Origin of the sequence: Tunturiibacter gelidiferens, assembly GCF_014201335.1 — a bacterium.
Taxonomy (GTDB): Bacteria; Acidobacteriota; Terriglobia; order Terriglobales; family Acidobacteriaceae; genus Edaphobacter; species Edaphobacter lichenicola_E.
Genome location: NZ_JACHEB010000008.1, coordinates 1 through 57671, shown reverse-complemented (window position 1 = coordinate 57671; position 57671 = coordinate 1). Strand labels below are relative to the sequence as shown.

The 57671-nt window shown below is 57.4% G+C and carries 45 protein-coding genes, 2 tRNA genes and 1 pseudogene (1 of these 48 running past the window's edge); 18 read left to right on the top strand and 30 right to left on the bottom strand.

Annotated elements, in window-relative coordinates; genetic code table 11:
* Together HDF14_RS16500 and HDF14_RS16495 are read left to right on the top strand one after the other, a co-directional pair.
* On the top strand, positions 1-1751 hold the 3' portion of the coding sequence (locus tag HDF14_RS16500) for a beta-glucosidase (RefSeq protein ID WP_260698334.1). The gene continues 841 nt to the left of window position 1, outside the view; only the last 1751 of its 2592 coding nucleotides appear in the window; its start codon lies off the left edge, out of view; its stop codon occupies positions 1749-1751.
* 222 nt (positions 1752-1973) lie between these two features.
* The gene (locus tag HDF14_RS16495; protein WP_183978771.1) at positions 1974-3644 is read left to right on the top strand and encodes a hypothetical protein; all 1671 of its coding nucleotides are present in this window, start codon (positions 1974-1976) and stop codon (positions 3642-3644) included.
* Positions 3645-3755: 111 nt separating this feature from the next.
* Here the strand turns inward: HDF14_RS16495 and HDF14_RS16490 are convergent, their stop codons facing one another.
* The 3 genes from HDF14_RS16490 to HDF14_RS16480 all read right to left on the bottom strand — a co-directional run bounded on the left by HDF14_RS16490 (position 3756) and on the right by HDF14_RS16480 (position 8117).
* Positions 3756-5222, bottom strand: coding sequence for a hypothetical protein (locus HDF14_RS16490; RefSeq protein ID WP_183978769.1), 1467 nt, complete (start codon positions 5220-5222; stop codon positions 3756-3758).
* Between the two features lie 158 nt (positions 5223-5380).
* Positions 5381-7195 (bottom strand): ABC transporter ATP-binding protein, encoded by a 1815-nt coding sequence (locus tag HDF14_RS16485; RefSeq protein WP_183978767.1) that lies wholly within the window; start codon positions 7193-7195, stop codon positions 5381-5383.
* 148 nt (positions 7196-7343) lie between these two features.
* Positions 7344-8117: a cupin-like domain-containing protein gene (locus HDF14_RS16480; RefSeq protein ID WP_183978765.1), complete on the bottom strand. Its 774-nt coding sequence runs from the start codon at positions 8115-8117 to the stop codon at positions 7344-7346.
* 377 nt (positions 8118-8494) lie between these two features.
* Here HDF14_RS16480 and HDF14_RS16475 point away from each other — a divergent pair, with 377 nt between their 5' ends.
* From HDF14_RS16475 to HDF14_RS16460, 4 genes are all read left to right on the top strand, one after another.
* Positions 8495-9451 carry a transcriptional regulator gene (locus HDF14_RS16475; RefSeq protein WP_183978763.1) on the top strand — a complete coding sequence of 319 codons (957 nt, stop codon included), beginning with the start codon at positions 8495-8497 and terminating at the stop codon, positions 9449-9451.
* A 582-nt stretch (positions 9452-10033) separates the two neighbouring features.
* The gene (locus HDF14_RS16470) at positions 10034-11209 is read left to right on the top strand and encodes a redoxin family protein (RefSeq protein ID WP_183978761.1); all 1176 of its coding nucleotides are present in this window, start codon (positions 10034-10036) and stop codon (positions 11207-11209) included.
* A gap of 496 nt (positions 11210-11705) precedes the next feature.
* Positions 11706-12146: a YciI family protein gene (locus HDF14_RS16465; protein WP_183978759.1), complete on the top strand. Its 441-nt coding sequence runs from the start codon at positions 11706-11708 to the stop codon at positions 12144-12146.
* Positions 12147-12189: 43 nt separating this feature from the next.
* Entirely contained in the window at positions 12190-13476 is a 1287-nt protein-coding gene (locus HDF14_RS16460; RefSeq protein ID WP_183978757.1) for an RNA polymerase sigma factor, read from the top strand.
* Between the two features lie 319 nt (positions 13477-13795).
* Here HDF14_RS16460 and HDF14_RS16455 read toward each other — a convergent pair.
* Both HDF14_RS16455 and HDF14_RS16450 read right to left on the bottom strand, forming a co-directional pair.
* A tRNA-Cys gene (locus tag HDF14_RS16455) sits at positions 13796-13870 on the bottom strand.
* Positions 13871-13937: 67 nt separating this feature from the next.
* Positions 13938-14012: transfer RNA gene (locus HDF14_RS16450), tRNA-Gly, on the bottom strand.
* 154 nt (positions 14013-14166) lie between these two features.
* On the opposite strand from HDF14_RS16450, the gene HDF14_RS16445 reads away from it, so the two are divergent.
* Entirely contained in the window at positions 14167-15630 is a 1464-nt protein-coding gene (locus HDF14_RS16445; protein ID WP_183978755.1) for a PAS domain-containing sensor histidine kinase, read from the top strand.
* Here HDF14_RS16445 and HDF14_RS16440 read toward each other — a convergent pair.
* The 6 genes from HDF14_RS16440 to smc all read right to left on the bottom strand — a co-directional run bounded on the left by HDF14_RS16440 (position 15605) and on the right by smc (position 24082).
* Positions 15605-17515, bottom strand: a complete 1911-nt coding sequence (locus tag HDF14_RS16440; protein ID WP_183978753.1) for a hypothetical protein — start codon at positions 17513-17515, stop codon at positions 15605-15607. The two genes, HDF14_RS16445 and HDF14_RS16440, sit on opposite strands and share 26 nt — an antisense overlap.
* 28 nt (positions 17516-17543) lie before the next feature.
* A complete protein-coding gene (locus HDF14_RS16435; RefSeq protein ID WP_183978751.1) occupies positions 17544-17822 on the bottom strand; it encodes a helix-turn-helix domain-containing protein in 279 nt (92 codons plus the stop codon).
* Between the two features lie 51 nt (positions 17823-17873).
* Positions 17874-18410, bottom strand: coding sequence for a CvpA family protein (locus HDF14_RS16430; RefSeq protein ID WP_183978749.1), 537 nt, complete (start codon positions 18408-18410; stop codon positions 17874-17876).
* 5 nt (positions 18411-18415) lie between these two features.
* Positions 18416-19327: a phosphoribosylaminoimidazolesuccinocarboxamide synthase gene (locus HDF14_RS16425; protein ID WP_183978747.1), complete on the bottom strand. Its 912-nt coding sequence runs from the start codon at positions 19325-19327 to the stop codon at positions 18416-18418.
* A gap of 58 nt (positions 19328-19385) precedes the next feature.
* Positions 19386-20018, bottom strand: a complete 633-nt coding sequence (locus tag HDF14_RS16420; RefSeq protein ID WP_183978745.1) for a hypothetical protein — start codon at positions 20016-20018, stop codon at positions 19386-19388.
* 179 nt (positions 20019-20197) lie between these two features.
* Positions 20198-24082, bottom strand: a complete 3885-nt coding sequence (gene smc, locus HDF14_RS16415) for a chromosome segregation protein SMC (RefSeq protein WP_183978743.1) — start codon at positions 24080-24082, stop codon at positions 20198-20200.
* Positions 24083-24405: 323 nt separating this feature from the next.
* Between smc and HDF14_RS16410 the strand changes: the two genes are divergently transcribed.
* Both HDF14_RS16410 and HDF14_RS16405 read left to right on the top strand, forming a co-directional pair.
* On the top strand, positions 24406-24579 hold the full coding sequence (locus HDF14_RS16410; protein ID WP_183978734.1) for a hypothetical protein: 174 nt from the start codon (positions 24406-24408) through the stop codon (positions 24577-24579).
* A gap of 342 nt (positions 24580-24921) precedes the next feature.
* On the top strand, positions 24922-26235 hold the full coding sequence (locus HDF14_RS16405; protein ID WP_183978732.1) for a hypothetical protein: 1314 nt from the start codon (positions 24922-24924) through the stop codon (positions 26233-26235).
* A gap of 147 nt (positions 26236-26382) precedes the next feature.
* Here the strand turns inward: HDF14_RS16405 and HDF14_RS16400 are convergent, their stop codons facing one another.
* Positions 26383-27516: a citrate synthase gene (locus tag HDF14_RS16400; protein ID WP_183978730.1), complete on the bottom strand. Its 1134-nt coding sequence runs from the start codon at positions 27514-27516 to the stop codon at positions 26383-26385.
* Positions 27517-27632: 116 nt separating this feature from the next.
* The gene (locus tag HDF14_RS16395) at positions 27633-28715 is read right to left on the bottom strand and encodes an NAD(P)/FAD-dependent oxidoreductase (protein ID WP_183978728.1); all 1083 of its coding nucleotides are present in this window, start codon (positions 28713-28715) and stop codon (positions 27633-27635) included.
* A gap of 124 nt (positions 28716-28839) precedes the next feature.
* Between HDF14_RS16395 and HDF14_RS16390 the strand changes: the two genes are divergently transcribed.
* The 4 genes from HDF14_RS16390 (at position 28840) to HDF14_RS16375 (ending at position 33074) form a co-directional block, all read left to right on the top strand.
* On the top strand, positions 28840-29670 hold the full coding sequence (locus HDF14_RS16390) for a hypothetical protein (protein ID WP_183978726.1): 831 nt from the start codon (positions 28840-28842) through the stop codon (positions 29668-29670).
* A 720-nt stretch (positions 29671-30390) separates the two neighbouring features.
* Positions 30391-31569 (top strand): acetyl-CoA C-acetyltransferase, encoded by a 1179-nt coding sequence (locus tag HDF14_RS16385; protein WP_183979122.1) that lies wholly within the window; start codon positions 30391-30393, stop codon positions 31567-31569.
* A gap of 42 nt (positions 31570-31611) precedes the next feature.
* Positions 31612-32376 carry a class I SAM-dependent methyltransferase gene (locus tag HDF14_RS16380; protein ID WP_183978725.1) on the top strand — a complete coding sequence of 255 codons (765 nt, stop codon included), beginning with the start codon at positions 31612-31614 and terminating at the stop codon, positions 32374-32376.
* 260 nt (positions 32377-32636) lie between these two features.
* Entirely contained in the window at positions 32637-33074 is a 438-nt protein-coding gene (locus HDF14_RS16375) for a hypothetical protein (RefSeq protein WP_183978723.1), read from the top strand.
* Between the two features lie 29 nt (positions 33075-33103).
* On the opposite strand, the gene HDF14_RS16370 is transcribed toward HDF14_RS16375, so the two are convergent.
* Positions 33104-34558 (bottom strand): L-serine ammonia-lyase, encoded by a 1455-nt coding sequence (locus HDF14_RS16370; RefSeq protein WP_183978721.1) that lies wholly within the window; start codon positions 34556-34558, stop codon positions 33104-33106.
* Between the two features lie 194 nt (positions 34559-34752).
* On the opposite strand from HDF14_RS16370, the gene HDF14_RS16365 reads away from it, so the two are divergent.
* From HDF14_RS16365 to rho, 3 genes are all read left to right on the top strand, one after another.
* On the top strand, positions 34753-36345 hold the full coding sequence (locus HDF14_RS16365) for a YifB family Mg chelatase-like AAA ATPase (RefSeq protein ID WP_183978719.1): 1593 nt from the start codon (positions 34753-34755) through the stop codon (positions 36343-36345).
* Positions 36346-36859: 514 nt separating this feature from the next.
* Entirely contained in the window at positions 36860-37081 is a 222-nt protein-coding gene (locus HDF14_RS16360; RefSeq protein ID WP_183978717.1) for a DNA-directed RNA polymerase subunit omega, read from the top strand.
* A 175-nt stretch (positions 37082-37256) separates the two neighbouring features.
* Positions 37257-38507 (top strand): transcription termination factor Rho, encoded by a 1251-nt coding sequence (rho, locus tag HDF14_RS16355; RefSeq protein WP_174336882.1) that lies wholly within the window; start codon positions 37257-37259, stop codon positions 38505-38507.
* Between the two features lie 80 nt (positions 38508-38587).
* Here the strand turns inward: rho and HDF14_RS16350 are convergent, their stop codons facing one another.
* Complete coding sequence (locus HDF14_RS16350) at positions 38588-39247, bottom strand: riboflavin synthase (RefSeq protein ID WP_183978715.1); 660 nt, start codon at positions 39245-39247, stop codon at positions 38588-38590.
* A gap of 4 nt (positions 39248-39251) precedes the next feature.
* Positions 39252-40490 (bottom strand): bifunctional diaminohydroxyphosphoribosylaminopyrimidine deaminase/5-amino-6-(5-phosphoribosylamino)uracil reductase RibD, encoded by a 1239-nt coding sequence (gene ribD, locus HDF14_RS16345; RefSeq protein WP_183978713.1) that lies wholly within the window; start codon positions 40488-40490, stop codon positions 39252-39254.
* A gap of 634 nt (positions 40491-41124) precedes the next feature.
* On the opposite strand from ribD, the gene HDF14_RS16340 reads away from it, so the two are divergent.
* Positions 41125-43821: a beta-glucosidase gene (locus HDF14_RS16340; RefSeq protein ID WP_183978711.1), complete on the top strand. Its 2697-nt coding sequence runs from the start codon at positions 41125-41127 to the stop codon at positions 43819-43821.
* Positions 43822-43938: 117 nt separating this feature from the next.
* Here the strand turns inward: HDF14_RS16340 and ftsY are convergent, their stop codons facing one another.
* The 11 genes from ftsY to HDF14_RS16285 form a co-directional block, all read right to left on the bottom strand.
* Positions 43939-44943: a signal recognition particle-docking protein FtsY gene (ftsY, locus tag HDF14_RS16335; protein ID WP_183978709.1), complete on the bottom strand. Its 1005-nt coding sequence runs from the start codon at positions 44941-44943 to the stop codon at positions 43939-43941.
* Positions 44944-45051: 108 nt separating this feature from the next.
* Positions 45052-45975 carry a ketopantoate reductase family protein gene (locus tag HDF14_RS16330; RefSeq protein ID WP_183978707.1) on the bottom strand — a complete coding sequence of 308 codons (924 nt, stop codon included), beginning with the start codon at positions 45973-45975 and terminating at the stop codon, positions 45052-45054.
* A gap of 147 nt (positions 45976-46122) precedes the next feature.
* Positions 46123-46338, bottom strand: coding sequence for a hypothetical protein (locus HDF14_RS16325; RefSeq protein WP_183978705.1), 216 nt, complete (start codon positions 46336-46338; stop codon positions 46123-46125).
* Positions 46339-46398: 60 nt separating this feature from the next.
* Entirely contained in the window at positions 46399-47391 is a 993-nt protein-coding gene (locus tag HDF14_RS16320; protein WP_183978703.1) for an NAD(P)H-dependent glycerol-3-phosphate dehydrogenase, read from the bottom strand.
* Positions 47388-47999 (bottom strand): glycerol-3-phosphate 1-O-acyltransferase PlsY, encoded by a 612-nt coding sequence (gene plsY, locus HDF14_RS16315; protein ID WP_183978701.1) that lies wholly within the window; start codon positions 47997-47999, stop codon positions 47388-47390. Before plsY ends, HDF14_RS16320 begins: the two co-directional genes overlap by 4 nt.
* Positions 48000-48056: 57 nt before the next feature.
* Positions 48057-49328, bottom strand: a complete 1272-nt coding sequence (locus HDF14_RS16310) for a competence/damage-inducible protein A (RefSeq protein ID WP_183978699.1) — start codon at positions 49326-49328, stop codon at positions 48057-48059.
* A gap of 104 nt (positions 49329-49432) precedes the next feature.
* A complete protein-coding gene (locus HDF14_RS16305; protein ID WP_183978696.1) occupies positions 49433-49864 on the bottom strand; it encodes a cupin domain-containing protein in 432 nt (143 codons plus the stop codon).
* A gap of 49 nt (positions 49865-49913) precedes the next feature.
* On the bottom strand, positions 49914-51728 hold the full coding sequence (locus tag HDF14_RS16300) for an ATP-binding protein (RefSeq protein WP_183978694.1): 1815 nt from the start codon (positions 51726-51728) through the stop codon (positions 49914-49916).
* A gap of 177 nt (positions 51729-51905) precedes the next feature.
* Positions 51906-52979: a gluconolaconase gene (locus HDF14_RS16295; RefSeq protein WP_183978692.1), complete on the bottom strand. Its 1074-nt coding sequence runs from the start codon at positions 52977-52979 to the stop codon at positions 51906-51908.
* A 63-nt stretch (positions 52980-53042) separates the two neighbouring features.
* Positions 53043-53552 carry a phosphatidylglycerophosphatase A family protein gene (locus HDF14_RS16290; RefSeq protein WP_313899607.1) on the bottom strand — a complete coding sequence of 170 codons (510 nt, stop codon included), beginning with the start codon at positions 53550-53552 and terminating at the stop codon, positions 53043-53045.
* Positions 53552-53791 carry a DNA gyrase inhibitor YacG gene (locus HDF14_RS16285; protein ID WP_183978688.1) on the bottom strand — a complete coding sequence of 80 codons (240 nt, stop codon included), beginning with the start codon at positions 53789-53791 and terminating at the stop codon, positions 53552-53554. Before HDF14_RS16285 ends, HDF14_RS16290 begins: the two co-directional genes overlap by 1 nt.
* 70 nt (positions 53792-53861) lie before the next feature.
* On the opposite strand from HDF14_RS16285, the gene HDF14_RS16280 reads away from it, so the two are divergent.
* Complete coding sequence (locus HDF14_RS16280) at positions 53862-54692, top strand: hypothetical protein (protein WP_183978686.1); 831 nt, start codon at positions 53862-53864, stop codon at positions 54690-54692.
* Between the two features lie 12 nt (positions 54693-54704).
* On the opposite strand, the gene rimO is transcribed toward HDF14_RS16280, so the two are convergent.
* The 3 genes and pseudogenes from rimO to HDF14_RS27845 form a co-directional block, all read right to left on the bottom strand.
* Positions 54705-56492 (bottom strand): 30S ribosomal protein S12 methylthiotransferase RimO, encoded by a 1788-nt coding sequence (gene rimO, locus HDF14_RS16275; RefSeq protein WP_313899606.1) that lies wholly within the window; start codon positions 56490-56492, stop codon positions 54705-54707.
* Between the two features lie 100 nt (positions 56493-56592).
* Positions 56593-57384 carry a hypothetical protein gene (locus tag HDF14_RS16270; protein ID WP_183978684.1) on the bottom strand — a complete coding sequence of 264 codons (792 nt, stop codon included), beginning with the start codon at positions 57382-57384 and terminating at the stop codon, positions 56593-56595.
* Positions 57385-57533: 149 nt separating this feature from the next.
* A pseudogene (locus HDF14_RS27845) lies at positions 57534-57671 on the bottom strand (IS30 family transposase); the annotation flags it as partial.

Here is a 57671-nt window from a genome sequence, read left to right as displayed (position 1 = left end):
CGACTGGGAAGTTCATGAACAACGCGAACCTTGGTCCGGCGATTCAAGCAGGAAAGGTGTCCGAGGCAACGATCGACGAGAAGGTGCGACGTATCCTCGAGACAGCGGCTTCCTATGGATGGCTGACTCGCGATCAGCGCGACACGTCCATCTCGTTTGTCGATGCGAAGAATAATACGGTTGCGCTCGATGCGGCTCGCGAGGGAGCAGTGCTGTTGAAGAACTCTGGCAATCTGCTGCCGTTGGATAAGTCAGCGGTGAAGACGATTTTGATTGTTGGGCCGGATGGTTATCCGGGCGTTCCTGTAGGCGGAGGAAGCGCGGGTGTGGTGCCATTCCACCAAGTGAGCGCGCTTGAGGGCATCTCCAATGAGTTTGGCGCGTCGGCGACAGTGCAGTACGACAGCGGTGTCCCTACTTTGTCATCTTTGGCGAGCGCTACGGAGTTTACGACGGAGGCAAAGGGCAGTAAGGCGGGGCTCAAGCTTGAAAGCTTCAATAATCTTGATCTTTCGGGATCTCCCGTTTCGACGACAGTTACGCGACATGCTGTGTTGGCCGGACTTACCATCAAACAGGCCATTGCGGATATTGATGCTGTGATGGAGATGCTGTTCAACTCGCCGCCATCGCAAATCTCGCATCGCCTCACTGGTTTTTATAACGCCGCTACTGCGACTAAATACATCTTTGCTCTGGAGGATTCTGGGGAGGGCTCTGGAAATCGCGTGTATGTGGACGGCAAGCTAGTGATCGACAACTGGAGGATCGTGCGCGCATTTCAACCACATATAACGTTGGACCTTCCGGCCGGCCCTCATAAGGTAGTTGTAGAGGAGTGGCAGAAGACTCCTATTGGCGGCCACGTGGCGCTTGCGATCGTACCGGAGAACAAGGTGGTGAGGCCGGAAGCGGTGAAGCTTGCTGCAAAGGCAGACGTAGTACTCGTCACAGCCGGGTTTCAGCAGGAGAGTGAGAGCGAAGGTGGTGACAGAACTTTTTCGCTGCCGTATGGCCAGAGCGAGCTGATTCGTGAGATAGCCGCGGCGAACCCAAAGGTGGTGGTTGCGATTACGTCGGGCGGGAATGTGGATTTTACGAAATGGATTGATGACGTGCCCGCAGTGTTGGAGACCTGGTATGCAGGGCAGGCGGGTGGACAGGCGTTAGCAGAGATTTTGTTCGGTGACGTTAACCCTTCCGGACATCTGCCGGCAACGTTTGAGAGAAAAGAAGCGGATAATCCGACGTTTGCCAATTACTATCCTGCAGGCGACTCCAAACGTGTTGATTATAAAGAAGGCATCTTCGTCGGATATCGAGGGTATGAAAAGAACAAGATCAAGCCATTGTTTCCTTTCGGATTTGGTCTCTCTTATACGACGTTCAAATTTACAAACCTGACGTTCGATCAGAAAGATGAAGGCGGTGAGATTCACGCGGTTGCGCGCTTCGACGTGACCAATACAGGCTCACGTAAAGGGGCCGAAGTCGCTCAACTGTATGTAACAGAGGAGCATCCTAAGGTGCCGCGGCCAGAGCACGAACTGAAAGGCTTCGAGCGGATAGAGCTGTCGCCAGGCGAGACGAAGCGTGTGGAGATTCCGTTGGATGCGCGGTCGTTTTCTTACTACGATATCGCGGCCAAGAGGTGGGCGATAGGATCGAATCGATTCACTGTTTCTGTGGGTGATTCGGTGGAGTCGTTGTCGTTGAAGACGGATGTGAATCTAAAAGTCAGCGGGAACTGATGGGCAGTTAGACAAAGCGCTACTTCATCTATGAGGTAGCAGATAGATATGCGTTCTAACCATTTGACTTTGCCCGTGGCGCCATTAAAGAGAAGCGTGTATCGCTCGAATTCTCGAGCACGCCGCAAATGGCCGCAGCGGATGAATTTACAAGCTACTAATACTCCGGGCATAGAGTCGTCTGGTACCTCGAACGACGTATTTCTACTCACTGGAGACACAATGCGATTTTCCTTTTCAAAGGCCTGCAACTCGCAGCACCTCTTCCTAAAAGTATTCGCCACGCTCTCTCTCGGCGCATTCGCTGTCAGCGTGCCTGCCGTTGCCCAAGAGCCGGAATTCGAAGCCAGAATCCATTTTTTTCCGGGCAATCTGGTCGTCAGCCGCAGCGTCTACGACGACAATGCTAACAACGTAAAAGTCGGGGCTTTGCTTCCGCCAAACTGCGCCAACACCGTTGGACCCTGCGTCGCCGCAACCAACAACGGTAAGTACCCCTTCGTCTTTAACAACGTCATTCCTGACCCCTCTTTTGGAATGGCCGCGAAGATCTTCCTCGACCAGCTCACTCCATCGGGATTCGTACTCGACAGTCTTGAAGTCCCCAATAGCTCCCTGAGAAACATCCGGACCGAGAGCGACCAGCTCGTCACCAGCTTCAGCTCCAAGTCCGAGATTGCGCTCAACCTCTCCACCGACGGCAAGTTTGTTACTTTAATGGGCTACGTCGCCCCGATCGACACCATCGACGCCTCGAACTCCAACACCCCCGGCGCGATCGATCCCACCAATCCGGTCGGCATCAACTTCTACCGCGCTGTTGCCACCGTCAGCCGCAATGGCAAGTTCACCTTCACCGAGACCAACGCTTATAGTGGCAATAACGGCCGCGCCGCAATCCTCAACAACAGTGATGGCGAGAACTTCTTCTACACCGCAGGCAACGCAGGCAATGGCTCGAACCCGCAGCCTAACGGCGTTGTTCTGGGCGCGGGCGCACAGTTCATCGAGCCTTCGACCGCTCCCGAAAGCTTCCAGACACCCGAAGCGCCCACGCCGCTCGCCAGCTTTTCCGTCACCCAACTCGGTGACAAAGCCGACAAGATCGGCAAGGACGACAACTTTCGCGGCCTGACCATCTTCAACGACGTCGTCTACTTTACCAAGGGAAGCGGCAGCAATGGAGTCGACACTGTTTACTTCGTTGACACCACCGGCACCGCTTGCCCCAAGGGTGTAGGCATCCCGGCCGTTGGAGCACCGCTTCCAATCTCTCCTCTTCCTGTCAACCTGAGTACGCTGCAAACCGCAGGGCTGGCAAACAACATGTGCATACTCGCAGGTTTCCCAACCGCACTGGCGAAGTCCGCTAACCCGGTCGCAGCTCCCTTCGGCCTGTTTTTCGCGAACGCTGACACCTTGTATGTTGCTGACGAAGGCGACCAGTTCGCCGGCGATATCACCCTCTACACTCACGCCGCCGCACAAACCGCGGCGGGCATTCAGAAGTGGATCTTCAACGCCTCCACCCAGACCTGGAACCTGGCCTACACGCTGCAGACCGGCTTGGAACTCGGCGTTCCATACACCGTAAATCGCTATCCCACCGGCAACAACTCAGCCACAAACCTGCCGTGGGCGCCCGCGACCGATGGAATCCGCAACATTACCGGAACCACAGATAGGAATGGAAAAGTCACGATCTATGGAATCACCTCAACCATCAGCGGCGCCGGCGATGTAGGTGCTGACCCAAACCGCCTTGTCGCGATCACGGACACACTTAGCAACACCGATCCGACAAAGGCGGGCAAGGAGAAGTTTACCGTCGTGCACAAGGCCGAATTTGCGGAGGTGCTCCGCGGCGTCTCCTTCGCACCCGGAACCAAGTAACGAGTCGACCGACTCGGCCGTACGAAACGATCGAATACCCACTCGCGGCGGGAAGACTCCTTCTCGCCGCAAGCTTTTTCACCAACCACGTTTGGCAGTGCGGTTTTCTCTTCAGTTCCGTTCTAGGATTTGCCCATCAGAGAAAATTGCAACCAGGTGATAGTTTTCACCTAGGTATCTGAGAAATGGCTCCAGATTGTTCTTCGTAAGGATGGGAGCAGTTAGCGTGGGGTAGAGGTAGACGTAGCGCGTTTGATGATTTGTCATCGATAGAATCAGTGCGTCAACCTGCTGTGGCCGGGTAAACTCTGTTGTCGTCACGAAGTCTAAAGGGCCCGGACTCTCCAGGGATAGGGCAAAAGCGGCATTAGTGTCGTTTAGAAAAGTCTCACCTGGATGTGTGTGTTGCGCGAGCCACAGCACTTTGTCATATTGCTGATCGTTGATAAACGCAACTCGCCCCGTTGGAAGGTTGACTGTGACATGTCGATGTAATTGGCGACTAATGGGCAGGTACAAGATGGAAATAATCGCTGCGCCCCATAGTGCAATGGTTGACCAATAGTGCGGTCCGGAAGGTCTATCGAGATACCAGACGCAGAGAATGATAGCGGGAGGTCCCACTGCACATAGACGAAGAAATGTGGGCGCGCTCATAATCGAGACGAAGAGCGCCGAACCCACGAGAGTGAGAAGAAGGATTTTCCTCCACTGGAGTGGATCCATTCGTCGTTTTTCTCGAGTTAGGCGAATTGCACACAGGATGTAGATGAGTGGGACCACGGTATGCATGAAGATGAAGGAAATAAGGAGATGAATGCCGCTCATTCCATGAAACCGTGGGGTTCTGAAGAATGCCAGAGGGCTATTTTCTTGTGCGTGGAAAAAAACTAACGGATAGTAGATTGTCCAATACGTAAGTGTCCGGAATCCGATGAGATCAGAGTAATACCCAACAACGGGAATTACGACAAGGACAAAGGGTAGGCAAAGCAAGAGGAGTTCGCGGACTAGATTTTGTATGCGTCCAACGCCGTCGGTTGTCAAAACAAGATAAAGAGCGATTGCAAGCAGGCTGAGGCAACCGTACGTCTGCGTAAAAAGTGTGGCAAAGCCGCACAGAGAGCCTGCCAGAACGATTCTTGCCGGCGATCTTCCGCCAAGCAACACGCCAATCGCCGTCATCACGAGAAGAACGCTCCACCAATGGTGCGTCGCATCGAGGGCACTATTGACATCGAATACGAGAAATAGCAAGGTTGTCAGAATCGCGGACGAGGTACGTAGCACCTTTTGGGCGTCCCACATTACGATGGAAATAAGAAAGAGACCTAGAAAAACTAATAGGCCTTGCACTACCCATTGATGAACCCCCAAAAGCCGGAAGATGCCAACATAGAGTAGATCGGTCCCAGGAGGGACAAATGTGAAGTAGTCTTTATACGGCAACTGTCCATGCATCATGCGAAGAGCATGAAGAAAGTAGTGTGACTCATCGCCCACAGTGAGTAAGGGGACAGCGGGGAGGAGAAAGGTTCGTAGGTAAAGAAACACCGCCGAGATAAAAAACGATAGCATGGCCCATCGTGGTATGAGAGAGCCTAACAAGAAGGATGGTTTCGGGGTAGTCATGCTAAAAATTTGTCCCGGCAAGGTATGGTATGGATGCGAACCCTCCATTCGCGGCATTGCGCCGCAACCTTCGAGTCACACATGTCCACGGCCTGCTGGCATACTCATTGCATCACCTTGTCGCCTTCTCCAGGAGCCAAAAAGAGATTGGCCTCGAGGCCATGTTGACGAGTGTAGAGATCGAAATACCGTCCCTGGCGTCGGTAAAGGGTTTCGTGGTTGCCACGCTCGACTATGCGTCCCATCTCGAGCACGAGGATCTGGTCGGCACGCCGAATGGTTGAGAGGCGATGGGCAATGACAAAAGTCGTGCGACCTTGCATGAGGTAGTTCAGGCCACTCTGGATAAGGGCTTCAGATTCTGAGTCGAGGGAGCTGGTAGCCTCATCCAGAATGAGGATACGAGGGTCGGCGAGGATGGCGCGAGCGATGGAGATTCGCTGACGCTGGCCGCCAGACAATCTGATGCCTCGCTCACCAACGATAGTTTCGTATCGCTCGGGAAAGCACTCAGCGAATTGGTCGACCCGGGCTATACGGCAGGCTTGGTACAGTTGCTCGTCGGTCGCCTTCGGACGACTAAAGAGAATATTTTCTCGAATAGTGCCATCGAACAAAAAGGTTTCCTGGAGCACAACACCAAGCTGTTGACGAAGATTGCTAAGTCGGATCGTGCTGAGGTCCACGTTGTCGATTGAAACCTGGCCCGAGCCAGCAGAGTGGAAACCGCAGATGAGCGAAATTACAGTTGATTTTCCCGATCCGGATGAGCCCACCAGGGCAGTGACCGTGCCAGGTTCGGAGTCGAACGTGAGGCCGTGTAGCACAGGCTCACCTGGAACATAAGCAAAGGTTACGTTCTTGAATGTGATGTGCCCTATGATCGGTTCGAGTGCTGCTGTACGACCGGACTCTCCGTCTTCTTCAGGTTCGTTGAGGACTTCCAGGGTGCGGTCGAATCCGGCGAAAGCCTCCGTCAGTTGAGTTCCAATGCTGACCGACATTGCGATAGGCGCGACCATAAAGGCGAGAAGCATGGTGAATTCTACGTAACCGCCGACGTCGAGGCGATGCGCATTGACCTCCCTTGCACCGAGAAACATAATGAACGCACCAACAGCCCCTAAGACCATCGTCTTACAAAGCGACAAGAAGGCTTGAGAGGTGATCGAAAGTGTGATGTTCTTGAGGATGCGATTCGCACCTTCCACAAAAATGCGGGCCTCGCTGGCTTCGGCGTGATAGCCCTTAACAACTCTTATCCCGTTGAGCGATTCGGTGAGTCGTCCCGTGACCTCTGCACTAATGCGAGAGCGCTCACGAAAGAGGGGGCGCGTGACTCCGAGGGCTCTCTTCAAAAACCAACCAAAAGAAATCAAGAGACCAATTGTGAGTACGGTCATGGGAATGCTGATGTGGATGAGTATGGCTAGAGCGATAACAGCTGTGAGGATTCCCCCCACAAAGTCCAGGAGGCCGGCGCCAACCAAGTTGCGGACGCTCTCAACGTCTGTCATGATGCGAGCGACCAGGGTACCGGTACGGTTTTTATCGTAGAAGGAAATAGGTAGGCGACCGACATGAGCCTGAACCTGTGCCCGCAACTCTGCGACAAGGCGCTGGCCGGTGACTCCAAGATAGCGATCTAAGAAGTAGGTTATGGTTGCGCTGATAAATGTGGAGACGACAACAGCCCCGAGGATCAGGGGTAGTCGACTTGTCTGATGTCGATACATGACATCGTTAATCAAAAAGCGCGACGAGACAGGTACAAAAAAGCTGCAACATCGTTCCACAATCATCAAGAGCAATGCTCCCGCGAGCGACCATCGGCGCGGTTGGACCAGTGACCATATCTCAGAGATCACTTTGCGTCGGTTCGGCTCGGGGTGCGAAGCACCAAACTCTTGCGTCTTCATCTTCTTGATGCCAGGTGGGAACCGTCAACACCTGGCCACCTCCTCCGGGATTGGAAACTAGGTGAGAAGGTCACCGATTCTGCATCTGTCGTTGAAGGTTATCTGCAATGTGAGTTCCGTAGGCGATCGAAAGCGTTTTGCCGGAGTGTCAGATCTTCGTGGCACTCTGTTTTGTCGGTTTCAATTTCTTGAATTGGTTGTCTATTTTTCGACCAACAGTAACCGCGGATGCCTTCATGTGATCTATTATTTGTGAATTTCCCGGAGGCTTCGGATTTAGGCCCGCTTGTCGTAGATAGTAATTAGCCAAGTAGATGTTTTTGCGTCGATCGTCTTTATATTGGTAGTTAATACTTAGGGAGACGGATATTTCATCGCCGTTCTCGACCCAATGTGGATTGTTCAAGGGGATATGGACGCCGGTGCCGGGGCGTAAAGTGAACACCTTTGCGCGATCCTCCAACTCCTGCCGATAAGTTACTGAGTAGTCGTTCAACGACCAGTATCGTTCCAACTCTTCCTCGGGCAACACATCTCGATCTTTGCGATCGAAGATGTGGATCTGTTTTTCTCCGCTGATCTGCATTAAGAAATTACAGATAGGGTCGATGTGGTACATGGTCACGCGTTTCGGCGAAGTTATGTAGATATCTGCTTCTTGTGTTTTTTTGTCATCGTCGATAACCCGCCCGCTCAGCTGCTTCAGCTCCCGTAAGCAATCTTCCAGCAGGGAGTTATATTCAGGATCCTCATTCACGCGTAACAGCGCGATCCATGCGCCCGAGTTTTCTACTGAATCGAAGACCTCTTCCACCGGCTTTGTTCGCGCGGGCACAGAATCCCAGCGTTGGTCGACACGAATGTCGCCAGCGTTGTAATAAACATTGTTCTTTGTTGCGGGATTGGTCAGTAGATGACGCATACGCTCCCGAGTAAAGAGGGGATGTCCGACACTAAAGACGTGTCTAAACTCGAATGACTTTTCGTCAAAGTCTTCTCGGAATCGAGGCGTGTCAAAACCGAAAACTGTGCCTTCCGATCTTAGGTCCGAGGTGATTACACTCTGGGCTGACATAAACTCCCCTCTGAAAACTAGATGATCTTATCCCTCCCGATAAGAAGACCTCGTCCGCAGCCCGCAGTTGTCATTGGCTTGTCATCCGATTGTCAAATGATGTCGAACGGTATCGGAAGCAATGACATGTAGTGATGTGGGGGTAGATGATTGATTGTGTACTGCCTGTTTTGCCTTAGGACTCGGTCGCAGTTCGTGCGACTTAGCTCAAGAGAGGATGTCCAATGCTGGTTCAGCAAGAATCTATCGTTCGTTGTGATCGCGACGTCTTTTCGCAAAATTTCAATCGACTTCCCCATGAAGTTCAGCACGCTCTTTCCGCGAATCCACTATTTGAACTTCGAGCGCTGGCCGAGTTATCCCAACGAATAGCCACGCGGGAAAATCCGCATCATCCGAAGGGAGACATCCACGTCGAGCGTGGAGCGTCAGCGGGGAATTCAAGGCTTGATCCGCGCGATTGGGCAAAGAGCGATCTCAACAGTCTGGTACATGAGATTGAAACGGGACAAACCTGGATCATCCTCAAGCATATCGAGCGCGAACCTGGATACCGTGAAGTCTTCGAAAACTGCATCTGCGAAATTCTGGATCTTGCCGGCAAAGAGATCCTGGAACAAATCAAGTGGTTTGAAGCAATTCTCTTTATTACCTCACCGAACCGAGTTACCGAATACCACATCGACCGTGAATGCTCATGGCTGTTTCAAATCAAGGGTGACAAGGATATTCACTTTTTCGATCGCGCCGACAAGGACGTGCTCCCGGATGCCGAACTGGAAAAGTATTGGATGGTGAACAATCTTTCGGCGGTGTACAAACCAGAGTATGAACCGCGCGCCATGGTTTACCATCTTTGCCCGGGCATCGGAGTACACAGCCCGGTCAACACGCCGCACTGGCTCCAAAACGGAGATAACGTCTCTGTAAGCCTAAATATCAATTTTCAGTTTCATGAACATGCCTGGGAGAATCTTTTTAAAGCTAACTACTATCTGCGTCGGGCCGGAATTACACCCTCCTCTCCCGGCAAGCACCCGGTCGCGGATCGTTTCAAAAGATATGCCTATACGGCTGTTCAAGACGTCCGGCGCAAGATCAAACATAGCCCGGTTATTGGTTCGCACAACGAAGCTCGGCGTCAGTATTCCCGCATTGCAGAACTTGTGGGTTCGCGCTAAGACGGACTGGGGCAGTTGCCTGTCTTCCTTGCAATATCCGTAGAGGGCCGTGGAGAGAGTTCTCTCATCGAGAGACCTGGATGGTTCTGCGATACGCACAACCGACGCAGGCGGATCAGCACCGGGCTGAGGATCCAGCTGAGCAGTTTGTCATTGGCCGACTGAAGAGACACGGGCAGAGCACCCAAAAAGTAGTCCAGAGTTAGTTCCAGGGGCGGTCTGAGGGCAGAATCGAAAGAATCTAGCGCGACGGAGGGTCGCACCGGCACATCTGCTGCCGTATCTCCACTCTTCCACTTTCGCCACCGAGCACAACGTTATGCCGTCACTCGACTGGTCGCCAGGTGAGTGTTCAAAATTTCATGCGCGAAGGCGTGAGCGAGAGATTCGAACTTGGTCAAAGACTTCGTTTGCGGGATTCGGCTAGCTGGAAGAGACACCCTTTCGTGGTTAGAATTTGGGCCGGAGTTCGGAGGCTATTATGAGATGCCAACTCTCAGTATTTGCAGTGCTGACAGTAATTGGTGCAGCGGCAGTGTTCGCGCAAACTGCGGCTTCTCCGACTTCCTCGGAGGGCCTTGAATGATCAAGCAGGTAGCCCAGCAGTACGCGGACGCAAAGTCCTATTACATCGAATCGGTAGAGGAGCGTACTTCAAGCACCAACTACTCTCATTATTGGGATAAGACAATCATTACTGCCGCTCAGTCTTCGGGAGATCGCTTTCACTATGAGGGGCGTTCAAGTAGCGGTAACGCGATGAAGGTGGCAGACGGGAAGACCGTCTGGACTTACCGCGCAGATGAGCATCGGTATACAGCGAAGCCTCAGGCGATTGGGACAGCGAGCCAACAAACGGTGATAGGGATGACTGAGTCGGCGATGTTCCAGGCCGAAAATCTCAGGAAGAATATGGGCGCTCTGGCCAAAACTCTCAAATCGGCAGACCGCCTCCCGGATACGACTCTCATAGTGAACGGCCACAAGATCTCCTGTCATGTTGTTCGCTTTCAAAGCTTTGATCAGAAACGCGCCTCACCCGGGGACTCGTTCGATAAGACGATCTGGATCGACGAGACTCACCAGACAGTGATGAAGATGGCCGAACACGCCCGCACCTATCTTGTAAGCGGTGGGAGCCGCATTCCGCTGGAACAGGAGCCAACCACGGTCTTCACCAAGGCTGAACTGAACGGTCCAGTGAATGAGAGTCTTTTCGTGTTCATCCCGCCGTCCGACGCCAAGCTGATACAGAATTTCCCCGATCCTCGAAAGGACTTCGGAGACGTCATGATGACGGGCGATCAGGTTCCCTCTCTGAAGCTGAGATCTGCGGACGGCAAGGTAGTTGCACTTGACTCATTCCGGGCAAGCCAGTTTTGCTCGATTTCTGGGCCACGTGTTGCGGCCCGTGTAGAAGCTCTGCCTCAACTTGCCCGGATTTATGGCGAAGCGAAAGACAAGGGCTTGGTTCTGCTTGCAGTCGACCAGGACGAAGAAGCTAACACTGCCACCGAGTTTCTAGCGAAGAAGGGCTACAACTGGCCTGACTTCCACGATTGGGATGAGGAGATAGAAAGGCTCTTGGGATCATTCGGGATTCCGCGAACGACGCTGATCGACGCCCAAGGGAAGATCATTTATGACGCAGGCGGGATGGACGACGACGCACTGCGCACAGAGATCACCAAGCTTGGCCCGAGATATGCGGCATTGGCCCCGAAGCCGAAACAGGTTCCGTGCGTAGCTTCCAAGTGATTGCAAGGCCGGTTGGTAGGATTGAGAAGCTACGGCGGGATTGCTCTTCCTGGAGAGTCAGCTTTTGAGCAAATTCACAAAACCAGGTCCGACTTTCGAGGATTCGATCTGGATTTGGCAGTCCAGATCATGCCGATTTATGTGGCGAGATGGGAGTGTAGTCGGTCGCGAGATAATTTGCATTGGCCACCTCATGCAGAAATTTGGCCGAAGAGTTCGGACAGTTCAGGGCCGGCCCTCAGCCGCGAAGAACTAAACCACGTGCTCATAAAATTCGTAATTTAGATCATCCTTCGTCTCCCCGAAAGATAATCCATTAAATTCCGTTCTCATGTCGATTTGGCCCCACCCCGTTCGACGTATCAGCAGAGAGCCAGTACGAAAGCGGGCAACAGCGATCCAACTGCGCTCTCAATCTGAGTTCGCCGTTAGCCAACAATAGCTGAGCCCGAAAACAAGCCACCCAACCATCGCTCAACCCAAAGGAGATTTCTCAATGCGATTCATGGTCATCGTCAAAGCAACCCCAGAGTCAGAAAAAGAATGCGCCCTCCCCGATCCACAGCTCCTGCTCGAGATGGGCAAGTACAATGAAGAGCTCTCCAAGGCTGGCGTCCTGCTCGCCCTCGATGGCCTCCATCCCAGCTCCAAAGGCGCACGCGTCAAATTCTCCGGCAAGTCTCGTACCGTGGTCGACGGTCCCTTCACCGAGGCCAAGGAACTCATCGCTGGCTTCTCGATCCTGCAGGTCAAGTCCCTCGAAGAGGCCATCGAGTGGGTCAAGCGTGCACCCAACTGCAATCCGGTGGGCGACTCCGAAGTCGAAATCCGTCAGGTCTTTGAGATGGAAGACCTCGCACCCGTCCTGTCCGCAGAGCAGATCCAGCACAAGGTAGCGAAACGGGCTGAGCTGCCGAATCAGACCGCCAATAAATAGCCACTCTTGCATCCACGGATCGAAGCTGGTGTGATCGGTAGCAATGTCCGCTACCGATCCACATCACGCCACACATCGCACCATCGAAGCGGTCTGGCGCATCGAGTCTGCGCGCGTCATCGCCGGCCTCACCCGCCTGACCCGCGACGTCGGCCTCGCCGAAGACCTCGCGCAGGAGGCACTTGTCGCCGCACTCGAACAGTGGCCGCAGTCTGGCGTCCCCGACAATCCCGCGGCATGGCTTACCGCAACCGCCAAACGCCGCGCCATCGATCTGTTCCGCCGGAACGCCGTCGCCGAGCGCAAACACGAAGAGCTCGCCCGCGAACTCGAAGCCCTCGAACAAACCTCGCCCGACCTCGACTCCACTCTCGACAACACCATCAGCGACGACCTTCTCCGCCTCATCTTCATCGCCTGCCATCCCATTCTCCCCACCGAATCCCGCGCAGCCCTCACCCTCCGTCTCCTCGGCGGCCTCACGACCGACGAGATCGCCCGCGCCTTCCTGACCCCCGAACCCACCATCGCCCAGCGCATCGTTCGCGCGAAACGCACCCTCGCCGACAAGCACATCCCCTTCGAGGTCCCCCGCGGCCCCGAGCTCGCCGCCCGGCTCTCCTCAGTCCTCGAAGTCATCTACCTCATCTTCAACGAGGGCTACTCCGCCACCACCGGAGACGACCTCATGCGCCCAATCCTCTGCGAAGATGCGCTCCGCCTCGGCCGCATCCTTGCCGAACTCACTCCCACCGAATCAGAAGTCCACGGCCTGGTCGCCCTCATGGAGATCCAGGCCTCCCGCACCCGCGTCCGCATCACCTCCACTGGCGAACCAGTCTTACTCTTCGATCAAAACCGCACCCAGTGGGATCAGCTCCTTATCCATCGCGGACTAACCGCAATTGAACGCGCTCATAAAGTCAACACCACCCGCGGCCCCTATCTCCTCCAAGCCGAGATCGCCGCCTGCCACGCCCGTGCCCGCACGCCATCCCAAACCGACTGGCATCGCATCGTCAACCTCTACATCGAGCTCGCCCAGCTCAGCCCCTCCCCCGTCATCGAGCTCAACCGTGCCGTAGCAGTCTCCATGGCCTACGGCCCCCATGCCGGCCTCACACTCGTAGACGCCCTCGCTTCTGAACCCTCGCTCGCGCGCTACCATCTTCTCCCCAGCGTCCGCGCCGACCTCCTCTATAAACTAGGCCGCCACCGCGAAGCCCGCGCCGAGTTCGAACGCGCCGCCGCTCTTACCCGCAACACCCGCGAACGCGACCTCCTACTTACTCGCGCCGCATCCTGCAAGACTCACCGAACTAACCCTTAGGAAAAATAACAAACGGCTCATCCGCAGAGATGCCGGCTGATTTCTCGTCGCCGCCACTGGAGAAAGCTCTTGAGGTCGCGGGTCCATCGCTTTTCGAATGTGAAGCGCATGTAGACGTAGGACGTCCGCTTACTCAGCTGCCACGAAGAGACAAGGTACCTGCGGCAGCGTCCGCTGTGCTGCGAGACGTGACCACGATCAACTGCCGCCACGACTCACGCGATTCAATGAGTTGGTTCTTATGGTTTGGGGGCACTACATGTCTCACTAGAGTGCCCAAATAACAAAAGCCCCGTGAGGGGCTAAGTTGTTGAAATTTTGGAGGCGCGGGTCGGGATCGAACCGACGCATAAAGGTTTTGCAGACCTCTCCCTTACCACTTGGGTACCGCGCCTCGGGTGGGCTATGTGATTCTGCCCTGCTGGATTGTAGGAGAAGTGTACCGCAGGCAGGATTCTATTTGGAGCGGGAGACCGGGGTCGAACCGGCGACATCTTCCTTGGCAAGGAAGCACTCTACCACTGAGCTACTCCCGCTCTACAGATTCAAGTATAGCGGCCATGTTCAGTATGGTCAACGCGGTGTCACGTGGTGTCATAACTGCCATTCACTTTTCTGAGTGACATGGGTGGCGAAAACCTGCATCTCATTTGTTGACTGGCGCGGAGTTAGCGAAGGTGCTGGATCGGAATGAGATCAATGAGGCAGACTTTACTACATAACGCGGAACAAATGCAGCATTGGCAAGCGCTACTTGACTCTGCCGGAGAGGGCATATGGGGGCTTGATCTAGAAGGGAATTGTACGTTCGTTAATCGGATGGCAGTGAGTTGTTTCGGCTATGCCAGCGAGGAGTTGCTCGGCAACAATATGCACGAACTCGTGCATCATCACTATCCGGATGGGCGTCATTTTCCGGGCTCCGAGTGCCCCATTTATGACGTTGTGCGGAAAAGTAAAGTTCTGAGGCAGCTAACGGACACGATGTTCCGGAAAGACGGAAGCAGTTTCGTTGCAGAGCTTTCTGCTCAGCCAGTGATTGTAGAAGGATGCGTTGTTGGAGTTGTGGTGACTTTTCGCGAGGTAACCGAGCTGCGACAACAGCAGGAAAATCTGCAGAAAGCGTACGAACTAGCGGAGCAGAAGACGGCCGAGCTGGATGCCGTGATCGAGAGCATGCCGCAGGGGGTCTATATCGCGACGGCTGATGCGAAACTTCGCTGCAATCACGTGGCGAAGATGATGAGCGGTGGCAAGTTTCCTGAGGGCTTGAAGACGCTCGAGACGGCGCTTGCTGGCAAATGGTCGACCGAGACGGTTCGGACTTCGGATCGCTGGATCCGCAGTGTTGCTGCGCCGATTTTTCTGAACGGAAAGATACTTGGTGGCGTAGCCGTGAACACCGATGTGACTCAGGCGCGGCTACAGGACGAGGCGTTGAGGAAGTCGGAGAAGCTGGCAGCGGTGGGACAACTGGCTTCATCGATCGCCCATGAGATCAATAATCCACTGGAGTCAATTACGAACCTGCTGTACCTCATTCGACAATCGGAGTCGATGGAAGACATGCAGCATTACGCGGCACTGGCTCAAGGCGAGTTGTCCAGGGTCACGGAAATTACTTTGCAGACGCTACGGTTCAACCGATACCAGAGCAAGCCAACTGAGGTGGATATGGCTGAACTGCTGCGTACCGTAATGGCCCTCTATACGGGACGTACTTTGGTTCGGAACATTGAGATCGATTTGAAGCTTGCGGCGACTCCACATGTGAAGGTTCTGGAGGGAGAGATCCGCCAGGTAATTAATAACCTCGTGAGGAATGCGCTGGATGCCATGAGTAGCGGAGGGCGGTTGAGGATAAGGTTGCATCCGCAGAGGGATTGGCATAGCTCTGTTGAAGGGGTGCGCTTGACGGTGGCCGATACAGGCGAAGGAATCAAACCGGAGATGCAGGAGCATCTTTTTGAAGCATTTCAGACGACGAAGGAGCTTACGGGAACAGGACTTGGATTGTGGGTGAGCAAGGGGATTGTTGAGAAGCACGGCGGGCGAATCCGGACAAGGACCCGGCTCGGTAACGGGCATGGGACCGTGTTTACTGTTTGGCTACCTGTGGGCGGTGTTATTAGCCAGGCGGCTCAGGTAAATTGATCGCGATTCTGGGACCGACAGTGATGTTGGACCGACGACGGGTGATGTGGGGAGTGACAAGAAGAAGGAGGTCACTGGAATCAGTTTCTGTCAGACGAGTTGCCGTGGCCGTTTGAAAACCTGGCAGCTCACTCAGTACGGGATATCCGCTTAGGCTGGCGGATTCGCTCTTTGTGAGGCTGCTGACCACAAGTGCGGTGTCTCCGTCGTCGAGGGTGACATCAGAAGCGAACTCCTCGTTGTTGAGGACGGGGATGTTATTCAACGAGGCGCCGTTCAAGGCTTCAATTTTGAGGTCGATGTGCATCTTTACAGCGCCTGACTTCTGTACTGTCGGCGTAGCTTTCAGAGTCAGACCGAGATCTTCATACTGAATCTGCGGGATCGTTGCCGTGGTGCCGGCAGAGGAGTTGAGCAAATTGGAGATGGGGACTCCGTTGACGGTTGCATTGGGAGGGATGGAGGAGTTACCGATCCCTGTGGAGTAGGTTGCGGTGGTGATGGGGTAGCGTTCACCGATTCGGAAGGTGGCGGTTTGGCGATCGCCGACTCGAATCTGAACGTCGTTGAGAGCGCGGGTATCGCTGGACGAGAGCGAGAGGTTGAAAGCGGCGAATTGGTTCACGGTAACGCCAGTCGCGGTAAGGCCCCCTCCAAAAAATCCGACGGTGTTGGAGAGAAGAGTGCTTTGGACGAGGCCGGAGGCGATGAGCGCAAGAGCGATGGTAATGTTACTCGCCCCCGCCGGGACGAGGCCTTGAGCGATGGCCTGGTTGACGAGATCTTGATTGGAGCTGACGATATTTTGCGCAGCGGAGTTGACGTTGTAGATACCGGCCTGCTGCGGAAGCTGTGCGCCGATGTTGCGCTGCTTGGTGGTGTCGACGGAGTAGAGCTGAAGGTCGATCAGGACCTCGCTGCCGCCGTCGATGAGATCGGCAAGAGTGAGATTGACATAAGTCAGGGTCTCCTGCGGCGCACGGATAACGAGGGTGCCAGAGCTCTTTCCGACGGTGACTTGTTTGATATCGAAGATGTTTTTTATAAGGGTACCGAAGCTATCCATCTCCTCGTTGGTCATGCCGGGGATATAGATCGTCTCTTGCAGCTGACGCTCGAGACGTTGGCGGTTCTCTGGGGTATCTTTGGCGATGAAAACGGTCTTGGCATCCATCGGCACCGCGAAGAGGTGGGTGATGTCGAGAAGAACGGGGACGGCTTGCTGATAGGACGATTCGTCAAGATTAAAGCGCAGATCGTCTTTCGGAACGGACTCATCGAACGTCGGACTGATGCCGTAGCTGGAAAGTACCTGGCGGATAACATCCTGCTCATCGGAATGCAGGTGGAAGCTCTTCTGGCCGGGATTGGGCCCAAGGGTGACAGGACCCGTGATGGCTGGATCTTCGCGAATCCAGGGCTCGATCTCCGGGTGGAAGGCCCTGGGCAGCTCTCCGTTATCGACTCGAGGGCCCACGATACCATTCTCAGGGTCGAGGAGGCGTGCTTCGGCCAGGAGGGTCTCGGCCTTTTCATGTTGCCCGAGGAGGCGCGCTTTACCGGCTTGCTGGATGAGTTCGGTGACGTGTCGCTCGTGGGTGAGGCTTAGCGCCAGGGCGTAGTCGCGGTTGGACGAGTTAAGTTCGACGGCTCTGCGAAACTTCAGCTCGGCGCCTGTGAGATCGTTGTGATCCAGTAGACGTGCGCCGGACAGGTAGGCGTCTTCGGCAGCCCGAGGATTCTGTTTTGGGGAAGCCTCGGAGGTGGCGTTGGCGTTTGGCCCTGGATTTGTCTGGGCGACGGCGGCAATCGAGACAGTCCCGACGACGAGCGCGACCGTGAATTTTGCAATGGTGAAGGCGCGGGGTTGAAAGGCGGGTTTCATCGACTGCTGATTAGACGGAGCCAGGAAGCTAACGGGCGCTGGCAATATTCTGAATGTGAGGGCGCTCGCTTCTGGGTGGGCGGCGCATGCCGTTGCGGATCTGCGCAGTGTCCATGTCAAGCTCAGCGAGGGTGCGGCTGAGGGTATTGCGGTGCATGCCGAGCTCGTCGGCTGCCTTGCATTGGTTACCCTTATGGTGCGCCAGTACTTCGAGGATGTAGCGCTTCTTGAACTGTCGAACGGCCTCCGAGTAAGGGATGCCGGCGTTGTGCATCTGCATGATCAAGCCGTCCATTTCGCGCTTCAAGGTTATTCCTCGCTGGCGGCTCCTTTGTGGAACCACTCTCTCATTGTGCCTCTACCGCAACGGTTTGATCCAATAGGGCGCGTTGTGCTTGAGCTGCTCGGCGCCGTCCAGAATCCTATGCTGAAGGTCGTAAGGTACAACGAAGGATACCGCATGTGCCCCCGCAAGGAAATAGGAAGATAGTTGAGAATTTTCAATCCATGTGGAATGAGGGATGAAGGCTGCGATCGCCATGAGGATGGCTACTCCGAGGAGGCAACCACGGCCGAAGCCGAAGACGGCGCCAAGGATTCGGTCGAAGAAACCTAGCCCGATAGCGTGAGCGGTTCGGTTGAGGGCTTTGCCGAGTAGCGCGCTGAGCACCATGACTCCGATGACGAGGAGGAGAAAGGAGACGATCTCCGCTATTGCGGGTGTGGTGATGAAATGTTCAAGGTACACGGTGAGGCGGCCGTAGTTCCAACTGGCGATCAAAATACCGACGATCAGGCCGCCCAAAGAGAAGAGCTCCAGAATGATGCCGCGCATGAAGGCGACGATGGTAGAGTAGGCCAGAATTGCGATCAGGAGGCAGTCGAAGAGATTCATTCGCCCTATAGGTTGGTGCGGCCGGTGAGCGAGCGATAGGCCTCGAGGTATTTCTCGCTGGTCCGGAGTACTACCTCATGCGGTAACGCTGGCGCGGGCGCCTGCTTGTTCCAGTGGATTGATTCGAGATAGTCTCGGACGAATTGTTTGTCGAAAGAAGGCTGCGGGCCGCCGGGGTTGTAGGAATCGGCTGGCCAATAGCGCGACGAGTCGGGAGTCAGTACCTCGTCTGCAAGAACTATCTGATCGTTTCCCGATTCATCGGCGACGAGACCGAATTCGAATTTAGTGTCGGCGAGGATCAGCCCTTTGCTGGCTGCATGCTCTGATGCTTTTTCATAGATCCGGAGTGTGAGGGTGCGTAGCGCATCGGCGTGGCTTTCGCCGATGGTCTTCTCGACTGTTTCGTAGGAGATGTTTTCATCGTGTCCGCCGGTGTTGATCTTTGCGGCGGGGGTGAAGATGGGCTCGGGCAAGCGGTCTGACTCGCGAAGACCCGCAGGGAGTTTGATTCCGCAGACCGAACCGGTTTGCTGATAGTCCTTCCACCCGGATCCGGAGAGGTAGCCACGAACGACGCACTCGACGGGAAACATCTTGGCTCGTTTGACGAGCATGCTGCGGCCTTCGAGTTGGTCGAGAAACGGTTCGAGTTCCGGAGGGAAGTGCGCCGTGTCGGCCGTGAGTAGGTGGTTTGGGACGATCGGTTTGAGGAGATCAAACCAGAACAGCGAGAGCCGAGTGAGGATCTTTCCCTTGAAAGGAATGCCACTGCCAAGGACATGATCGAACGCAGATATGCGGTCGCTAGCGACGAAGAGGAGTTGGTCGGCGGAGAGGGCGTAGATGTCGCGGACCTTACCGCGTGCGGTGAGAGGGAGTGATCCAAGGTGGGTCTCTAATATGATTGCTGGCATTGGTTCGACGGTACCACCTTTTGAAATTTGCGATCAGGCTGGAATCGCCAGTAACAGCCTAGGACAAAGGGAAAAGCTTGTCGACAGTTCGTGCGGACTCTGATGACCAACCCGGACAGCGGCCAAGGACTGTTTTCGTTGAAGGAAAGGGTATGGCAATGGCTGCGCTTGAGTTGCACTCGCCGTCGTTGAACGGAATGACTCGGACTTTGTGCCGGAGAAACGGGGCGATGGGTGGCCGATAGGAGACGATAAGATCAGCTCCCGTTCTGCCGCCGCCCGTGTTGCCCCACGGTTTGACTTCATAAAAAAGATTGTCACCGACGGGCACTGTCTTGTAAGAGTAAGGATCGAAGAGCTCGGTAAGCGGAAGAACGATACTCGATGCAAAGACGGGGATTAGCAGGATGGTGGCGCTGAGCGTGGTGAGCCATTTTGGAGACAGTCGCGAGAAGAAAAGAACCAGGAACTCATAGGCTGCAACGGCCAACCAGAATATAAAGACGTTCAGCCGATCGGAGATGGTTCCCCATCTGGTGGCAGCGAAGAACGACTGTAGAAGAACCAGTGAGATGGACACCATAAGGATGCCAAATCTGAGACGCGGGGGCCCACCGTTCCAGAAAATTCGCAACAGAAGCATTGCTACCGTCAGCAGAACAAGGACGGCAGTTGTGAGCGCTAAGTGCATGCCACTTTAGATTAGCTGTTTTCTGCTGACGAGCGGAGAGAGCTTATGGATTTCTGTCACTTTGCCAGAACGGATTCGGTACCACAGGACAGAAAATAACGATACTCAAAAAAATGCTGGAGCGAGTGGTGAACCGCTCCAGCTGCGCAAAGGGTTTGACGATTTCACGTGTCGAGGCATCAGGCGACAGCGCGGCGGTTGTCTGTGGAGTCGCGGCGGTTTAGGTTGACGCTGACAATCTTTGAGACACCGGGCTCCTGCATGGTGACGCCATAGATGACGTCGGCCTGGGACATAGTGCGTTTGCTGTGCGTGATGACGACGAACTGAGTGGTCGCGCTCATGTCGTGGATGAGTTTTGCGAAGCGGCCTACGTTGGTTTCGTCGAGTGGTGCATCGACTTCGTCGAGGATGCAGAAGGGGGCGGGCTGGAACTGGAAGATTCCGACGAGGAGGGATAGAGCGGTGAGTGCTTTTTCTCCTCCGGAAAGCAGGAGGATGTTTTGGAGCTTTTTACCTGGGGGGGAGGCTACTATGTCGATGCCGCTCTCGTTGGAGTTTTCGGCATCAGTGAGCTTCATGAGGGCCTGACCGCCGCCAAAGAGCTTGGTGAAGGTGACGGAGAAGTTCTCGTTGATGACCTTGAAGGCCTCATCGAATTTGAGACGAGAGACGTCGTCGATCTCCTTGATGGAGGCTTGCGTATTCTCAATGGAATCGAGCAGATCTTTGCGTTGGGTTTCGAGGAAGCTGTGGCGCGTGACTGTTTCGTTGTACTCATCGAGGGCCATCATGTTGACCGGACCCATGGCTTCAAGTTTTTGCTTGAGGGCGCGGGATTCTTCTTCCTGGGTGTGGAGGTCGTCGCCTTCGATGCGGGTGATGGTCTGGTCTTCACGGAGCGTGATGGCTTCCGCGCCAAGATCGTTGAGGCAGGTGGCGTCGATGTGCTCGATGTCGGAGGCGAGCTTTGCGGCGCGGGCAGTGAGGGCTGCACGCTGCTCGCGGAGAGCTTCGGTCTCGTGGCGAAGAATGCGCAGACGACCGTCGAGGTCGGCCATGGAAGCGCGGAGAGCGTGGGCCTCTTCCGTGAGGCGTGTGCCTTGAGCTACGGCATTGGCGCGAACCTCTGAGAGTTCGGCGTGCTGAACCGTGAGGGCGGCGGTTTCTTCTTCGCGGCGGAGCTTCTCTGCACCTGCAGATGAGATCTGCTGATCGAGTTGCTGGATACGCTGGTTTTGACCGTTGTAGAGGCGCGTCGTCTGTTCGAAGTTTGCGGCTGCGTTGCGGCGACGCTCTTCCAATCCAGCGAGTGCGGCGGAAGCGGCTGCTGCGCCTTGTTGAAGCTCTTCGCGTCGGGCGCGGAGCTCTTCGAGTTGCTCTTGAAGGGCGACTAGGCTGGTCTCCAAGGTGCTGCGCTCGTTTTCGAAGGCTGCTGCCTCCTGCTGGCGACGAGCGATCAAGTCCGCTTTCTGATTGCGGGCATCCCGATTGCGTTCGTTGGTGAGGGCCCAGTCCTGCAGGCGGCGCTCGATGCGAGCGACCTCCGACTCCATTTGCCGGAGAGCCGCTCCGGAGTTTGCAGACTCGCGTTCGGCGTCGCGACGTTCGTGGGTTTTGCCTTCAATCGTTGCGTTGAGGGCCGCTATCTGGTGCTGCAATTCGATGGTACTACGGTCGGTCTGGGCCAGATCTTGCTCGGCCTTTTCCAACTTTTGCTGCACCTCTGCGAGTTCGCGTTTGAGCGCGAGCGGCCCCTGGGTGCGGGGGCGTCCGCTGGTGACGGTGACGTTGTGAAAGGTCTCGCCGCTAGGAGACAGGAAGAATGCCTGTGGGTTCGAGAGGGCAAGCGAGCGGGCGGTGTAGGAGTCCGGGGCTACGAAACCCTCACGGAGCTTGGGCAGAATAACCTCGAGGGATTTGCCGAAGCCGTCGAGGACGCGGACACACTCTTTGAGAGGAACGACTCCTTCGATCCCCTCAATGTTGGTTTGGGCGACGCTTTGCATGCCTTCGGCAAATGCGAAGTTGGCCTGGGAGTCATTGGGATGTACGAGGAAGGTGGCACGGCCGGTGACGTCGGTCTGCAGGAGATGCATGCCTGCGTTCGCGGCGTCCCACGATTTGACCACGACGTAGTTGAGCTCGTCGCGGAGGAATTCGTCGACAACGTTTTCGTACTTGCCGTCTACTTCGAGGAAGTCCGCGAGGGTGCCGACGGCGGCCATGCCATCGGCATTCTGCTTGTAGGCGTCGGTCTTGAAGAGGTTACGAACGGTGTCGGTCGAATAGCTGTGTTCGCGGATGAGAGCTTCGAGAGAGGTGCGGCGGCCTGTCAGGGTCGCGACTTCGCCGCGGAGCTGGTCGCCACGACGTTTGGACTGAGATTCTTCGTTGCGATTGGCCTCTACCTGAAGGCGGAGTTCGGCTATCTCAGCTTCAAGACGCTTGAGGCGCTCGGTGACGGACTCGAAGGACAACTTGACCTGGCCACGCTGGAGGCCGAGAGTCTCGAGTTCCTGTTTGGCGATCTCGGACTCGGAGAGAAGACGCTCGGCTTCACGGTCGAGTCCAGCGAGCGCTGCTGCTGCTTGCGCCTCTTCGTTGCGAGTCTGGGCGATGCGTTGGACGAGTTGCATGGTGGAGCGGCGATTTTGTTCAGCTTGTTGCTCGGCTGAGGCGACGCTGCGGACGGCCTCATGTGCCTGCGCCTGGTGGCTTTGGGCGGCCTCTCTTGATTCGGTGGACTCAGCCGTGGCGTTGTTTAGGAAGCTTCGATGCTCTTCGAGCTCGGCGGAGAGGCTTGCGAGCTGTTCGCGGGCCTGAGCGAGATCGTCGGCTCCAGTTGCCAGGCGGTTCGTGAGTTCGGCGATGCGGTCGGCGTTTGAGGCGGTGCGGGCTGTGATGCGTTCGAGTTCGACCGCGGACTGATTGGCCTGCGCTCCGGCCTCGCGGATCTGCTGGTCAAGGCTATAGCCTGAGTCGACGCCCTCAGTGTGTTCGGCGTCCATCGCTTCGACGGTAGTGGATTGAGCGTCGATCTGGGTGGCGAGGGCAGTGATCTTCTCGGTGGTGGCCGCCTGCTCGATGTCCAACTGCGCCATACGGCTGGCGAGGACGACGCGGAGGCGTGTGCGGAGTTCGTCACGAAGGGCACCGTAACGCTCAGCCTTTGCGGCCTGGCGTTTGAGGGTCGTCATCTGACGGGTGACCTCATCGAAGATGTCGTTTACGCGAGCGAGGTTCTGGCGGGCGGATTCGAGTCGCAGCTCGGCGAGACGTTTTTTTGTCTTGAAGCGCGTGATGCCTGCGGCTTCTTCGATGATGGATCGGCGATCGTGCGGCTTGGCGGAGAGGAGCTGTCCGATGCGCTCCTGGCCGATGATGGCATAGGACTCGCCACCGAGGCCGGTGCCCATGAAGATGTCCTGAATGTCGCGCAGGCGACAGATCTTGCCGTTGAGAAGGTATTCGCTGTCGCCTGAGCGGAAGAGGCGGCGGGTTATGGTGAGTTCGCCGGCGCGGACGGGAGCGCGGCCGAATTTGCGGCGACGAATCTTGAGTACAACATTGTTTGGGTTGGCGAGTTCTGCCGCATCTGCCTCGGTTGGTGGTTGAAGGATTTGGGGGCCCTTGGCCTCGCCCTCGACGACGGTGCCGGGTTGGGCTTCGGCGACCGCTTCCTCGGTTTCTTCGGCGCGCTGCTGGCGGAGAGAGGTCTCATCCCAGTCGGTGGGGAGGTTTTCGTCGATGACGATTTCAGGGTCTTCCTGGAGGCTGGCTCCGTCGTAGACCTCGGGGTCGACGAGGGTGAGCGAGACCTCGGCCATGCCGGTGGGCTTGCGGTCTCGGGTGCCCGCAAAGATGACGTCCTCCATCTTGATGCCGCGGAGGCTCTTGGCGGACTGTTCGCCCAGAACCCAGGTGATGGCGTCGGAGATGTTGGATTTGCCGCACCCGTTGGGGCCGACAATGGCGGCAATGCCTTCGCCGGAGAGCTGAACTTCGGTGCGATCACAGAAGGATTTGAAGCCGAGGATCTGGACTTTTTTGAGCTTGAGCAAGTGCACCTCTGTGGGGAGGACCGTTGAGTTTTTGAGAAACTCGCCCCTGTCGATAGGACTGATTCAACTGTAGCTGCGGTTGAGTACGGAATCAACGGGTACAACACTACCTGTTGTGGATAAGAAGGACAAAACACCATAAATGGGCAGGTTGAGCAGGAGGGCACAAGAATGGGGAGAACAAATCCTCGAATCCAATTGTAGTGTTGATGGGATGGTACCGCGGGATTTGCGCGAGATCTTAACGCGGCATAAATGCAAGTAATGGGGGCAGCGCTTAGGTTCGCGGGTGTAACAAAAGCGACGCTCAAACAAGGAGATTTATGGCATACGACGCACCCAAGAAGGCAGCGGAACATCACGAGCACGCGGCAAAAGCTCACGATGCGGCAGCTGAGCACCATGCGAAGGGCGACCCTGAGGCGGCCCAGGAGCATGCAGTTAAGGCGCATGCTCATTCGACCGAAGCTCATCAGAAGTCAGTCGTACATCAGTAGCTCATTCTGGCAAAACAGACACCCTGGCTGACGCGAGTTGGTCAGGGGTCTCTATTCCAGTTGGGGGTAGCTTGTGTTAGGTCCCACGTTGCGGTTGTTCGTGTATAACACTTTTATTGCTCCTAAAGGTTGAAGTCGGCTTGCGTTTCGAACAACGTCGTTTCTATAATCCGCATCATCATCCCGAGATGCCACGAACACTTCAACCGCCTGGCCGAAGGGTTAGGCGCAGCGAGGGTAACTCCGAAGCACCTGGGATCGGTCTGTGCTTCGTTTTGTATCCGAGTGACCCCGGAAGCATCGGTGACACATTTGAAAGAAAGATTTATTGAGGAGTGTGGAATGAAGAAGGTAGTCGTTGCGTCTCTCCTGGCGGTCGCCAGCATGGCAAGTGTTGCGGGACCCCTTATGGCACAAACCCAGGTCAACCTTGGTTCTAACGCGCAGGCCACGAGCGGCGGCATACAGATGTCCCCCGCCGAATACAAGGCCTATAACGATGCAATCAGCCAGACGACTCCGCAGACGAAGGCTCCTGCGCTTGAGCAATATCTGACGGCTTATCCCCAGTCTTCGGTGAAGGGGTCGGTACTGGAGCAGTTGATGCTGTCCTATGCCGCGTTCGATCCGGCTAAGACGCTCGATGCGGCAGACCGGCTGTTGCAGGTCGATCCCAATAACCTGCGAGCGCTGACCTTCGAGGTTTACTTCCGCAAGCAGCAGGCAGATCAGACGACCGATGCGACGGCGAAGCAGGCAGCGTTGGACAAAGCTGCTGAGTTTGCCCAGAAGGGGCTCGGGGTTACCACTAAGCCAGCGGATATGAGTGATGCGGACTTCGCTAAGGTAAAGGACGCGGCCACCCCGGTGTTCGATGGCGCGATTGCGGCGGCTGCCTTAAACAAAAAGGACACAGCGACCGCAATCACGGACTATAAAGCTGAATTGACCAGTGTTCCGGTTGCGCAAACGCAAACTCCCGGCCCTTTGCTGCAGGACACTTTTATTCTGGGCCAGGCCTACTATCAATCAACTCCGCCGGATTATGTGAACTGCACCTGGTACGCCACACGGGCTGCAGCGTTTGCTCCTGAGCCTTACAAAAGCCAGATGCTACCGCTAGCGAAGTTCTGCTACAAGAAATACCACGGTGGCGACGATGGCTACGATGCAGTTACTGCTGCAGTGCAGACGAATCTGGTTCCACCGGCTGACTTCAAGATCAAGCCTGCGCCTTCACCGTCTGACATTGTCGCCGGAGTTATTTCGAGCACTCCGGACCTGTCGACACTGGCGATCAGCGACAAGGAGTTCATCCTTGCCAATGGCAAGCCTGAAGACGCTGCGAAGGTCTGGGACACAATGAAGGGCAAGTCGGTCCAATTCCCGGATTCGACGGTGATTGCTGTCTCCGATACCGCACTTCAGGTTGCCGTTTCTGATGATGCGGTGCAGTCGAAGACGGCCGACTTTACCTTCCAGTTGGCTGCGCCTTTGAAGACGCCGCCCGCTGTTGGAGCGAAGGTCACCGTGAGTGGTACCTACGCTTCGTTCACACCTAGCCCCATTCAGATCACGATGAGCGATGGAGCCATAGTGGAGCCGAAGAAGACTCCGGCGAAAGCGCCTGTACATCATACTGCTCCCCATCACTAGATTGCTGTAGATTCACAAAAAGGGCAGCCCATGTGGGCTGCCCTTTTTTGTGTTTGACAAAGATTTAGATTCATCCGGTTCGCGATGCACTGCGGGCCTCTTAGCGAAGATACGGGTGGAGGTTTTCCGGCTGGAGCGCCGCGTGGGTTATCGCTTTTCGATGGGTGTGTAAGGCGCGGGGTAGGACGGCCCGGTATAGTCTGCGCGCGGTCGTATGAGGCGGTTGTCGTCGTGTTGTTCGATGACGTGGGCTGCCCATCCAGAGATTCGGCTGATGGCGAAGATGGGGGTGAAGAGATCGATGTCGATACCGAGAGTGGTATAGGTCGAGGCTGAGTAGAAGTCGACGTTGGCGTTGAGCTTTTTCTCTTGCTTCACGAAGCGCTCGATCTTCTGCGATAGATCGAACCACTTGGTGTTGCCAGCGGCTTTGCCCAGTTCTTCGGACATGCGGCGGAGGTGAGTGGCACGTGGATCTTCGGTGTGGTAGACGCGGTGGCCGAAGCCGGAGATCTTCTTCTTGTCTGCGAACATTTGTTTGACGTACTCGACGGGGTCGGCACCGGCTTTGTCAATGGCATAGAGTAGGCGCATGGTGGCCTCATTGGCTCCCCCGTGAAGGGGACCTTTGAGAGCGCCGATGGCACCGGTGATGGCGGAGTGGATGTCGGCGAGCGTGGCTGCGATGACGCGCGCAGCGAAGGTGCTGGCGTTCAGCTCGTGGTCGGCATGGAGAATGAGCGCAATGTCGAAGGCGCGTGTGGCGGTCTTGGATGGCTTTTCGCCGTTTAGCATCCAGAGGAAGTTGGCGGCGTGGGTGAGAGACTTGTCGGCCTCTATGATGGATTTGCCTTTGCGAATGCGGTCAAAGAGGGCAACGATCATCGGGATCTGGGCCGTGAGGCGATAGGATTTGCGGACGTTGGCATCGTGGCTGCAGTCTGCTTCGTCGGCGTCGTAGATGCTCAGGAGAGAGACCGCGGTGCGGAGGACTTGCATGGGCGCGGCGGCGGTGGGAACGCTGCGGAGGAGTTCAATGATCTTTGGATTAAGTTCGCGGGCGGCGGAAAGATGCTTGGTGAAGTCCGCAAGCTCGGCGGCAGTGGGGAGCCTGCCGAACCAGAGGAGGTAGGTGCACTCCTCGAAGGTGGATAGCTGAGCGAGTTCATGGATATCGATTCCGCGGTAGGAGAGAACGCCGGCGTCGCCGTCGATCCAGCAGATGGAGGACGTGGTGGCGACGATGCCTTCCAGGCCCTTTGGTGCGACAGCGGTAGACATAAGGTGCTTCTCCAGTAGCGAATTCGATGCAGGAACAAACTTAGTACATCTGGTTATAGCGCAGCGGAGAAACGGTTGTCACGAACGGTTGGCCGAATATCGGTGTTGTTGTGCGACTAAGGTGATGGGAGCTCTGCGAAGAAACGGTTGGGAGAGAACGGAGACAAGTCGGTGGAAGATGCTTCGCCGACGATAAGTTGCGCCATAACATTTGCTGTGGCCGGGGCCAGGAGGATTCCATTGCGATAGTGGCCGGTGGCGATGAAATGATTTGGTTGACCCGGGACGGCGCCGAGAACAGGAAGACCGTCGGGAGTTGCGGGGCGAAGGCCGGACCAGGCTTCGAGTTGGTGAGCCTCGGCGATGACGGGAAGAAGAGTGATGGCAAGTGAGCGAAGGCGATCGATGTCAGAGGGGTGGACGATCTTGTCAAAGCCGATATCTTCGACGGTTGCACCGATGATGGCGTGGCCCGCAGCGGGGCCTGCGGTGCGAGGGACGATATAAACGTCCGGCGTGCGGACGACAAAGTGCATGGGAAGAGACGGAGGCAAGACGACCGAAAACATCTGCCCTTTCTTTGGTGTGACCGGAATGTTGAGCAGGTGCGAGGAGGCGGCCGCCCAGGCTCCGGCGCAGTTGATGAACTGTGCTGCATGCATCGTGCCGCTAGGAGTTGTGATTTCGACCGTGTTGCCTATCGAGCGAGTTGAGAGGACAGGAGTGTGTGGTCGGAGGTCGATGGTGGTGGCGTGGACGGCGGCGAGAAGTGCCGAGGCGAGTTGACGGGGGTCGAGGCTGTGCTCGTCGAGAAGGATAAATCGATGTTCTCTCGGAGTGAGCGCGGGCAAGAGATGGGTCAGATCTTTGGTGGTCAGTTCGGAGCTTGCAGTGGCGGTGTGGAGCGGAACGGACTGTAGGGTGGTGTGGGTCTGGAAGGGGACGTGGCGGCCGGAGAGAGTGCGGACGCGGTTGAGGAAGTCGGGATAGAGCGACAAGCTGAGGGTGGCCAGAGGCAGGAGTTGGGGTGGGTTGTCGGGATCGTGGGCCGCCAGCATGCCCGCGGCCGCAGAGGAAGATTCGCTGAGTGGCTCGCCTTGATCAAACACGGTGACGCGGTAGCCGCGGTGGTGGAGTTCAAGAGCGAGGGAGAGGCCGATGATGCCGGCTCCAGCGATGCAAACGTCAGGGTGCTGCATGGAATTAGTTTAGTTGGCTTAAGGGAGAGGTTATAGTTTGGATGTGTCTGTTTTACGCGGCTGATCGGTTTGTGACGTTCGGCCTCGCGATGGGTCAAATGAAGAGAAGCATCAGGAGAGAGTGATGAGCGAAGAGTACGTGGAACAGAGGTCGATCTCGGGAGCACTGCTTGGAGTGGTGGCGGCCGCGTTGCTGGCTGCATTGGGTGGTCTGGTGTGGTGCTATGGTCTGCAGAATCATCTTGCTGCTGCGGAACAGAAGATTGTGGCCGCTGATCAGAAAAATGCGGAACTGACGGAGAAGTTGGAGGCAACGAACGCACGGCTGCGAGCGACCAGCGAGACTCTGGGACAGAGCGTTGGCGTGGCCCAGAAGCAGATCGAGTTGCGGACACAAAGCATCATTGCCCAGCAAAAGATTGCGACTGCGAAGCTTGAAGAGGAGGCGGCAAAAAACTCCAAGCAGATTGGGGCGGTGTCGACCGACGTTGCCAGCGTGAAGACGGACGTAGGCGGCGTGAAGACCGACGTTGCAACGACGAAGTCTGACCTCGAGGCTACCAAGACCCAGTTGAATCGGGTGGTCGGCGACGCCGGCGTGATGAGCGGATTGATTGCGACGAACCATGACGAACTGGAGATCCTGAAGCACAAGGGGGACCGGAACTATCTGGAGTTCACGCTGCAGAAGGGTGCCAAGCCAACCCTTTTGTCGACGATCAAGCTGCAGTTGAAGAAGGCGGACGAGAAGCATTCGCGCTACACCCTGGAGGTGAGCTCGGACGACCGAACGATCGAGAAGAAGGACAAGGGGTTGGATGAGCCGGTGCAGTTTTATAACGGCAAAGATCCCGTGCTGTATGAACTGGTGGTCAATGTGATCGAGAAAAACAAGGTGTCGGGATATCTGTCGACGCCGAAGAATGCGACGACGCGGGCGACAGCGACCCAATAACGACGGGCTATTTCAAACGCAGAAAGGGGGACGCTTATCGCGTCCCCCTTTCCGTTTGCCTTGGTTGGATTACTTTTTGGTTGCCTTTTTTGCTGCCTTCTTCGCTGGTGCTTTTTTTGCGGCTTTCTTCGTTGCCATGTGCCTATTCTCCCTAGTGATTAGACATTGACTCTACTGCTAGCTGCATTGCAGCTAACGAAGGTATAGATTTACGAAATTTCACTGTCAAGCAAAAAATGCAAGGAAGGCAATTCTTTTTTACGCGGAGGAACGTCGGACGATGGCGCTTCACACTCGAGGGCGATCTTTTTGGGGATCAATGCAGTGATGAGCGATTGCAAAAAGAGTTGAATTTGAAATCGAGTACGACCTTTGTGGGATCGGCCCTCAGAGCTATCGACAAGGGAATCAAAAAACCTTGAGATCGAAATTCATGAGCGTGAGAAGTGAAAAGAAAGAGCAGGCGAGTTTTCTCATGAATGCCTGGATGGGCGAAAAGGCGCACTACGGGGAGAGATATGTATCGCTTGCATTGATGGGTCGATATGCATGTGCTGCCAGATGTTGTAATGACCGCGTTTGTGTCAGTCGAGTGTGAATACGAGGCGTGTTGGATAAGGGGTGCCGTGGTTTCTGTTGGAGATTCAAGACGCTGGTAAGACGTTGGGTGGTGTGCGATGGAAGTATTGGAGTAGAGTTTTGATCGAGGTATTTCGATCGATGAAGGATGTTGTGATTGTTGCAGCGGTGCGAACACCGGTGGGTAAGTTTCAAGGAGCGTTCGCGGAGATTTCAGCGGTAGAGCTTGGCGCGATTGCGGTCCGCGAGGCTGTAAAGCGGGCTGGAATTGATGCTTCGAGTGTGGATGAGTGTCTGATGGGTTGCGTTCTGCCCGCGGGGTTGGGACAGAACCCGGCGCGGCAAGCGGCTTTGAAGGGCGGACTGCCGGATACGGTTTCGGCGATGACCATCAATATGGTTTGCGGTTCGGGACTGAAGGCGGTGGCGTTGGCGGCGCAGGCGATCATGGCCGGCGATGCGGAGATCGTGGTGGCGGGTGGCATGGAGTCGATGTCAAACGCGCCTTATCTGCTGCCACAGGGGAGGAGAGGATTCCGGATGGGTGACTCCGTCGTGGTGGACTCCATGGTGAAGGACGGGTTGTGGTGCGCGTGTGAGGACTATCACATGGGGATCACCGGGGAGAACGTCGCAGAGAAGCATTCGATTACGCGCGAGGAGCAGGATGCATATGCCTTGGCCTCGCACCGGAAGGCGAGTGCCGCGTGGAAGGAGGGACGGTTCGATGCAGAGGTGGTGCATGTGAATGTTCCGGGGAAGAAGGGCGCAGTTACCGTGGTGTCGCGGGATGAGAGTGTACGGGACGATGCGTCGATGGAGGCGCTCGCCGCTTTGAAGCCGGCGTTCAAGAAGGATGGGACGGTGACCGCGGGAAATGCTCCAGGAGTAAACGATGCGGCAGCCGCGGTGGTGGTGATGTCGGCGGAGCGTGCGAAGGAACTGGGTTTGAAACCGATGGTGAGGATCAAGGCGCAGGCTACCAGTGGCGTGGCGCCGAAGTGGGTGATGCTCGCTCCGGTGACCGGTGTGCAGCTGGTTTTGAAGCGTGCAGGATGGGAGAAGGGCAACGTGGACCTGTATGAGTTGAATGAAGCGTTCAGCGTGCAGGCGTTGGGAGTGATGAAAGAACTGGGACTCGATGCTTCGAGGGTGAATGTGAATGGTGGTGCGGTGGCGATTGGGCACCCAATTGGGGCTAGTGGGGCGCGGGTACTGGTGACACTGATCCACGAGATGATGCGGCGGGATGTGAAGAAAGGGGTTGCGGCGCTTTGTCTGGGCGGAGGGAACTCGGTGGCGTTGGCGGTGGAACGCTAGGCACTGGTGAGCGTTTCAGGCTTGCGAGCATCCAACGTGTGTATGAGCGAGAATACCGAGCGGTTTACCGGACGAGTTAAGGACTACGAACGATATCGGCTGCGCTATCCAAAGGAGATCGTCGAAATTCTGGTGGCGCGGTGCGGGCTGCGGCTTGATCACTTGGTGGCCGATGTTGGCGCGGGAACCGGGATGTTGGCGGAGTTGTTCCTGGAGCATGGGAATGCGGTGATTGCCATCGAGCCGAACGACGAAATGCGTGAGGCTTGTGAAAGGCTCGCATCGGCGTGGCCGGGACTGATGGTAAAGAAAGCTACGGCCGAGGATACCGGGCTCGAAGACGGCTCGGTGGATTTTCTTGCGGTAGGAAGGGCGTTTCACTGGTTCAATGTTGCCAAGGCTGCGAAGGAGTTCCGGCGGATTCTGCGGGCCGGGGGATGGGTAGTTATCGCGAGCAATAGCAGGGTCCGAGAAGATTCTCCAATGTCATTGGCGTATGAGGATCTGCTGCGGGAGCATGGGACGGACTACGAGGCGAATCAGGAGAGATATGAAAGTATCGGTCGGGTGACGCAGTTCTTTGCGGGCGGTGAGTTGTTTCGGGAAGAGATTTATGGGGAGCAAAGGCTGACGTTGGAGGAACTGGTGGGGCAAACGCAGTCTTTGTCGGTTACCCCGGAGCCGGGGCATGCGAAGTATGAGGGGATGCAGGAGGCGCTGCGGGCGTTTTTCGCGAAGCGGCAGGTGGATGGAATCGTTGGGATGAAGACCGTTTGCCGAGTGGCTTGCGGACGGTTTGCAAGTTAAGAGTGGGTTTGATTTCGCCTCTAACTGGCGGTGCGTCTATTAGCGGTGGATTTGGAGGAAGATCGATGCGTAGATTTTTATCTGGCTTGACTCTATTTGGGGTTGCGTGTGTTTGTTGCGTGCCGATAGTTGCGCAGCAGGATAGGCCAAGAGCATTCGATGCAATTCGCAGCAGCGATTCGTATCGGCAAGCGGTGTTAGCGGTTTATCAGGACTATGAGAGCAGTCTTTCTACACACTGCGCGAAGATCGAAATCAATATGAATACGAGTCAGCCGAAGGTGTATGGATCGATTGAAACCGACGCGAACGGCAATATCGTGAATGCACATTGGAAGGAGATAACCGAAGGAGTCGCTTGTGGAGAGAAGCGATTGTATGTGGCATCTGTGACGATTCAGAACGGGAAGTCGTCGGTGTACGGATTGTTTCCCGGTCAGTCGGCTGCTGCTGCCGCGCTTCAGCACGACGCTGTTCAGTATGCGGGCGCTGGCGCGGGGGCGGCGGGAACATGCCAGGTGGATGTTCTTGAGACATCTTTACCGAATGAGGAGCCGAGTAGTCCGAAGATACCGTGGGACGAGAAGTGGACAGTGCGGGCCTGCGGCAAACGATCGGTAGTGACGATGCACTTTGTCCCGGATGCTACCAGCACGACGATCAATGTAAATCCGAAGGAGACTGTGGTGCTGCCCTGAAGTAAGCTGTGTTCTTTTGATTGAGATGGTTAGCATTCAATGACATTGAGGGCGAGACCGGCGAGCGAAGTCTCTTTGTAACGGGATTGCATGTCGAGACCGGTCTGGTACATGGTGGCGATGACCTGGTCGAGAGAGAGTTTGTGATCGCCGGTTTCGTGCATGGCCATGCGGCAGGCGTTGATGGCTTTGACGGCGCCCATACCATTGCGTTCGATGCAAGGGATCTGTACAAGGCCGCCGATGGGGTCGCAGGTCATGCCGAGGTTGTGTTCCATCGCGATCTCCGCGGCGTGCTCGACCTGGGCGTTGGTGCCGTTAAGGGCAGCGACGAGACCTCCGGCGGCCATACTGCAGGCTACGCCGACTTCGCCCTGGCAGCCCACTTCGGCTCCGGAGATGCTAGCGTTTTCCTTGTACAAGATGCCAACGGCAGCTGCGGTTAGGAAGTAGCGAAGGATGCCTTCTTCTTTTTCCGCTTCGGTGCCTTCAATGAAGCGCAAGTAGTAATTTCCGATGGCGGGAATCACGCCTGCGGCTCCGTTGGTGGGAGCGGTCACCACTTTGCCGCCGGCTGCATTTTCTTCGTTCACAGCCATTGCGTAGACCGTGACCCAGTCAATCGGTGCAAGAGGGTCTTTGGAGCCGATGGTATTAAGACGCTCGGCAAGACGATGAGCGCGACGCCGGACGTTGAGGCCACCGGGCAGGATGCCTTCGGCGGCGATGCCTCGCTCAGTGCATTGCTGCATTGTTCGCCAAAGGGTGATTATGCTGGCGCGGATATGGTCTTCTGCCGAATCAAGCTTTGATGAAACTGGACTTGGCTGGGGGCGGGTGATGGAGTTCGTCGGGTCGTTTAGCAGCGCGACCTCATTGGCGAGCAGAAGATCGGCGATTGTAAGGTTGTGCTGTTTCGCGGTGGCGAGAAGGTCTGCTGCACTGCGGAAGGGATACGGAACGATGCGAGTGCTGGGGTCCGATTCTGCTGTTCGCTCGGCCTCAGAGACGATGAAGCCTCCGCCAATGGAGTAGAAGACCTCGCCTGCTAATCGTGCATCGGCCTCGTCTAAGGCCGTAAAGCGCATGCCGTTAGGATGCGAGATGACATTCGGGTCGGGATACATCCGGTTGCGGCGGAAGAGGAGATTAGCGGCTTCGGTGAAGGGAATGGCCTTGGTGCCGTTGAGCGGGAGAGAACCGGTGGAGCGGATTGTGGCGATCTTAGCTTCGACGGTTGCGGGATCGACGGTGTCGGGCGCTTCTCCAAGTAGCCCAAGGAGGATAGCTCGATCGGTTCCGTGGCCGACGCCGGTGAGGGCAAGAGAGCCGTAGAGTTCGACGGTGACCGACGCGGTGCGCGTAAGGAGTCCAGCAGATTCAAGTTGGCGCGAGAATCGAAGAGCCGCTCGCATAGGGCCGACGGTGTGAGAGCTGGACGGTCCGATGCCGATTTTGAAGAGTTCAAAGAGACTGGTGTTCACGACGTAGTCACGACTGAATTCATTGTAAGGGCAGCGATGTTGCTTATGTGTTTAAGCGGAATAGAGTGAATCTTAAACGTGACGAATGATCTGATCTCGAATCAAGTGGCGCGATAGTGTCTACTCCTTTTATCTCTGCCGCAATGCTATACTCGGCGAAAATACTCTGCGACAAGGATTTACAGGCTCAAAGAATGCTTTTCACGGCTCGCAGTGCTGCAGTGTATGGAATCGACGCGCACATCATCGATGTCGAAGTTGACTTTTCCCAAATCAAATTAGATCAGGAGCAGTTCCACACGGTGGGGCTCCCCGATGCGGCGGTGCGGGAGAGTCGTGACCGGGTGCGATCTGCTATCAAGAACTCCGGATTCGAACTTCCTCCGACGCGGATCACAATTAACCTTGCTCCCGCAGACCTAAAGAAAGAGGGGTCGGGATTTGACCTGCCGATTGCGATCGGGATATTAGGAGCTTACGGTTCACTGCACATCAAGGATTTGAGCGACTATCTGCTTGTGGGGGAGTTGGGACTGGATGGCGGCTTGCGCGCGGTGCAAGGGATGCTGCCGATTGCGGTAGCCGCGCGCGCGAAAGGTATTTCGAATCTCATTATTCCGGCGAGTAACGCTCGGGAGGCGGCGGTAGTCGAAGGTGTCAATGTTTACCCAGTAAAGTCTCTGCTCGAGGTTAGGGAACTTCTGAATTCAGCCGCGATGGGTGGAATCACTGCGGTCCCGCTGAAGGTCGAAACCACCGATTTGCTGAACGAGATGCAGCACTTTCCATTCGACTTCAAAGATGTGCGCGGACAGCAAGTGGCGAAGCGCGCACTCGAGGTCGCCGCAGCGGGTGGACACAATATCCTGATGATTGGGCCACCGGGCTCGGGTAAGACGATGCTCGCCAAGCGGCTGCCGTCGATTCTGGCACCGCTCAGATTCGAAGAGGCGCTCGAAACAACGAAGATTCATTCGGTTGCGGGCGTTTTGGACTCTGAGCAAGGGTTGGTGGCCCATCGACCGTTTCGCTCTCCGCATCACACAATCTCCGATGCAGGCTTGATTGGCGGCGGAATGATGCCGCGGCCAGGCGAAGTATCACTGGCCCACAATGGGCTACTGTTTTTGGATGAGCTGCCAGAATTTCCGCGCAATGTTCTGGAAGTGATGCGTCAGCCGTTGGAGGATGGTCATGTCACGATCGCGCGGGCGGCGATGAGCCTGAGCTTCCCGGCCAGATTCATGCTCGCGGCGGCGATGAATCCGTGTCCCTGTGGATATTTCAATGACAAATCGCGGGAGTGTATGTGTACACCACCGATGATCCAGCGTTATGTCTCGAAGGTTTCGGGGCCTTTGCTTGATCGAATCGATATCCATATAGAGGTTCCCGCGGTGCAATATAAGGAGTTGCGGGGGGGGGCAGCGGCTGAAGGTTCGGAACAGATTCGAGCACGGGTTCTGGCCGCCAGAGAGCGACAGCACTCGCGATTCGGGCAAGCGGCTGAGCGGACGAAGGGGTCGGCAAAGGCCGCTTCCCGCCAGATATTTTCAAACTCCCAAATGAACACTCAGCAGATACGCACCTATTGCGAACTGTCCTCTGATGCCGAACGGCTGTTGGAGCGGGCGATGCAGCAGCAAGGATTGAGCGCCCGGGCGCATGATCGTATCTTGAAGGTAGCAAGGACGATAGCTGATCTTGGGAACGAACAGGACATTGCGGTCAAGCACATTGCAGAGGCGATTCAGTACCGTACTTTAGACCGTAGCTATTGGTCATAGCACGGTAGATCCAATGATTCGCGTCGCCTTCTTCGACTCAGAGTAAAGGTATTCCGTTTCTGGAAGATATTTATTCGCGGGTTCCCGAAAAAAGTATTGACCTTATACGTCGAACAGTTTACTTTCCTTGAAGTCGCAGTTTGCTATGGTTCGTCAGAGATTTTGAAGTGCGAATCGAGTGATCAGCGATAATGACACGGTTTGCCAGGTTCTGGCAGGCTTCTTGTTTCACACCATGGGCGCGGCGAGCGCTGAATCCTACGGAAGAGACAGATTCGGCTTGGAACATTAACATGGCTAGCTCAGCAGTTTGGGCTGGGAGATGCAATATGTCAGATATCAAGAAACTTGAGATTTCTGACGAATTGCAGAGTCCCCGAAGAGACTCTTTGCGTCTAATGTATGAGGCTTAATCACGGCAGCAGTCTTGAAGATTAGTTGCCAAATTTGAATGATTTCGGGCGAGTTAGCGCTAATAAGACGCTTCCGCTTCGGAAATTGAAAGGGAGAAACTATGCGCTCGGATCTTATTTTTGGAGCTCTCACGCACGTGAACAACCGCTACGAGCTTTGTCAGCTGGCGTCGAAGGCGACGCGGAAGCTGCATAAGCCGAACACTCGTTTGCAAGACACCACCAACGAAGTTCTCGATCGCTTCAAAGATACCATCCCAATGGATGAATCTGGCGAGTCTGTCGTAGAAAAGGTACAATTACAAGAGCGCCGCGCAGCTTAACGCGCGGCTGTTTCACTTCGGCAGCTTTCGATCCAAAACCTCTAATCCCCTCTTTCACCCATCTGCAGTTCAATCACATCAAAAAAACGTTTGGCCTTCCGCACGACCCCCCGTCAAGCAGAATCCCGCCTCAGTTCCAAACAATCCCTCCTAAAATTCAAATTTCCAGGTAAACATGACTATTTCTGAGTTAAAAGAACACAATATCGCGGAGCTGGGTAAACTGGCACGCGGTCTCGACATTGCCGGAACCAGCGGCCTTCGCAAGCAGGACCTTATCTTCAAGATTCTGCAGGCGCAGAGTGAAAAAGAAGGACACATCTTTGCTGAAGGTGTGCTCGAGATTCTGCCTGATGGGTACGGCTTCCTTCGCTCTCCCGACTACAACTACCTGCCTGGTCCCGATGATATTTATGTTTCTCCTTCTCAGATCCGTAAGTTTGACCTGAAGACTGGTGACACGATCAGTGGAAATGTCCGTCCTCCGCATGAGGGCGAGAAGTATTTTGCGCTGGTGAAGATCGAGGCGATCAACTTTGAATCGCCCGAAGAGACGCGCAACAAGATTTTGTTCGACAACCTGACCCCCCTGTACGCGCAGGAGCGGGTGAAGATGGAGACCGTTCGCGAGCACATCTCAGGCCGTGTGATGGATCTGTTGACTCCTGTTGGTAAGGGGCAGCGTGGGTTGATTGTGGCGCCGCCGCGTACCGGTAAGACGATGTTGCTGCAGTCGATTGCGAACAGCATTACCGCGAACCACCCTGAAGTCGTGCTGATCGTGTTGCTGATCGACGAGCGACCGGAAGAAGTCACCGACATGCAGCGGTCAGTGAAGGGTGAGGTGATTTCGTCGACCTTTGATGAGCCAGCGGCGCGACACGTACAGGTTGCTGAGATGGTGATTGAGAAAGCCAAGCGCCTGGTGGAGCACAAGCGCGATGTGGTGATTCTGCTGGACTCGATCACTCGTCTGGCCCGTGCTTACAACACGATTGTTCCGCCTTCTGGCAAGGTGCTCTCAGGCGGTGTGGATTCGAATGCGCTGCAGAGACCGAAGCGCTTCTTCGGTGCAGCTCGCAATATCGAAGAGGGTGGTTCGCTTACGATTATCGCGACTGCGCTGGTCGATACCGGCTCGCGGATGGATGAAGTCATCTTCGAAGAGTTCAAGGGAACCGGCAACATGGAAGTGATTCTGGATCGCAAGCTGGTGGATAAGCGAGTGTTCCCGGCGATCGACATTCAGCGTTCCGGTACGCGTAAGGAAGAGTTGCTGATTCCGAAAGAGGATCTGCAGCGAACCTGGATTCTGCGGAAGGTGCTCAATCCTTTGTCGCCGGTTGAGGCGATGGAGTTGTTGACCGACAAGCTGGCGAAGACGCGGAACAATCAGGAGTTTCTGCACAACATGAGTTCGATTTAGTTTTTCGAACGTTGGCGATAACAAAGCGCAGCTCTTCAGGAGCTGCGCTTTTTCTTTTGCGGATTGCCGCGTTTTCGGAGTTAGTAGCCGTTGGCTATGAGGTACTCCTCGGTCAATTGGAATCTATCTGGTGAATGCTGGCGCTCTGCGTATTTGCCGAGGACGTCTACCTCGATATTGAGGGGGGAGCCGGGGGTGAGGGTGTGGAGACTGGTGGCGGCGTAGGTGTGGGGGATGATGGCGACCTCGACCTCGGTGCCCTCGATCGACGCTACGGTGAGGCTGATGCCCTCGATGGTGATGGAGCCCTGCGGCACGACGTAGCGGGTGAGGACGTCGGGTAGCTGGATGCGGAGGCGCCAGTCGGTTTCGGGTTGGTCCGGGGTGATGGCGGAGAGTGAGAGCAGCGTGGCGGTGCCGTCGACATGGCCCTGGACGACGTGGCCACCGAGCGGCGAGCCGGCCGGCGTGGGAAGCTCGAGGTTGACGACGGCGTCGGGGCGCAGATGGGTGAGGGTGGTGCGGGCGATGGTCTCGGCGGCGAGGTCGGCGGAGAAGCGCGGGGGGAAGGCGTTGGGTTCGATGCTAAGCGCGGTGAGACAGACACCGTTGACCGCGATGCTGTCGCCTGTGTTGAGGCGCGCGGTGAGCGTGGGCGAGGCGATGGTAATTCGGGTGGCGCCTGCGGTTGGCGTGATGGCCAGAAGCGTGCCGGTGGTCTCGATCAGTCCAGTGAACATGGTTTTAGCTTATCGCTTTCGATGACGGTGCGACTTGAGTGCGCCAAGGGTCGTGGAGGTAGCCAGTGACGCAGGCGTCGGGGCCATAGTTCGCGCGGGTGACGCGATGGAGCGACTCCTCGAACAGATAGGGGGATGCGATGCCCTGGGCGAAGGGGATGGCCTGGTCGCCTAGTTCGGTTTCGGCGTAGATGAGCACGGCCTTGTCGATGAGGTTTTGCTGGATGAAGGCACCGTTGAGGTGGGAGCCGCACTCGAGGAGCAGGCTGAGGATGTTCCGCTCGGCGAGAGTAGCGAGGACAGAAGGGAGGCTAAGATGGCCTCCGTGCTCGGGGATGGTCTCGACCTGGGCGCCGAGGTCGGTGAGGTCGGCGATTTTGGCGCTTGGTGCGGTTTTGCTGCACAAGATCAGCAGGTCTGTGTGGCCCGAGTCTTCGCCGTTGTCGGCTGAGCGTACCAGTTGCGAGGAGAGAGGGATTCTCAGCTGAGAGTCGAGGATGACGCGGAGGAGTGGGCGGCGGCGGGGCAGGTTGTTGGGGCCGAGGAGGCCGCTACGGTCTGTGAGTTGAGGGTCGTCAGCGAGGACTGTGCCGATTCCTGTGAGCACAGCGTCGGCGTCGTGGCGGAGGAGTTGGACCTCGTAGCGTGCGGCGGGGCCAGTCAGCCAGTGGGGCTGGTTGGGGAAGCGCGAGGCGGAGGGAGGAGCGAGCTTGCCGTCCACCGAGAGTGCAGCTTTGAGGGTGACGAAGGGGGTTCGGTGCTGGATGAAATGGGCGAAGGCATCGTTCAGATCGCGAGCCCGCTGCTGCAAGACGCCGACGGTGACCTCGATGCCTGCGACGCGAAGTTTGGCTAGTCCCTGACCACTGACTTGCGGGTTCGGGTCCTGGGTTGCGGCGACGCAGCGGCGAATTCCAGCGGCGATGAGCGCGTCGGCGCAGGGGCCGGTGCGGCCGTGGTGGCTGCAGGGTTCGAGGGTGACGTAGGCCGTGGCTCCGATGGTGGAGAAGCCGCGTTGTGCGGCTTGCTTGAGGGCGACGATCTCCGCGTGATCGCGGTTGGCGTAGAGGTGCGCGCCTTCGCCGATGACTTTTGGGGTGCCTCCGCTGGGCGGGGTCTGAGTGAGGACGCAGCCTACCTGTGGATTCGGCGAGGCGAGAGCTGTGGTCTCGGCTGCGAGCTTGAGGGCTCGCTTCATAAACGCCTGATCCTGCTCGGCACGGGTTAGTTGCGATTGTTCCATTCGGTCTTCGACTTGTTTCGGATCTGAGACTCTTTGCTGATCCGGCGGGGGTGTACCCCCCGGTTGCCTTCGTGTAAATGCCTTATTTTTGTTACATTTACGAGAGGGATCTCTCTATAAAATCGTCTATTCAAAGGACTTACGTCTAAATTCGTCTTTCCAAAAGAGTTAGCTCATTAATCGAGGAAGGGGCTCCGAAGATCGGAACCCCTCTGTCATTTATAGAACAAGTATAACGGATTGGGCATAACTCATACGCCACGTGAATCTCCTTGTCTGGCGTGGGTTTTGATGTGTATGGGGCTTGACACGATTTCGAGCGTCCATGGAATGCTGAAAGACCCATCGACGAAGCGTCTAGCTCGATGAAACTGGAAGTGGCGATTCGCGGCCACTCACTCGGGCGGCTAAATAGTTGAATGAGTCAGTTTTACGTCGTCTAGGCTACAATCCTCGAACTTGAAAAAGCGTTTTGTCACGTAGTTGAAGATGAAGGCTGTTGCGCGAGGCTTGTCGGTCTGCGATCGCAGCCCGAGTGAGTTTTTGTGGGGGCCCTGATGGAGGGTTCTCTTCTTATCAACGAAGAAAGATCAAAAGACCAGCATTCTATGCGGAAGAAAAGGGATAGTCGGCTATGTCGTTGAGGAAGAGTAAGTATCTCGCAGTCGTTTTTTGTCTGGGTGCATTGAGCGTTTTCAGCGTGGGGTCATGGGGTCAGGCGGTTCCAGCAGAGCATGCGGATGAGGCTCGGGTGGACCGGTTGCTGAAGCAGATGACGCTGGAAGAGAAGATGGACCTGATTCGCGGTGGGCTTGAGGATCCTTCTGTTTATCAGGGGCAGGCTGGATATCTGCCCGGAGTTCCGAGACTGCATGTGCCTTCGCTGCGCATGGCCGATGGACCGCCGGGATTGTTGACGCGGGTTCCGGGGCAGGCCGAGACGGCGACGATGGGGGTTGCCGCTACATTCAGCACGAAGGACGCCGAGGCGAATGGTGTGGTGATTGGCCGCGAGGCGCGGTCGCTTGGCATCGATGTAGTGTTGCAGCCGTTTGTAAATATCGATCGCGATATTACATTTGCCCGCGCTTACAACACGTTTGGTGAAGACCCGTTTTTGACGGGTGTGATGGGTGCTGCCGAGATTCGAGGGGCGCAGGGCCAAGGCGTGATGGCGCAGACGAAACACTATGTGGGATATGACTCGAACTCGTACAACGTCTTCATCGACCAGCAAACTTTGCACGAGGTTTATGCTGCGCCGTTTGCAGAGGCGATAAAGGCAGGCACCTCGTCCGTGATGTGCTCCTATAACCGCATCAATGGGCCGTTTGCGTGCGGCAACAGCGATACGTTGAAGACGATCCTGAAGGATGAGATGGGGTTCAAGGGGTTTGTGACCTCCGATTGGGGCGGAGTGCACAGCGTCCTGTTTCTCAACGAAGGGCTGGATATGGAGATGCCCGGTGCTGCAGAGGCGGATAGTCCATTCAAGGCGTTCATCAACAACTATTTTGTGACTGCTCCGCCGGAGCCACCTTCGAATAAGCCGGTGGATATGGATGAGCTCACCGGCATTCTTGGTGGCCCCATTCCGGAGGAGCCACAGGGAGCCGGGATGGATATGGGCGCGTTCCCGCGCGATAACGACAAGACGACGATGCGGGAGGCGCTGAAGAACGGCACCGTGACGGAGGCGACGATTACGGCTGCGGCGCGGCGAGTGCTGTATGAGATCGATCGCTTTGGATATCTGGATGGCAAGCAGAAGCATGGTGTGACGCCGCAGGCCATCGAAGAGAACGCTGCTGTGATTCGGAAGACGGCGGAGGATGCGGCGGTGCTGTTGAAGAATGAGCATGCGCTTCCGCTGAAGAATGATGATCTGCAGTCGCTAGCGCTGATTGGGCCGGGAGCTTTGCAGATTGCGGCGATTGGTACGTTTGGCGAGCGGAGTCCTGGGTTAACCGACAGGCAGATTGGTCCGTTGGATGCGTTGAAGAAGGGCGCTCCATCGGCCAACATCTCGTTTGCGGTGGACGACGATATGACGGGCGTGCCTGTGCCGGCATCGGCGTTTTCGCACGATGGAACGCCGGGGCTGCTGCGTACGGAGAGTTCGGCCAGAGAGACGGTCGATGCTCAGCTGGACTTTACGCACAGCAATGGCAAGTCGCTTCCTGCTGATGGCACGGTGACGTGGAAGGGAACGCTGACGGTGCCGAGCGAAGGGGAGTACTGGCTCTATCTGCAGGCGCTGGGTGCGCGGGGCAGGCTGCTGATCGATGGGAAGCGCATCGGGCAGACGGGTGCGGCGAAGGGAACGGTGCATGGCGATATCCAATACGCTACGCAGGACAATGGTTTCCCGACTGTTGATGGGCTGGATAATGTGCGGCGTGCGGTGCGTCTGACTGCGGGGCCGCATTCGATCACGGTGATGGCGAGCGGCGATACTTCGAAGGCGCCGGAGCAGATTCGGTTGAACTGGATGACGCCGGAGCAGCGGGAGAGCAACCACAAGGCGGCCATCGATGCGGCGAAGAAGGCGCATACGGCGGTGGTGTTTGTGTGGACGCGAGGCAAGCCGGACTTTGCGTTGCCGGGAGAGCAGGACAGGCTCGTGGATGAGGTTGCGGCTGTGAACCCGAACACAATTGTGGTGATGAATGTGAGCCAGCCTGTCGCGATGCCGTGGTTGGGTAAGGTGAAGGGCGTGGTGCAGATGTGGTGGACGGGCGATGAAGGCGGATGGGCTACAGCGGATGTTCTGCTGGGGAAGGTCAATCCGGCGGGACGGTTGCCGTTTACCTGGGCGAAGCAGTTGACCGATTATGCTGCGAATGACCCGGCGCATCCGGAGCGGTCGGCGAAGGGTGTGGATGGGAAGACGACTTACTCGGAAGGTGTGGATGTCGGGTATCGGTGGTTCGATAAAGAGAAGATCGAGCCACTGTTTCCGTTTGGATTCGGGCTCTCGTATACGACGTTTGAGTACTCGGACCTGAAGGTAGCGAAGGCTTCGGATCACGGACTGGATGTTTCGGTGCGGGTGAAGAATACCGGGAGCGTGGCGGGTGATGAGGTGCCGCAGGTTTATCTCGATGCTCCGGCGAAGCAGCTTCAGGGAGTGCAGTTTGCGCCGAAGACGCTGGCTGCGTTTGATCGCGTGACGCTGGCGGCGGGGGAGAGCAAGGACGTGAAGATGCATGTGTCTCCGCGCGCGCTGGAGTACTGGTCGGTGGCGGAGAAGAAGTGGGTGCGGTCGGATGCGAGACGAGTGCGGGTGGGCTCGTCGTCGCGTGATCTGAAGCTGACTGCTGAGAAATAGCGGCTGTGGGCGTTAGGGCCTGTTCGGTAAGGACAATTGTGTGTCCCGCCGGACGGGCCCACTGCGCGTGGGGCGGTCACTTCGTGACTTGTCTACCTTTTGGTGGGCGATTGCGCTTTAGTCTATGAGGGAGTCTACGAAGCTGCCGCTGTCGAAGGGGATGATGTCTTCGAGCTTTTCGCCGATGCCGGCGTAGATGACGGGGAGCTTGAGTTCGGTGGCGATGGCTAAGACTATCCCGCCTTTGGCGGTGCCGTCCAGCTTGGTGAGGACGATGCCGGTGACGTGGGCGGCTTCGGTGAAGAGGCGGGCCTGGGTGAGGCCGTTCTGGCCGGTGGTGGCGTCCATGACGAGGAGGGTCTGGTGTGGTGCGCCGGGTATCAGCTTTTCTGCTGTGCGGCGCATCTTGTCGAGCTCCTTCATGAGGTCGGTCTTGGTGTGGAGGCGGCCGGCAGTGTCGACGATAAGGATCTGGGTGTTGCGGGCCTTGGCGGCGGCGCAGGCGTCGTAGAGCGCGGCTGAGGGGTCGCCACCTTGCTTGGTTTTGATGATCTGAACGTCGGAGCGCTGGGCCCAGACTTCTAATTGCTCAATCGCGGCGGCGCGGAAGGTGTCGGCGGCGCAGAGGAGAACGGTGCGGCCCTGCGCGGTGAAGTGGGCCGCGAGCTTGCCGGTGGTGGTGGTTTTGCCGGTGCCGTTGACCCCGACCATCATGATGACCTCGGGCGGCGTGGCTGGGTGCGTGATGGGACGGGCTACGTTATCGAGGACTTGCTTGAGTTCGGCCTTGAGGAGACGCTTGAGGTCGTCGCCGCCCTGGATGCCGACGCGGAGGGCGCGCTGGCGCAGGTTTTCCATGACGAGCGCGGTGGTGGGGGCGCCGAGGTCGGCGGCGAGCAGGATGGGCTCCAGACCGACGAGGGTCGTCTCGTCGACTTCGCGGGTGAGCGCGATGACGGAGCTGATGGACTCGGAGAAGCTCTCGCGGGTGCGGGTGACCGCCTGCTTCATGCGGTCGAAGAAGCCGCGTTTCGGCTCCTCCGGCTCTACGGCGGCCACGTTGGTGGGCTGGTCGGGTTGCTGCTCGGGTTTGTCGCGTTTGCCGAAGAGGGAAAAGGCCATGCTGTAGTTAGTTTAGCAATCTCGGGCCGATGAGGCGTGGAGGTCAACGCGCAGGCTGTTTGAGGCTTCATGCGTTGACTTTATGGCGGCTCGGCTTATCTGGAAGGATTATGACGACTTGATTGAGTTCTGGTAGACGCGGAGGCGGACGGTGCTGGCTTGAAGCAGCGGTGCTTCGATCTGGTGTGCGTGCCCGTGGTCGAGCAGGTCGCCGAGGATGGTTTCAACTTCGACGGGTGCACCTTTGCGCAGATCGCGGTACATGGACGAGGTGAACTTTGAGTCTTTCTGCGCAATTACTCTGCGGACAATTTCCAAGGCTGCCTGCGAGGTCGGGAAGCCGCAGGCTTTAGCGATCGCGGCGCACTCGTCCACGGCCAGGAGGGCGGTCTGTTCGCCGTCGGAGAGCGCGTTGATTTCGCCAATGGGACCGCCGAGCAGACAAGTGATGAGACCGAAGGATGCGATAGTTACCCACTTGTCCCACATGGCCTGAATGATGTTAGTGGCGAGTTCTGTCTCGAAACCGGCGTTGCGCAGGGTTTCGTCGAGAGCACGAATGCGCGGGGTGATCTCTCCGCTGCGTTCACCGTAAATAATCTTGTCCAGCGGGTTGAGCTGCACGACGCGGCCTTGTTCGTCGAGATCCGTGGAGACAATGCAGACTCCGCCGAGGATTGCCTGCTCGCTGAAGCTATACGCGAGTGTGTGTATGTGGCGCATGCCGTTGAGTACGGGATAGATCATTGTCTCGGGACCAACCGCTGGCGTCATGTCTTTGATCGCCTGATCAAGAGCCTGGGCTTTGACGCTGAGGAAGATGAAGTCGTACGGGCTGGTGATCTCGCTGCTTGTGATGGTCTGCGGCTTGAGCGTGAGGTCGCCGTGGGGACTTAGGATGCGTAGGCCGTCGCGTTGAAGCTGCGCGGCGCGCGCAGGGCGGACGAGAAAGGTGACATCGCGTCCGGCCTCTGCGAGTCGTGCTCCGTAATAACCGCCCACAGCGCCAGCGCCAACAACGAGAATCTTCATCTTTCTCCTTAGTGCAGCTCAGTTTGGTAGACGTTCTTCGCGGGTTAGATCGCAGTCGGAACGAGCAGGGTCAGTCACGTTCTTTGGATGCAAAGCAGTGCGATTGGATTTACATTCCAACCGCAAATCCTGCAGTTGTCGTGTGGGTCAGTTCGTTGGTGCCGGGGCAGGAGTGGATGAGGGAGTGGGCTGGGCGGATGATGGCCATAGAGAAGGGCGCACGAGAAGGAGGAGATACAGAAAGAGGATCGCGATGAGGACGAGGCCTCCGATGAAGATATGAGGACGAAATCCCATGTACGTCTTGTGCTGCGGAAGGTCAGGTGGGGGGATGTGTCCGTGTTCGTGGTCGTGATTATGCATGCGTACCAGCTTAGGCGTAAAAACGGCTTGATTGCTTGCGCGCGGGAAAAAACCTTCGGACTATTCGTCGCGGCCGGGACGGGTCATCAGTTCGCGGATGGCCTCTTTGGGATTTTTGTTGTGGTGAAGGATGGCGTCCATCTGCTCGGTGATGGGCATCTCGACGGCGTAGCGTGCGGCGAGGCCGAGGGCAGCGGCGGTGCTGCCGACTCCTTCTGCGACCTTGCCATTCAGGCTGGCAATGATTTCGGGAAGCTGACGGCCGCGGCCCAGTTCGATACCGACGGTGCGGTTGCGAGAAAGAGAGCCGGTGCAGGTGAGGATGAGGTCGCCAGCGCCCGACAGGCCGGCGAGGGTTTGACGACGGCCACCGCAGGCTACGGCGAGGCGGGTCATCTCGGCGATGCCGCGCGTGATGAGAGCGGCGGAGGAGTTGTGGCCGAGGTTGAGGCCGTTGGCGACGCCGGCGGCGAGAGCGATGACGTTTTTGAGCGATCCGCCGAGTTCGACGCCCGGGACGTCCTCGTTGGTATAGACGCGCAAGGTGGACGAGGTGAAGTCACGCTGGATGGTCTGTGCGACTCCCGGGACCGTTGAGGCGACGACGACGGCCGTGGGCATGCCGGCGGCAACCTCCTGCGCGAAGGAGGGACCGCTGAGAACGGCGAAGGGGTTGCTGGCGATGGAGGCGACGACCTGCGACATGCGGAGGTAGCTGGTCTCCTCGATGCCTTTGCTGGCACTGAGAATGATCTGGTTCCGCGTGAGCAGCGGGGCGATGTGTGTGAGGACGCCGCGCAGATGTTGCGAAGGCGTGACGCAGAGGAGGATGTCAGCTTCGAAGATTGCGCGCGGGAGATCTGAGGTGATGTGGATATCTACGGGCAGCGTGAAGCCGGGTAGGTAACGAAGGTTTTCGCCGGCTACGCTGAGCTGCTCGGCGAGCGCCTGAGAGTGTGACCAGAGGAGCAGCTCGTGTCCGCCACGACGGGCGAGGGAGAGAGCAAGGGCTGTGCCCCAGGCGCCGGCGCCCAGGATGGCGATGCGGCTCATACTACCGCCTTTTTCTTGCCGAAGCGGTTCTCGGTGCCAGCGACAAGGCGGCGGATGTTTTCGCGGTGTTTGATGATGACGAGAAGAGGAATGAAGAGCATGCCGTCGATGACGATCGGGGATCGGTGGGGGATGAAGTAGAGGCCGAAGAGGGGGAAGCTTGCTGAGCCGATGATCGATGCGAGGGAGACGTAGCGGGTGACCAGGACAACGGCGAGGAAGACGCCGAAGGTGCAGGCGGCTGCCGCGGGACTGAGAGCAAGCATGATGCCGAGGGCGCTGGCGACGCCTTTGCCTCCGCGGAAGCCGAGCCAGATGGGAAAGACGTGCCCGAGAATCGCCGCGACGGCGACGACGATGGCGAGGTCCCAGTCGCCGGGCGCAAGATGCTGGGCGATCTTGACGGCGAGGAAGGACTTGCCCGCGTCGAGAAGAAGAGTGGCGATGCCGAGGCCTTTGGCTCCGCTACGGGCTACGTTGGTGGCGCCGATGTTGCCGCTGCCGGTGGCGCGTATGTCTTCGTTGCGGAAGATTTTTACCAGGAGATAGCCGAAGGGGATGGAGCCAAGAAGATAGGCAAGCGGAATGGAGAGGAGCCAAGGGTTCATTGTCGTCCGAATGAGTCTACCAAGTGCGGCGGGGCGATGGCTTTGGTGGGTTTTCTGCTAGAGGATGTGGTGGCGTATCAGCTCGAGGGCGTGCTGACTTGCCCACAGGCGGATCATCTCGCGGTCACCGCGGAGGGTGAGCTCTTTGACCTGGGTGTTTTGGGCGTCGGCGAGCGCAACGTAGACCAGGCCGATGGGCTTTTCGGCGTCGGGACCGGGAGCGCCGGGACCGGGGCCGGCGATGCATGTGATCGAGATGCCGAGCGAGGCTCCGGTGCGGATGCGGATGCCTTCGGCGAGTGCGCGTGCTACTTCGGGGGAGACGGGGCCTTTGGTTGCGACGAGTTCGGGAGGGACGCCGGCGAAGATGGTCTTGAGCGCGTCGCTGTAGACTACTGCACCGCCGAGGAAATAACGCGAGCTGCCGGGGATCGCGGTGAGGCGCTGAGCGAGGAGACCGCCCGTGCAGCTTTCGGCGGTGGCAAGTGTGAGGTCGCGGAGGCCGAGGTTGAGCAGGACGACCTCTTCGAGGGATTCGCCGTGCGAGGAGAAGACGGAGTCTTCCATCTCGGCTTCTATCTTTTCAGTGAGCTCGTCGACGCGTTGCTTGGCTTCGGCGAGGGTGGGCTTTGCGCAGAGGAAGTGGAGCTGGATCTCGCCTCCGCCGGCGAGGATGGTGGTCTCGACGTCGGGGTATTGGGTGTAGATGGGGGCGGTGCGGGAGTCGACGTGCGACTCGGGAATTAGGGCCATGCGAAGGAGGCGTTTGGCTAGATGGCGAGGAGGCAGGGCAGCGGCGAGGCGTGGCTTGACCTCGGTGTCGAAGAGGGGCCTCAATTCCCGTGGAGGGCCGGGAAGGAGGATGACGATCTTGCGAATGTGCTTGCCGGTGGCGTCGATGATGGTGGTGTCGAGAAGCTGGCCGGGCGCGCTGCCGTTGGGGTTGTTGAGGATGGTGGCCCCGTCGAGCACGTCGGCTTGCTTGGCGTTGTTGGGGGGCATGACCATCTGGCGCGCGGCGAAGCGCTTGTAGAGATCGGTGAGGATGGCGGGGTTGGAGCTGAGCTTGAGATTGAGCGCGGCGGCGGCTGCTTCGCGGGTGAGATCGTCCTCTGTGGGGCCCAGGCCGCCGGAGAAGATGACGATGTCGGCGCGGGCGATGGCGATGGAGGCGGCGCTGGTGAGGTGCGCGAAGTTGTCGCCGACGATGGACTTGAAGGCGACCTGTACGCCAAGGTCGTTGAGGCCGTCGGTGAGGTAGAGGGAGTTGGTGTCCTGACGGAAGGGTGTGAGCATCTCGGAACCGACAGCGATGATTTCAGCGATCATGTGGGATGGTGAGCTTTCTACGCCGTGTGAATGGCTTTTGTGTTGATGATATGCGTTGCGGGACGGTTTCGTAGAAGCTCGGTCGCTTAGAACCTGACTAATGCTCAATAAAGGCGTTTGCTTTGGATGAAGGTGTCTGGGGTTCCGTCGGCTGGATTTACGAAGTGAACGTCGCTGGGATCACGGCGTGGTGTATCGACGGCGAGCACGACGAAGGGCTCTTCGAGAATCTCGGGAGTGCCGTGGATCGTGCCCTGCTTGAAGAAGATGAGTTGCCCGGGGCCGGCCTCGAAGGGCGGAGCTTCGCCGAGGAAAAACGTTGCGCGGCCAGAGAGTACGACGAGATATTCGTCGCAGGTGGCGTGATAGTGCGCTCCAACTGGATGGTAGACACGAAAGACGCGAGAGCTGGCGTGAAGCTCGTCGGTCAGGCGCGTGTCGATCAGCATGGTGCTGGCGCTGTCTGGAAAACTTTTAGCGATCTTCTGAAGATTGAAGACGCCGGTGTTGGCGGAGGAAGCATCGTCCTTCAGCATGAGTACCTCTGTGAATTAGATGATGCAGGCGGCCTGAAGCAGCGAGGATTTAACTTGTTGTGAGGTTGTTCTGCGGCTGGTGTCCGTTGAGTTTTGCCAGCGTGGCCGGGCCTCCCTGGATGGGCAGGAAGATGGAGAAGACCGTGCCGCATTTTGGAGCCAAGTTGCGGGAGCGGACGCGGAGTCTGCCGCCGTGCTTTTCGACCAGTTCGCGGGAGACCCACAGGCCGAGGCCGGTGCCGGTGTCTTTCTTGGTCGTGAAGAAGGGTTCGAAGATGTTGTCGATATGCTCGGGAGCAATGCCGAGGCCCGTGTCGGCAACGGAGATGCGTACGCCGAGCCGCGTGGGATCGCGAGGGTCGGTGGCGGAGTTTGCCTCCAGGCGGATCGTGTCCCCCTTCGAGCAGGCGTCGAGACCGTTGGCGAGGAGATTGGAGAGGACCTGACGAAGCTCTCCCGCGGCACCCAGGACTTCGCGCTCGGTGTTGGTATTGACGAGAAGGGTGACGCCAAGAGTTGTGGCGCGGTTGGCGTAAAAGTCGCTGACTTCACGGACGATGGCGGCAGGACTGAAATGCGCGGCGATCGAGGTTTCGCGGTAGAAGCCGAGTGACTGCCGGGTGATGTGAGCGATGCGGCTAAGCTCATTTTCAGCCTGGAACAGAAGATGGCGAACCTCGTCGAGCTCGTCAGATCGGCGGGCGATGTAGACGAGGTTGGTAAGCCCCTCGAGAGGATTGTTGACCTCGTGTGCGACCGAGGCGGCGAGACGACCGGCGGCGGCAAGCTTTTCGGCACGCATGAGCGCACCCTCGGACATGCGGCGCTCGGTAATGTCGCGGAAGACGAGGACGACGCCAATCATTTTGCCGGCGCTGTCACGGATGGGCGCACCACTATCGTCGATGCAGATTTCGGCGCCGCTCTTGGAGACGAGGAAGGTGTGATTGGCGAGGCCCACCACGGTGCCGAGGCGGCGCACTTTGTCGACCGGATTTTCGACCGCTGCGCGTGTGTCTTCATTGAAGATCGGAAAGACTGTGTGCAGAGAGAGGCCATGGGCTTCGTGTTCTTGCCAACCTGTGAGCTGCTCGGCGATGAGGTTCATGAAGACGATGTTTCCGTCAGTGTCGCAGGCGATGACGGCGTCTCCGATGCTTCGGATGGTGGTGTTCAACCACTGCTCTCGCGCGTAGGATTCGTCGACGCGTTGCTTGATCTCTCTGATCTGCTGATTGAATGCAGAGGTGAGGATGCGGAAGATTCTCCGTGTCTCCCATGCGAGTAGACCAGCGATGAGTGTGACGGCGAGGACGAGGATAATTCGCGCATTCCGGTTGATGAGAATATTTTCGGCAGATCGCTCGGCGCGTCGCCCCGTCACAATGTTCTGAAACTCATCCATCTGAGCGCGCAGAATGTCCATATCCTGCTTGCGTTGGAGGAGATGATGCTCGAGCGTCCCCGGGTCCTGAGGAAAGGCATCGATCTCGTGATAAGCCTCCAGCTCCCATTGCTTATGGCCTTGCTGAAGGTGACGCAATCGTTCGATCAGCTCGGGACGGTGAACAAGTTTGAAGAGGGTATCGAACTCGGGTTCAATCTGTAGATCTGCGGAGTGGAGAGGCTCCAGAAAGACGGGGTTGCGGGTAAGGAGAAATCCGCGCAGCCCAGTCTCCTCATCGAGAATCAATTTAGTGAGCCGGTTTACGTGAAGAAGGACAACGTCCGCGCGGTCGACCGCGCTTGCGCTTTCTTCGACACGTTGCAGACCGTATCCAAGGATCAGAGCGAGAAAGGCAAGTGCTGCAACGGGTAGAGCGAGGAGCCTAAATAAGAGCCTGTTGTAAAGCCGCGATTCCAAAATATTTTCCTCACACGTGAGGCATGCACATCCAGATCAGTTTAGGCGCAATGCGTTCCGGCTGCTTTAGATTTTACGTAATGCACGGGCATTCTGGCGACGGAGATCGGACGCCAGATTGCATAGGACTCAACGATCAAAACAAAATTTTCAGCTTCTGTCGGTTGCATGACATATCTATACGAGGCGCCGGCCTTCAACGTCCAGTGCTACGTGGTAGAGGGCGTCGCGGGTGGCGAGCGCGGCGTTGCCGTCTTCCAGGAAAGCGAGGCCTACGAGGTTGCTGCCGGAGACGACGAGCGTCGCCTGATGATGGCGGTCGATGCGGATGATGCCGCGCTGGCCGTGGAGGCTGGCGGCGACGTAGAGGTTATCGTCCACGTCGAACGCTAACCCCTGGGCACGGCCAAGCCCCTGATAGAAGACGGTCGCATTGCCGTCGCGGTCGATGGCGTGAATGACCTGGTTTGAGGAGGTGGTGGGGCCGGTGACGAAGAGGGTTCCGGCGTCGTTGAAGGCGAGGTGGTAGGCGGCGATGCTGGGTTCGAGCGTCGCGTAGACGAAGATCTCGCCGCTGGTGCCGTCGATGTTCCCGCGGCTGATCTTGAAGATAGTGCCGGACCGGTCCCCGACGTAGAGGTTCCCGTCGCCGTCGAAGGCGATGCCGGTGGCGATACCCATACCCTCGGCGTAGGTGGAGGCGACGCCGTCGGGGGAGACGCGGTAGACGGTGCCCTCAGCACGGGAGCTGGCGTAGAGGTAGCCGTCGGGGCCGAAGGCGATGCCGGTGACGTTCATCACCTCGCGGACGAAGGGACGGATCTGGAAGTCGCGCTGGATTTGGAAGACGGAGACCGGCACGGCCTGGCCACGGGCGCCGGATACGGTGGCGTAGACGTTGCCGTCGGCATCGACCGCCGGGTTGGCGACGGGATGAAGATTCTCCGCCATAGGCACGGCGATCCGCACGTTGAGCGGGTTGCTAGCCTGCCCGCTGCGATGCAGGATCAGGTCGCCGGTGATGGTACCTTCAGGGACGCGGACGGTGGCGCGAGTGGGGCGGCTGAGGAGAAGCGGAGCGGAGATGTCGCCGATGGTCGCTCGTGGAACGAAGGTGCCGCGAGGTTCGAGGTGCGCGCCGTGGACGTCGATCTCTCCGCCGGGCATGGCCGCAAGGGGAGAAACGCGGTCGAGATGCGGCGCTGGTGCGTCGGGCTTGTCGGGCGTCAGAAGGGAACGAAGTGTGGTCATGGGCCTGAAAGTAGCGTAGACGGCTGCGGTGGGGAGCGCAACTCTCGTCTGACGGGAAGGGAGTTAGAAGCGTAGATGGATGAGTTGTGCGACGGCGAGTGCGTAGATGCCAGCGCCTACGTCATCGAGCATGATGCCGGTGCCGCCATGAAGGCGTTCGAGTTGACGGACGGGAGGCGGCTTGAGGATATCGAAGAACCGGAAGAGCAGAAGTGAGAGTGCAGCGTGCTGCCAGTCGACGGGGATGGCGATGAGCGCGATGAGTTGGCCAGCGACCTCATCGATGACAACGTGGCCGGGATCTTCGCGTCCAGACTCGTTTGCGACGATGGTGGCGGCGGGGATGCCGATGAGCGTGGCGAGGATTGCGGCGATCGTGGTGCCGATGGCGAGCGCAGCGGGCGCTGGGTGGAGGAGGTGTGCGGCGGCGTACCAGAGGAGGACTGCAGAGATGCTGCCATAGGTGCCGGGGCCCGGCTTCAATAAACCCGCTCCGAAGAAGGTGCCGATGAGCCACGCCCAGAGGGTCTTTTTTTCTGCGGGGGGATGAATCTGGACGTTGGAGTTCGCCACTAGTTCACGTCGTCGTCGTTCTGGCGATTGTGTTTGTTCGAGCGAGCGAGTTCTTCGAGGAGATCGGGGTCCTGGATGGGCGTGGAGATCTTGTAGTCGCCACTGGCCCATTTTCCGAGGTCGATGCGGCGGCAGCGGTCGGAGCAGAAGGGGAAGTCCTCGCCGGTGGCGAGGACAATGTTGCGGCAAGTGGGGCAGCGCAGGGTCTTGATTTTGGCAGGTGCAGATTTGTTCGACATGACAGAGTTATTTTAACTCTTTCGTCGTAATAACGGCGCATCTCATAGAGTAAGACGCAGGAGAAGCCCGATGTGTAGAACGGTCGATCGGTGTGCAGGCTTGTCCTCGGGCTGGGCAGGGGTTCTTCTCATTGCCAGTCTGCTCTCCAGTGGAACGGCTTCGAGCTTCGCTCAGAGCGCTCCGGCCGCTTCAAATACCACGAAAGAGGACCAGCGAAGTGTCTCGGTGGCGAAGCTCGAACCGTTGCCGGTTGGGTTGACTCTGCCGGTGCGTCTGGGGCGGACGTTACGTGCTGGGAAGACGCGCGTGGGCCTGACGTTTGTTGTGAAGATGACGCAACGAGTTCCAGTGACGAACACGACTTATCTCAATCGCGGTGCCGAGTTGGAGGGGAAGGTTGTCGCATCGGTCGCGGGAGATGGCACGGCCGCGTCGCCAGCGATTTTGTCGATCGAGTTCACCACACTGCGCTATCTAAAGCAGGCGGTTGCGGTGAATACTCGAGCGATCGCCATAGCCAACTTCGTGCAGGTGGGCGAAACGTTTCTGCCCGTCCAGGGTGGGGCGGACCGCGGAAATGCGAGCGAGGCGAGTTGGACTACGACGCAGGTGGGCGGCGATCAGGTAGCCCGGTCGGGCTGGGTGGGTGATGTGGTCGGGCGCGGAGTGCGCACTGTTGGGCACGCGGACTACTTCGGCGTTTACGCCTTGCCAGTAGGATCTTTTCCGCCGCGAGCGATGGGAGTCTTTTCAACGACAGCAACAGGGCTGTATGGCTTTGAGAGCGATACTTCGTTGCGCTCGGTTGGAGGAGTCATCACGTTGACCCGAAGCGGCGGCAAGAGTCTTGAGATGCGCGACGGGGACAATTTGCTGCTCGAAGTCGTTGCTCCGTCGTAGCCTTACGATTTTTTATTCGAGGATGCGGGCGACTACGTCGTAGTCGTGGGACTCGGTGATCTCGGCGCGGTAGAAGGTGCCGGGGACTAGAGTCTCGTGCGGGCCGAAGTCGTTGATGAAGACCTTGCCGTCGATCTCGGGCGCATGGAGCGAGGTACGGCCCTCCCAGAGGAGTTCGGTTTCTTCGGATTCGCCTTCGACGAGGAGGTCGATCTCGCGACCTACCCACTCGGCTTTCGCCTTGGTGCTGATCTTTTGCTGGAGCTTCATCAGTTTGCGGCGGCGAGCCTGAATGGTGCGGTTGGGGACCTTGGTGTCGTCGGCGAGGTTGAACGCCGCGGCACCCTCTTCATCGGAGTAGGTGAAGACGCCGAGCCAGTCGATCTTCGCGGCAGTGATGAATGCTTCGAGCTCTTTGTAGTCGGCTTCGGTTTCGCCAGGGAAGCCCACGATGAAGCTGGTCCGGACGACGATGCCGGGGACGATGCGCCGCGCCTTGGCGATCAGGTCGAGAAAGATCTGCGCGCTGCCGCCGCGTTTCATCGTCTTGAGAACGCTGGCGCTGGCGTGTTGCAGCGGTACGTCGAGATACTTTGAGATGGTGTCGTGCCTGGCCATCGTCTCGAGCAGACGCGTGGTGACCTTGTTGGGATAGGTATAGAGGAAGCGCAGCCAGCGCAGGCCAGGGAGCACGGCGAGCGCGTCGAGCAGCGTGGCGAGGCCGTCGGTGAAGCCAAGGTCTTCGCCGTAGCAGGTGGTGTCCTGGCCGATGAGGGTGATCTCGCGGACGCCTTGCTTGATGAGGTTTTCGGCTTCGGCAATGATCGATGACATGCGGCGTGAGCGGAACTTGCCGCGAAGCTGCGGGATGATGCAGAAGCTGCAGGGGTGATCGCAGCCCTCGGCGATCTTGATGTAGGCCGACGCGCGCGGCGTGGTGAGAATGCGCGGCGTGGCGTCGTTGTAGAGATACTCGGGGAGTGCGGCTGTGGCACCGTCCCATGACTCGCGGGAGAAGCGACCCTGTTGTTGGCGAAGGTCGCCTTCAGGACGGCTGGTGTTGCCGGCGTCGATGCCGACGGGCAAGTGGGCGATGTGGTCGCCGGTGTGGTTCAGCGGCTCGTCACCGTGGGTTGTGCCAGTCTCGGCGAGCGACTGCACGATGCGGAGCTGCGGGGCGATCTCGCGGTCGTGCTCGGGGTCGGCAAGTGGGCGCGAGTGCTGGGAGACGGCGCTGGGTGCCCGGTCGATCAACTGGTGGGAGGCCGATTCGAGGTAGGCGACTTCGCCGTCAGTCTGAGCCATGCCGATGGCGTGGGTGTGGATAGTCGCTTCAGGCGTGCCCTGCGGAAGAATGTTGAAGGGCGAGTTGTTCTGCGCATGACCGCTGGGGGTTAGGCCCGCCGCGGCGAGGATTGCCTCGAGCTCGCCTGTGCCGACGACTGCGTCAACTTCGGGGATGTTCTTCTGGATCTCGTCGCGGTAACGCTCGACTAGGCAGCCGGCGACGACGATGCGTTGCGCTTTTCCGCCATTCTGCTTCTTGTGCTGAACCATCTCGAGGATGGTGTTGACCGACTCCTGTTTGGCCGAGTCGATGAAACTGCAGGTGTTGATGACAATGATCTCCGCGTCTTCTGCCCGAGGCGTCAGCTCGGCTCCATTGTGGTGGAGCATGCCCATCATGACCTCGGAGTCGACGAGGTTTTTTGGGCAGCCGAGCGAGACAAAACCTACTTTTGGACGAGTCCTGGAGGGGATTTCTACGTTCACATCATCGAGAATGGCGGGCGGAGTCACAGACTCCTATTCTATCAATTTTCTGGGGGAAACCCGGCTCAGCCAATCATAAACCCTTGTAATTCAAGCTCTCGAAGAGATCGACCTGGTCGTTTCCGAGCTATCTTTGGGCCGGTGCCGCTTCGGTTGGCTGTTGAGTGGCAGGCAACTCCGGAGGATTTTCATCGACGATCTTGTAGTTGGCGGGTATGGCAAAGACAGACGCCGCGGGCTCGTGGCGTTCTACATTGCTGACGGCAACGAGTTGTTCGCCGGTGCGCGGGTCGTTGTGTTTGATGATCATGTAGATGGAGAGATCGGATGAGTACCAGTACTCATCCACGATGGCGATCTCTTTACCGGTGCCGCTCATGGCCGCGGGAATGATGTGGGTTTTACGGATGCCAGTGAGCGTAAGACCGTCAAGTGGCTGAGTGCCGATGTCCTCTTGTTTGAAGTAGGGATTGTTTGGTGGTGTAAATGCCGGTACCGAGTTGGCAGGAGCGGCTGGCGGCCTGGGCAAGTTTCTTTCACGCGCAAGATGCTCGTAGGGGTTGTAGAAGATGCTGAGACGGCTCGATGGGTCGTATACGAGTGCAGAGAGAAGCTGAGGTTCCCCTTTGAAACTGGCGGGGACGAGTTGGCGACGTTCGTTGTAGATGCGTCCAGAAGAGGCGCGTGCGACATGGGCCGTGGTGGTGCGGGTGTTTACGGTGCCGTCGGGCAGAGTTTCGTGGGAAAGGATATCGACGGTGGCACTGAACGGCGCATTTGGAACGGGCGTGACAAAGATACCCGGGACATTGGTTTCAACGCCGCGATAGTCGCGGGGCATCTGCTGCTGATTCTGCGCGAAGAATAGGGTGGCAAAGAGGAAGGAGAACACAGCAGGGCAGGAACGGAAGCAGCTCATGAGAAACCTCCCGATGACGAAAAGGATAGCGCAAATAGTACGAATGGATAGGTGAATTTTGAGGTAAGTGGCACATTCCTGCAGCTCAGTGATTGATTTGGCCTGTTCTCAATAACTGAGAACAATAGTTCCCGCAAACCCTGGCGGTCTCAACCGGTCGGTGCAACACTGGCTTGCAGTTTACTCGCCGGTGTTTGAAAGCCCAAGGTCTCTCGCGGGCGTTGGTTGAGACGCAGCGCGATCTTGTTGAGATGGGCTTGAGTGTGGACGGACAAGTCGGTCTTCTT

What these genes read in the sequence shown, in the direction of transcription:
- HDF14_RS16475 (WP_183978763.1), top strand. Translation starts at nt 8,495, where the DNA reads ATGCTGGTTCAGCAAGAATCTATCGTTCGTTGTGATCGCGACGTCTTT.
- HDF14_RS16495 (WP_183978771.1), top strand. Translation starts at nt 1,974, where the DNA reads ATGCGATTTTCCTTTTCAAAGGCCTGCAACTCGCAGCACCTCTTCCTA.
- HDF14_RS16395 (WP_183978728.1), bottom strand. Translation starts at nt 28,715, where the DNA reads ATGCAGCACCCTGACGTTTGCATCGCTGGAGCCGGCATCATCGGCCTC.
- HDF14_RS16325 (WP_183978705.1), bottom strand. Translation starts at nt 46,338, where the DNA reads ATGCATAATCACGACCACGAACACGGACACATCCCCCCACCTGACCTT.
- HDF14_RS16465 (WP_183978759.1), top strand. Translation starts at nt 11,706, where the DNA reads ATGCGATTCATGGTCATCGTCAAAGCAACCCCAGAGTCAGAAAAAGAA.
- HDF14_RS16320 (WP_183978703.1), bottom strand. Translation starts at nt 47,391, where the DNA reads ATGAGCCGCATCGCCATCCTGGGCGCCGGCGCCTGGGGCACAGCCCTT.
- HDF14_RS16390 (WP_183978726.1), top strand. Translation starts at nt 28,840, where the DNA reads ATGAGCGAAGAGTACGTGGAACAGAGGTCGATCTCGGGAGCACTGCTT.
- HDF14_RS16470 (WP_183978761.1), top strand. Translation starts at nt 10,034, where the DNA reads ATGATCAAGCAGGTAGCCCAGCAGTACGCGGACGCAAAGTCCTATTAC.
- HDF14_RS16365 (WP_183978719.1), top strand. Translation starts at nt 34,753, where the DNA reads ATGCTTTTCACGGCTCGCAGTGCTGCAGTGTATGGAATCGACGCGCAC.
- HDF14_RS16445 (WP_183978755.1), top strand. Translation starts at nt 14,167, where the DNA reads ATGAGATCAATGAGGCAGACTTTACTACATAACGCGGAACAAATGCAG.
- ribD (WP_183978713.1), bottom strand. Translation starts at nt 40,490, where the DNA reads ATGGAACAATCGCAACTAACCCGTGCCGAGCAGGATCAGGCGTTTATG.
- HDF14_RS16405 (WP_183978732.1), top strand. Translation starts at nt 24,922, where the DNA reads ATGAAGAAGGTAGTCGTTGCGTCTCTCCTGGCGGTCGCCAGCATGGCA.
- HDF14_RS16340 (WP_183978711.1), top strand. Translation starts at nt 41,125, where the DNA reads ATGTCGTTGAGGAAGAGTAAGTATCTCGCAGTCGTTTTTTGTCTGGGT.
- HDF14_RS16375 (WP_183978723.1), top strand. Translation starts at nt 32,637, where the DNA reads ATGAATACGAGTCAGCCGAAGGTGTATGGATCGATTGAAACCGACGCG.
- HDF14_RS16295 (WP_183978692.1), bottom strand. Translation starts at nt 52,979, where the DNA reads ATGACCACACTTCGTTCCCTTCTGACGCCCGACAAGCCCGACGCACCA.
- HDF14_RS16330 (WP_183978707.1), bottom strand. Translation starts at nt 45,975, where the DNA reads ATGAAGATTCTCGTTGTTGGCGCTGGCGCTGTGGGCGGTTATTACGGA.
- HDF14_RS16480 (WP_183978765.1), bottom strand. Translation starts at nt 8,117, where the DNA reads ATGCGTCATCTACTGACCAATCCCGCAACAAAGAACAATGTTTATTAC.
- HDF14_RS16425 (WP_183978747.1), bottom strand. Translation starts at nt 19,327, where the DNA reads ATGCCAGCAATCATATTAGAGACCCACCTTGGATCACTCCCTCTCACC.
- HDF14_RS16350 (WP_183978715.1), bottom strand. Translation starts at nt 39,247, where the DNA reads ATGTTCACTGGACTGATCGAGACCACCGGCACGCTTCTGGCCATCACG.
- HDF14_RS16360 (WP_183978717.1), top strand. Translation starts at nt 36,860, where the DNA reads ATGCGCTCGGATCTTATTTTTGGAGCTCTCACGCACGTGAACAACCGC.
- plsY (WP_183978701.1), bottom strand. Translation starts at nt 47,999, where the DNA reads ATGAACCCTTGGCTCCTCTCCATTCCGCTTGCCTATCTTCTTGGCTCC.
- HDF14_RS16485 (WP_183978767.1), bottom strand. Translation starts at nt 7,195, where the DNA reads ATGAAGACGCAAGAGTTTGGTGCTTCGCACCCCGAGCCGAACCGACGC.
- HDF14_RS16430 (WP_183978749.1), bottom strand. Translation starts at nt 18,410, where the DNA reads ATGAATCTCTTCGACTGCCTCCTGATCGCAATTCTGGCCTACTCTACC.
- HDF14_RS16385 (WP_183979122.1), top strand. Translation starts at nt 30,391, where the DNA reads ATGAAGGATGTTGTGATTGTTGCAGCGGTGCGAACACCGGTGGGTAAG.
- HDF14_RS16490 (WP_183978769.1), bottom strand. Translation starts at nt 5,222, where the DNA reads ATGCTATCGTTTTTTATCTCGGCGGTGTTTCTTTACCTACGAACCTTT.
- HDF14_RS16270 (WP_183978684.1), bottom strand. Translation starts at nt 57,384, where the DNA reads ATGAGCTGCTTCCGTTCCTGCCCTGCTGTGTTCTCCTTCCTCTTTGCC.
- HDF14_RS16285 (WP_183978688.1), bottom strand. Translation starts at nt 53,791, where the DNA reads ATGTCGAACAAATCTGCACCTGCCAAAATCAAGACCCTGCGCTGCCCC.
- HDF14_RS16410 (WP_183978734.1), top strand. Translation starts at nt 24,406, where the DNA reads ATGGCATACGACGCACCCAAGAAGGCAGCGGAACATCACGAGCACGCG.
- HDF14_RS16400 (WP_183978730.1), bottom strand. Translation starts at nt 27,516, where the DNA reads ATGTCTACCGCTGTCGCACCAAAGGGCCTGGAAGGCATCGTCGCCACC.
- HDF14_RS16280 (WP_183978686.1), top strand. Translation starts at nt 53,862, where the DNA reads ATGTGTAGAACGGTCGATCGGTGTGCAGGCTTGTCCTCGGGCTGGGCA.
- HDF14_RS16380 (WP_183978725.1), top strand. Translation starts at nt 31,612, where the DNA reads ATGAGCGAGAATACCGAGCGGTTTACCGGACGAGTTAAGGACTACGAA.
- rho (WP_174336882.1), top strand. Translation starts at nt 37,257, where the DNA reads ATGACTATTTCTGAGTTAAAAGAACACAATATCGCGGAGCTGGGTAAA.
- HDF14_RS16310 (WP_183978699.1), bottom strand. Translation starts at nt 49,328, where the DNA reads ATGATCGCTGAAATCATCGCTGTCGGTTCCGAGATGCTCACACCCTTC.
- HDF14_RS16440 (WP_183978753.1), bottom strand. Translation starts at nt 17,515, where the DNA reads ATGAAACCCGCCTTTCAACCCCGCGCCTTCACCATTGCAAAATTCACG.
- HDF14_RS16305 (WP_183978696.1), bottom strand. Translation starts at nt 49,864, where the DNA reads ATGCTGAAGGACGATGCTTCCTCCGCCAACACCGGCGTCTTCAATCTT.
- HDF14_RS16420 (WP_183978745.1), bottom strand. Translation starts at nt 20,018, where the DNA reads ATGCACTTAGCGCTCACAACTGCCGTCCTTGTTCTGCTGACGGTAGCA.
- ftsY (WP_183978709.1), bottom strand. Translation starts at nt 44,943, where the DNA reads ATGGCCTTTTCCCTCTTCGGCAAACGCGACAAACCCGAGCAGCAACCC.
- HDF14_RS16460 (WP_183978757.1), top strand. Translation starts at nt 12,190, where the DNA reads ATGTCCGCTACCGATCCACATCACGCCACACATCGCACCATCGAAGCG.